The organism is Pseudonocardia yuanmonensis, from assembly GCF_039542425.1.
GTDB lineage: Bacteria > Actinomycetota > Actinomycetes > Mycobacteriales > Pseudonocardiaceae > Pseudonocardia > Pseudonocardia yuanmonensis.
The window spans coordinates 1-52,234 of sequence record NZ_BAABIC010000035.1 but is presented as its reverse complement, the minus strand read 5'-3'; the positions used below and the strand labels follow the sequence as shown (position 1 = coordinate 52,234).

At 74.0% G+C, this 52,234-nt stretch carries 50 protein-coding genes; 35 read left to right on the top strand and 15 right to left on the bottom strand.

The features are described from left to right. The 6 genes from infB to ABD990_RS32295 all read left to right on the top strand — a co-directional run. Positions 1–2,723: translation initiation factor IF-2 (gene infB, locus ABD990_RS32320; protein ID WP_345384602.1), on the top strand; the 2,723-nt coding region annotated here is incomplete at its 5' end. A 72-nt stretch (positions 2,724–2,795) separates the two neighbouring features. Beyond that, the gene (locus ABD990_RS32315) at positions 2,796–3,089 is read left to right on the top strand and encodes a DUF503 domain-containing protein (RefSeq protein ID WP_345384601.1); all 294 of its coding nucleotides are present in this window, start codon (positions 2,796–2,798) and stop codon (positions 3,087–3,089) included. Positions 3,090–3,157: 68 nt separating this feature from the next. Continuing rightward, positions 3,158–3,619 carry a 30S ribosome-binding factor RbfA gene (gene rbfA / locus ABD990_RS32310; RefSeq protein WP_345384600.1) on the top strand — a complete coding sequence of 154 codons (462 nt, stop codon included), beginning with the start codon at positions 3,158–3,160 and terminating at the stop codon, positions 3,617–3,619. A gap of 70 nt (positions 3,620–3,689) precedes the next feature. Then, positions 3,690–4,694: a DHH family phosphoesterase gene (locus ABD990_RS32305; RefSeq protein WP_345384605.1), complete on the top strand. Its 1,005-nt coding sequence runs from the start codon at positions 3,690–3,692 to the stop codon at positions 4,692–4,694. A 199-nt stretch (positions 4,695–4,893) separates the two neighbouring features. After that, positions 4,894–5,451, top strand: coding sequence for a class I SAM-dependent methyltransferase (locus tag ABD990_RS32300; protein ID WP_345384604.1), 558 nt, complete (start codon positions 4,894–4,896; stop codon positions 5,449–5,451). Positions 5,452–5,576: 125 nt separating this feature from the next. Next, on the top strand, positions 5,577–6,932 hold the full coding sequence (locus ABD990_RS32295; protein ID WP_345384599.1) for an MATE family efflux transporter: 1,356 nt from the start codon (positions 5,577–5,579) through the stop codon (positions 6,930–6,932). On the opposite strand, the gene ABD990_RS32290 is transcribed toward ABD990_RS32295, so the two are convergent. After that, positions 6,838–8,499, bottom strand: coding sequence for a sensor histidine kinase (locus ABD990_RS32290; protein WP_345384598.1), 1,662 nt, complete (start codon positions 8,497–8,499; stop codon positions 6,838–6,840). The two genes, ABD990_RS32295 and ABD990_RS32290, sit on opposite strands and share 95 nt — an antisense overlap. Positions 8,500–8,512: 13 nt before the next feature. Beyond that, positions 8,513–10,042 (bottom strand): cation:dicarboxylate symporter family transporter, encoded by a 1,530-nt coding sequence (locus ABD990_RS32285; RefSeq protein ID WP_345384597.1) that lies wholly within the window; start codon positions 10,040–10,042, stop codon positions 8,513–8,515. A 120-nt stretch (positions 10,043–10,162) separates the two neighbouring features. Here ABD990_RS32285 and ABD990_RS32280 point away from each other — a divergent pair, with 120 nt between their 5' ends. The 8 genes from ABD990_RS32280 to ABD990_RS32245 all read left to right on the top strand — a co-directional run bounded on the left by ABD990_RS32280 (position 10,163) and on the right by ABD990_RS32245 (position 18,937). Beyond that, complete coding sequence (locus ABD990_RS32280) at positions 10,163–10,822, top strand: response regulator transcription factor (RefSeq protein ID WP_345384596.1); 660 nt, start codon at positions 10,163–10,165, stop codon at positions 10,820–10,822. 11 nt (positions 10,823–10,833) lie between these two features. Continuing rightward, positions 10,834–11,730: a tRNA pseudouridine(55) synthase TruB gene (gene truB / locus ABD990_RS32275; RefSeq protein WP_345384595.1), complete on the top strand. Its 897-nt coding sequence runs from the start codon at positions 10,834–10,836 to the stop codon at positions 11,728–11,730. Between the two features lie 27 nt (positions 11,731–11,757). Continuing rightward, positions 11,758–12,684, top strand: coding sequence for a bifunctional riboflavin kinase/FAD synthetase (locus ABD990_RS32270; RefSeq protein WP_345384594.1), 927 nt, complete (start codon positions 11,758–11,760; stop codon positions 12,682–12,684). A gap of 686 nt (positions 12,685–13,370) precedes the next feature. Then, positions 13,371–14,012, top strand: coding sequence for a hypothetical protein (locus ABD990_RS32265; protein ID WP_345384593.1), 642 nt, complete (start codon positions 13,371–13,373; stop codon positions 14,010–14,012). Between the two features lie 259 nt (positions 14,013–14,271). Continuing rightward, positions 14,272–14,541, top strand: coding sequence for a 30S ribosomal protein S15 (gene rpsO, locus ABD990_RS32260; protein WP_345384592.1), 270 nt, complete (start codon positions 14,272–14,274; stop codon positions 14,539–14,541). A gap of 199 nt (positions 14,542–14,740) precedes the next feature. Next, complete coding sequence (locus ABD990_RS32255; RefSeq protein WP_345384591.1) at positions 14,741–17,008, top strand: polyribonucleotide nucleotidyltransferase; 2,268 nt, start codon at positions 14,741–14,743, stop codon at positions 17,006–17,008. Between the two features lie 98 nt (positions 17,009–17,106). Next, complete coding sequence (locus ABD990_RS32250) at positions 17,107–18,348, top strand: M16 family metallopeptidase (protein ID WP_345384590.1); 1,242 nt, start codon at positions 17,107–17,109, stop codon at positions 18,346–18,348. 112 nt (positions 18,349–18,460) lie between these two features. Beyond that, the gene (locus ABD990_RS32245; RefSeq protein WP_345384589.1) at positions 18,461–18,937 is read left to right on the top strand and encodes a DUF456 domain-containing protein; all 477 of its coding nucleotides are present in this window, start codon (positions 18,461–18,463) and stop codon (positions 18,935–18,937) included. A 17-nt stretch (positions 18,938–18,954) separates the two neighbouring features. Here ABD990_RS32245 and ABD990_RS32240 read toward each other — a convergent pair whose 3' ends face one another. Beyond that, complete coding sequence (locus ABD990_RS32240; RefSeq protein ID WP_345384588.1) at positions 18,955–19,722, bottom strand: helix-turn-helix transcriptional regulator; 768 nt, start codon at positions 19,720–19,722, stop codon at positions 18,955–18,957. A gap of 98 nt (positions 19,723–19,820) precedes the next feature. Between ABD990_RS32240 and ABD990_RS32235 the strand changes: the two genes are divergently transcribed. Both ABD990_RS32235 and dapB read left to right on the top strand, forming a co-directional pair. After that, complete coding sequence (locus ABD990_RS32235; protein WP_345384587.1) at positions 19,821–20,849, top strand: ABC transporter substrate-binding protein; 1,029 nt, start codon at positions 19,821–19,823, stop codon at positions 20,847–20,849. An 11-nt stretch (positions 20,850–20,860) separates the two neighbouring features. Further along, on the top strand, positions 20,861–21,607 hold the full coding sequence (dapB, locus tag ABD990_RS32230) for a 4-hydroxy-tetrahydrodipicolinate reductase (RefSeq protein WP_345384586.1): 747 nt from the start codon (positions 20,861–20,863) through the stop codon (positions 21,605–21,607). Positions 21,608–21,622: 15 nt separating this feature from the next. Here dapB and ABD990_RS32225 read toward each other — a convergent pair whose 3' ends face one another. Next, the gene (locus ABD990_RS32225; RefSeq protein WP_345384585.1) at positions 21,623–22,150 is read right to left on the bottom strand and encodes a GNAT family N-acetyltransferase; all 528 of its coding nucleotides are present in this window, start codon (positions 22,148–22,150) and stop codon (positions 21,623–21,625) included. A gap of 88 nt (positions 22,151–22,238) precedes the next feature. On the opposite strand from ABD990_RS32225, the gene ABD990_RS32220 reads away from it, so the two are divergent. Continuing rightward, entirely contained in the window at positions 22,239–23,198 is a 960-nt protein-coding gene (locus tag ABD990_RS32220; RefSeq protein WP_345384584.1) for an EamA family transporter, read from the top strand. Between the two features lie 48 nt (positions 23,199–23,246). Continuing rightward, the gene (locus ABD990_RS32215; protein ID WP_425569705.1) at positions 23,247–24,479 is read left to right on the top strand and encodes a winged helix-turn-helix domain-containing protein; all 1,233 of its coding nucleotides are present in this window, start codon (positions 23,247–23,249) and stop codon (positions 24,477–24,479) included. Between the two features lie 106 nt (positions 24,480–24,585). Here ABD990_RS32215 and ABD990_RS32210 read toward each other — a convergent pair whose 3' ends face one another. Together ABD990_RS32210 and ABD990_RS32205 are read right to left on the bottom strand one after the other, a co-directional pair. Further along, positions 24,586–25,491 (bottom strand): DUF4097 family beta strand repeat-containing protein, encoded by a 906-nt coding sequence (locus ABD990_RS32210; protein ID WP_345384582.1) that lies wholly within the window; start codon positions 25,489–25,491, stop codon positions 24,586–24,588. Positions 25,492–25,496: 5 nt separating this feature from the next. Beyond that, positions 25,497–26,036, bottom strand: a complete 540-nt coding sequence (locus ABD990_RS32205; RefSeq protein ID WP_345384581.1) for a toxin-antitoxin system HicB family antitoxin — start codon at positions 26,034–26,036, stop codon at positions 25,497–25,499. 101 nt (positions 26,037–26,137) lie between these two features. Between ABD990_RS32205 and thyX the strand changes: the two genes are divergently transcribed. Then, the gene (thyX, locus tag ABD990_RS32200) at positions 26,138–26,890 is read left to right on the top strand and encodes an FAD-dependent thymidylate synthase (RefSeq protein WP_345384580.1); all 753 of its coding nucleotides are present in this window, start codon (positions 26,138–26,140) and stop codon (positions 26,888–26,890) included. Positions 26,891–27,073: 183 nt separating this feature from the next. Further along, positions 27,074–27,700, top strand: coding sequence for a TIGR03085 family metal-binding protein (locus ABD990_RS32195; RefSeq protein WP_345384579.1), 627 nt, complete (start codon positions 27,074–27,076; stop codon positions 27,698–27,700). Positions 27,701–27,718: 18 nt separating this feature from the next. Here the strand turns inward: ABD990_RS32195 and ABD990_RS32190 are convergent, their stop codons facing one another. After that, complete coding sequence (locus ABD990_RS32190; RefSeq protein ID WP_345384578.1) at positions 27,719–28,351, bottom strand: hypothetical protein; 633 nt, start codon at positions 28,349–28,351, stop codon at positions 27,719–27,721. Here ABD990_RS32190 and ABD990_RS32185 point away from each other — a divergent pair. The 4 genes from ABD990_RS32185 to ABD990_RS32170 all read left to right on the top strand — a co-directional run bounded on the left by ABD990_RS32185 (position 28,350) and on the right by ABD990_RS32170 (position 32,539). Further along, on the top strand, positions 28,350–28,691 hold the full coding sequence (locus tag ABD990_RS32185) for a hypothetical protein (protein WP_345384577.1): 342 nt from the start codon (positions 28,350–28,352) through the stop codon (positions 28,689–28,691). The genes ABD990_RS32190 and ABD990_RS32185 overlap by 2 nt on opposite strands. 107 nt (positions 28,692–28,798) lie before the next feature. Next, the gene (locus ABD990_RS32180; RefSeq protein ID WP_345384576.1) at positions 28,799–29,686 is read left to right on the top strand and encodes a hypothetical protein; all 888 of its coding nucleotides are present in this window, start codon (positions 28,799–28,801) and stop codon (positions 29,684–29,686) included. 24 nt (positions 29,687–29,710) lie between these two features. After that, positions 29,711–30,721, top strand: coding sequence for a 4-hydroxy-tetrahydrodipicolinate synthase (gene dapA, locus ABD990_RS32175; protein WP_345384575.1), 1,011 nt, complete (start codon positions 29,711–29,713; stop codon positions 30,719–30,721). Positions 30,722–30,847: 126 nt separating this feature from the next. Then, positions 30,848–32,539, top strand: a complete 1,692-nt coding sequence (locus tag ABD990_RS32170) for a ribonuclease J (protein WP_345384603.1) — start codon at positions 30,848–30,850, stop codon at positions 32,537–32,539. A 261-nt stretch (positions 32,540–32,800) separates the two neighbouring features. Here the strand turns inward: ABD990_RS32170 and ABD990_RS32165 are convergent, their stop codons facing one another. Both ABD990_RS32165 and ABD990_RS32160 read right to left on the bottom strand, forming a co-directional pair. Continuing rightward, on the bottom strand, positions 32,801–33,538 hold the full coding sequence (locus tag ABD990_RS32165; protein ID WP_345384574.1) for an enoyl-CoA hydratase-related protein: 738 nt from the start codon (positions 33,536–33,538) through the stop codon (positions 32,801–32,803). Continuing rightward, entirely contained in the window at positions 33,538–33,966 is a 429-nt protein-coding gene (locus tag ABD990_RS32160) for an acetate--CoA ligase family protein (RefSeq protein ID WP_345384573.1), read from the bottom strand. Before ABD990_RS32160 ends, ABD990_RS32165 begins: the two co-directional genes overlap by 1 nt. 121 nt (positions 33,967–34,087) lie before the next feature. Between ABD990_RS32160 and ABD990_RS32155 the strand changes: the two genes are divergently transcribed. Beyond that, the gene (locus tag ABD990_RS32155; RefSeq protein WP_345384572.1) at positions 34,088–36,655 is read left to right on the top strand and encodes a DNA translocase FtsK; all 2,568 of its coding nucleotides are present in this window, start codon (positions 34,088–34,090) and stop codon (positions 36,653–36,655) included. 180 nt (positions 36,656–36,835) lie between these two features. Further along, positions 36,836–37,708: a YceI family protein gene (locus ABD990_RS32150; RefSeq protein WP_345384571.1), complete on the top strand. Its 873-nt coding sequence runs from the start codon at positions 36,836–36,838 to the stop codon at positions 37,706–37,708. Here ABD990_RS32150 and ABD990_RS32145 read toward each other — a convergent pair. The 4 genes from ABD990_RS32145 to ABD990_RS32130 form a co-directional block, all read right to left on the bottom strand. Further along, positions 37,674–38,174, bottom strand: coding sequence for a tRNA (cytidine(34)-2'-O)-methyltransferase (locus ABD990_RS32145; RefSeq protein WP_345384570.1), 501 nt, complete (start codon positions 38,172–38,174; stop codon positions 37,674–37,676). The two genes, ABD990_RS32150 and ABD990_RS32145, sit on opposite strands and share 35 nt — an antisense overlap. A 53-nt stretch (positions 38,175–38,227) precedes the next feature. After that, complete coding sequence (locus ABD990_RS32140; RefSeq protein WP_345384569.1) at positions 38,228–39,058, bottom strand: helix-turn-helix domain-containing protein; 831 nt, start codon at positions 39,056–39,058, stop codon at positions 38,228–38,230. A 155-nt stretch (positions 39,059–39,213) separates the two neighbouring features. Next, positions 39,214–39,912: an ankyrin repeat domain-containing protein gene (locus ABD990_RS32135; RefSeq protein ID WP_345384568.1), complete on the bottom strand. Its 699-nt coding sequence runs from the start codon at positions 39,910–39,912 to the stop codon at positions 39,214–39,216. Between the two features lie 137 nt (positions 39,913–40,049). Continuing rightward, on the bottom strand, positions 40,050–40,547 hold the full coding sequence (locus ABD990_RS32130; RefSeq protein ID WP_345384567.1) for an amino-acid N-acetyltransferase: 498 nt from the start codon (positions 40,545–40,547) through the stop codon (positions 40,050–40,052). 46 nt (positions 40,548–40,593) lie between these two features. Between ABD990_RS32130 and rimO the strand changes: the two genes are divergently transcribed. The 4 genes from rimO to ABD990_RS32110 all read left to right on the top strand — a co-directional run bounded on the left by rimO (position 40,594) and on the right by ABD990_RS32110 (position 44,405). After that, entirely contained in the window at positions 40,594–42,069 is a 1,476-nt protein-coding gene (rimO, locus tag ABD990_RS32125) for a 30S ribosomal protein S12 methylthiotransferase RimO (protein ID WP_345384566.1), read from the top strand. A 25-nt stretch (positions 42,070–42,094) separates the two neighbouring features. After that, positions 42,095–42,730 (top strand): CDP-diacylglycerol--glycerol-3-phosphate 3-phosphatidyltransferase, encoded by a 636-nt coding sequence (gene pgsA, locus ABD990_RS32120; RefSeq protein WP_345384565.1) that lies wholly within the window; start codon positions 42,095–42,097, stop codon positions 42,728–42,730. A gap of 146 nt (positions 42,731–42,876) precedes the next feature. Beyond that, on the top strand, positions 42,877–43,248 hold the full coding sequence (locus tag ABD990_RS32115; protein WP_345384564.1) for a helix-turn-helix domain-containing protein: 372 nt from the start codon (positions 42,877–42,879) through the stop codon (positions 43,246–43,248). A 341-nt stretch (positions 43,249–43,589) separates the two neighbouring features. After that, positions 43,590–44,405 (top strand): PspA/IM30 family protein, encoded by an 816-nt coding sequence (locus ABD990_RS32110; protein WP_345384563.1) that lies wholly within the window; start codon positions 43,590–43,592, stop codon positions 44,403–44,405. A gap of 67 nt (positions 44,406–44,472) precedes the next feature. Here the strand turns inward: ABD990_RS32110 and ABD990_RS32105 are convergent, their stop codons facing one another. Then, a complete protein-coding gene (locus ABD990_RS32105) occupies positions 44,473–45,306 on the bottom strand; it encodes a DNA-formamidopyrimidine glycosylase family protein (RefSeq protein ID WP_345384562.1) in 834 nt (277 codons plus the stop codon). 107 nt (positions 45,307–45,413) lie between these two features. Here ABD990_RS32105 and ABD990_RS32100 point away from each other — a divergent pair, with 107 nt between their 5' ends. Next, positions 45,414–45,893 carry a hypothetical protein gene (locus ABD990_RS32100; RefSeq protein WP_345384561.1) on the top strand — a complete coding sequence of 160 codons (480 nt, stop codon included), beginning with the start codon at positions 45,414–45,416 and terminating at the stop codon, positions 45,891–45,893. Positions 45,894–46,019: 126 nt separating this feature from the next. Continuing rightward, positions 46,020–47,243, top strand: coding sequence for a L,D-transpeptidase (locus tag ABD990_RS32095; RefSeq protein ID WP_345384560.1), 1,224 nt, complete (start codon positions 46,020–46,022; stop codon positions 47,241–47,243). Here ABD990_RS32095 and ABD990_RS32090 read toward each other — a convergent pair. Continuing rightward, positions 47,189–49,156 carry a flavin-containing monooxygenase gene (locus ABD990_RS32090; RefSeq protein WP_345384559.1) on the bottom strand — a complete coding sequence of 656 codons (1,968 nt, stop codon included), beginning with the start codon at positions 49,154–49,156 and terminating at the stop codon, positions 47,189–47,191. The genes ABD990_RS32095 and ABD990_RS32090 overlap by 55 nt on opposite strands. A gap of 137 nt (positions 49,157–49,293) precedes the next feature. Here ABD990_RS32090 and ABD990_RS32085 point away from each other — a divergent pair, with 137 nt between their 5' ends. From ABD990_RS32085 to ABD990_RS32075, 3 genes are read left to right on the top strand one after another with little or no spacing between them, the layout of a single operon-like run. Beyond that, positions 49,294–49,932, top strand: a complete 639-nt coding sequence (locus tag ABD990_RS32085; RefSeq protein ID WP_345384558.1) for a nitroreductase family protein — start codon at positions 49,294–49,296, stop codon at positions 49,930–49,932. Then, positions 49,929–51,461: a class I adenylate-forming enzyme family protein gene (locus ABD990_RS32080; protein ID WP_345384557.1), complete on the top strand. Its 1,533-nt coding sequence runs from the start codon at positions 49,929–49,931 to the stop codon at positions 51,459–51,461. The genes ABD990_RS32085 and ABD990_RS32080 overlap by 4 nt, the downstream gene beginning before the upstream one ends. A 21-nt stretch (positions 51,462–51,482) precedes the next feature. Continuing rightward, a complete protein-coding gene (locus ABD990_RS32075) occupies positions 51,483–52,106 on the top strand; it encodes a TetR/AcrR family transcriptional regulator (RefSeq protein WP_345384556.1) in 624 nt (207 codons plus the stop codon). Positions 52,107–52,234: the final 128 nt, after the last annotated feature.

Below are 52,234 nucleotides of genomic sequence, written 5' to 3'. Positions count from 1 at the left end.
CGGAGGCCCCGGCCGCCTCGGCGTCGCCGGCGGCGCCCGCCCGCCCGGCCCAGCCGGGTCAGTCGGGTCCCCGCCCGGGTCCGCGTCCCGGCCCGGCCCAGCCACAGCGCACCGCGCAGGGCGGCGGCCAGCAGGGCGGTGGTCAGCAGGGCGGTGGTCAGCAGGGCGGTGGCCAGCAGGGCGGCCAGCAGGGTGGCGAGCGGCAGGGCCCGCGTCCGGGCCCGCGTCCGGAGGCGCCGCGGCAGCAGCCTGCGGCTGCGTCGGGCGGCGCCGGCACGGTGCCCCCGCGCGCCCCGAAGCTCGGCCCGCGCCAGCCGCGTGTCGGCAACAACCCGTTCGGCGTCGGCTCCGGCGCCCGGCCGCGCCCCGCCGCGCCGCGTCCCGGCCCGCAGGGCCAGCAGGGTGGTCAGCAGGGCGGTGGCCAGCAGGGTGGTCAGCAGGGCGGCGCCCCGCGTCCCGGCCCCGGTGCCGGTGGCCCGCGGCCCCCGCAGCGGTCGGGTGAGCCCGGTCGCGGCGGCCCGCGCCCGAACCCGGGCAACATGCCCCCGCGTCCGAACCCCGGCATGATGCCCGCCCGCCCGGCGGGCGGCCGTCCCGCGCCCGGTGGGCGCGGCGGTCCCGGCGGCGGTCGTGGCGGTCCCGGTGGTCGTCCCGGCGGTCCGGGTGGTCGTCCCGGCGGCGGTGGCGGCGGTTTCCGTCCCGGCGGCGGCGGTGGTCCCGGCGGCGGCGGTGGCGGTGGCGGTGCTCCCGCGGGTGGCGGCTTCCGCGGTCGTCCCGGTGGCGGCGGCGGTCGTGGCCGCGGCGGCACGGCGGGTGCCTTCGGGCGTCCCGGCGGTCCGGCGCGCAAGGGCCGCAAGTCGAAGCGGCAGAAGCGCCAGGAGTTCGACTCGATGCAGGCCCCCTCGGTGGGCGGCGTCCGCCTGCCCAAGGGCCAGGGCGAGACGATCCGGCTGCCGCGCGGCGCGTCGCTGACGGACTTCGCGGACAAGATCGGCGCCAACCCGGCCTCGCTCGTCCAGGTGCTGTTCCACCTGGGCGAGATGGTCACGGCCACGGCGTCGGTCGCCGACGAGGTGCTCGAGCTCCTCGGCAACGAGATGAACTACAACGTCCAGGTCGTCAGCCCGGAGGAGGAGGACCGCGAGCTGCTCGACAGCTTCGACATCTCCTTCGGCGACGAGGGCGACGAGGAGGACTGGGTCGTCCGGCCGCCGGTCGTGACCATCATGGGTCACGTCGACCACGGTAAGACCCGGCTGCTGGACACGATCCGCAAGGCGAACGTCCGCGAGGGCGAGGCCGGCGGCATCACCCAGCACATCGGCGCCTACCAGGTGCAGACGGAGCTGGAGGGCGAGGAGCGCCCGATCACCTTCATCGACACCCCGGGTCACGAGGCGTTCACCGCCATGCGTGCCCGCGGGGCGAAGTCCACGGACATCGCGGTGATCGTGGTCGCGGCCGACGACGGCGTCATGCCGCAGACGGTCGAGGCGATCAACCACGCCCAGGCGGCCGACGTGCCGATCGTCGTCGCGGTCAACAAGATCGACGTCGAGGGCGCGAACCCGGCCAAGATCCGCCAGCAGCTGACCGAGTACAACCTGGTCGCGGAGGAGTACGGCGGCGACACGATGTTCGTCGACATCTCCGCGAAGCAGGGGACGAACATCGACCAGCTGCTCGAGGCGATCCTGCTCACCGCGGACGCCGCGCTCGACCTGCGGGCCAACCCGAACATGGAGGCCCAGGGCGTCACGATCGAGGGTCACCTCGACCGCGGCCGTGGTCCGGTGGCGACCGTGCTGGTCCAGCGCGGCACGCTGCGGGTCGGCGACTCGATCGTCGCGGGCGACGCCTCCGGGCGCGTCCGGCGGATGGTCGACGAGTACGGCGACGACGTCACCGAGGCGCTCCCGTCGCGTCCGGTGCAGGTCATCGGTCTGACCTCGGTCCCGGGTGCGGGCGACACGTTCCTCGTCGTGGACGAGGACCGGGTGGCCCGGCAGATCGCGGACCGGCGGCGGGCGCGCGAGCGCAACGCCGAGCTGGCCAGCCGCCGCAAGCGCGTGTCGCTTGAGGACCTCGACGCCGCGCTGAAGGAGACCAGCACCCTCAACCTGATCATCAAGGGTGACAACTCGGGTACCGTCGAGGCCCTCGAGGACGCCCTGATGAAGCTGGACGTGGGTGAGGACGTCGAGCTGCGGGTGATCCACCGTGGCGTCGGTGGCATCACCGAGGGCGACATCAACCTCGCCATCGCGGACAACGTCATCGTCATGGGCTTCAACGTCCGTGCCGAGGGCAAGGCCACGGAGCTGGCCAACCGCGAGGGCGTGGAGATCCGCTACTACTCGGTGATCTACCAGGCGATCGAGGAGATCGAGCAGGCCCTGAAGGGCATGCTCAAGCCGGAGTACGAGGAGGTCGAGCTCGGCCGCGCGGAGGTTCGCGAGGTCTTCAAGTCCTCCAAGTTCGGCACGATCGCCGGTTGCCTCGTGATGAGCGGGGAGATCCGCCGCAACGCCCGCGGGCGCCTGCTGCGGGACTCCGTGGTCATCGCGGACAACCTGCCGATCAGCTCGCTGCGCCGCTTCAAGGACGACGTGGTCGAGGTCCGCGAGGGCTTCGAGTGCGGTCTGACCCTGGGCAGCTACAGCGACATCAAGGTCGACGACGTGATCGAGACCTTCGAGATGCGGGAGAAGCCCCGGGCCTAGCGGCCCTGTCTGCCGGGGTCGGCCTGCGGTTGCGGGCCGACCCCGGCTTTCGGACCCGGTGGTCTTTCAAGCATGTACGTGGGAGCACTGGAGCTGGACGTCCTGCTCGGGGACGTCCACTCGCTCAAGCAGAAGCGCTCCGCCGTCCGGCCCGTGGTGGCCGAGCTGCGGCGGCGCTTCGCGGTGTCCGCCGCCGAGGCGGGTCACCTGGATCTGCACCGCCGTGCGCTGATCGGGGTGTCCTGTGTCGCCGCGGACCCCGGGCACGTCACCGAGGTGCTCGACTCCTGCGAGCGGCTCGTCGCCGCCCGCCCCGAGCTGGAACTGCTGTCCGCCCGGCACAGGATGCTGGGACCGGAGGATTGAACGGGGCGTGAGCGGCGACACCGGATGATCGGCCGTCGCCGCGCACGACCCGCAGGGAGGAGCGCGTCATGGTGGACCAGGCCCGCGCCCGCCGGCTGGCGAAGCGGATCTCGCAGATCGTGGCCGGGGCGCTGGAGCACGAGGTGAAGGACCCTCGCCTGGCGATGGTGACCATCACCGACACCCGGGTCACCGGTGACCTGCGCGAGGCCACCGTGTACTACACGGTGCTCGGCCGCACGGTCGACGAGGCGCCCGACACCATGGGGGCCGCCGCCGCGCTCGACAGCGCGAAGGGCGTGCTGCGCACGATGGTGGGCCGGCAGACCGGCATCCGGCACACACCGAGCCTGTCCTTCGTCGCCGACGAGGTCCCGGACGAGGCCCGCCGGATGGAGGAGCTGCTCGCCCGCACCCGCGCGTCGGACGAGGAGGTGGCCCGGCTGGCCGCCGGCGCCCGGCACGCCGGGGACGCCGACCCGTACCGTGCACCGCGCGAGCAGGACCCCTCCGAGGCCGGGGAGGAGTGAGCAGCCGGTGACCGCGCAGCCCCGCTTCGCGGCGTTGGGCCCGGACGACCGGGACGACGCCGACGCCGCGATCGACCGCGCGGTCGCCCGGGCGGTGGCCGAGGCCGCCGCCGCACTGCGGGACGCGGCGGAGGTCGTGGTCCTCGGGCACGTGTCGCCCGACGCCGACAGCCTCGGCAGCGCCCTCGCACTCGGCCTGGCGCTGCACCGGCGCGGGGTGTCCGTGCGGGTGTCCTTCGGCGTCCAGGGGGAGGACGAGCCCGCGCCCGAGTCGCTGCGCGCGCTCGATCCCGAGGGCCTGCTGGTGCCGGCCTCGGCCGTGCCGGAGGCGCCCGAGGTCGTGGTCGCGTGCGACACCGCCGACCAGCACCGGCTCGGCGTGCTCGCCGGCCGGGTGGACGCCGCCGGTTGCGCGATCCTCGTCGACCACCACGCGTCGAACCCCGGCTTCGGCACGATCCGGGTGCTCGATCCCCGGGCCGAGGCCACCGTGCTGCTCGTCCGGCGAATCCTCGCCGAGCTCGGCACCCCGCTCGACCCCGTGATCGGCCGGTGCCTCTACGCGGGGCTGGCCACGGACACCGTCGGCTTCCGCATCGGGGGGCCCGGTCCGCACCGGCTGGCCGCCGAGCTCGTCGAGGCCGGGGTGGAGGTCGAGCCGCTGATGCGCGAGCTCGTCGACTCGCACCCCTTCGCCTGGCTGGGCGCGCTGGGCGGCATCCTCGCCGGGGCCGAGCTGGAGCCCGGGGTGCCGGCCGGCCGCGGCACGGTGCACGCCACCGTGCCGCTCGACGTCGTCCGGCGCTTCCGGCCCGAGGAGGTCGAGAGCGTGGTCGACCACGTCCGCACCGCCGTCGAGGCCGAGGTGACCGTGGTGCTCAAGCAGGTCGCGGAGACCCGGTGGACCGTCTCGCTGCGCTCCCGGGGCGCGGTCGACGTCGCGGCGGTGGCCGTCGGGCTCGGCGGCGGCGGGCACCCGCGGGCCGCCGGCTTCACCCGCGACGGCACCCGGGACGAGGTCCTCGGCACGATCCGGGAGGCCCTGACCACCCGGGTACGTTCCGGACGAAGGTGATTCCTCACGTTCACCTCGTTCTCAGGGTCGGGTGCGTACCCTCGGGCCCGACGAGGAGGACGACTTGACCGCTGAGCCCGCCCTCCCCGCCCCGTCCACCCGCGTGGGTGGCGTGGCCGGGAGACTCCCGACCTGCCCTGCAGCATCCCCCGCAGCGCCGTTGACCAGCGGCGCACGGCGCGCCTTCCTGGCCGCGGCCGTGCGCAGCCCGGGCCAGATCGGCGCCGTGGCCCCGAGCTCGCCGAGGCTGGCCGACCTGCTGGCCTCGGTGGTCCCGACGCACGGCACCCCGACCGTCGTCGAGCTGGGGCCGGGCACGGGGTCCGTGTCCGCGGCGATCGCCGACCGGCTGCCCGCCGGCGCGCGGCACCTGGCCGTGGAGCTCGACCCGCGCCTCGCCGCCTACCTGCGGCGGACCCGCCCCGAACTGGAGGTGGTCGACGGCGACGCCGAGCACCTCACCGGCCTGCTCGCCACCCGCGCGGTCCCGGAGGTGGACGCGGTGGTCAGCGGGCTGCCCTGGTCGCTGTTCGGCGGGGCCACCCAGCGCCGCATCCTCGACCAGGTCGCCTCGGCGATCGGCCCGACCGGCGCCTTCGCGACCTTCGCCTACACCCACACCGCGCCGATGACCACGGCCCGGCGGTTCCGGCGACTGCTCTCCGAGGTGTTCGACGAGGTCGTGGTGAGCCGGACGGTCTGGCGCAACCTGCCCCCGGCCTACGCCTACGTCTGCCGCCGCCCCCGCCCCGCCTGATCCGCCGGTCCGGCCCCGCCCGCCTGATCCGCGCCGCCCCGCCTGATCCGCGCCGCCCGCCTGATCCGCGCCGCATCGGCACGGGAGCGCCGGGGACGGCGTGTGCGCTGTGAAACCATGAGTGCGTGAGTTCGTCCGATCACGAGGGGGTGCCCGCCCGGCAGGTCCTCCGGCTCGCGGCGCAGGCGTTGCCCGTGCTGGCCGCGGAGCCGCTGTACGTGCTGGTGGACACCGCCGTCGTCGGACGGCTGGGGGCGGTCCCGCTCGCCGGCCTCGCCGTCGCGGGCGTGCTGTTCGCGCAGGTCACCACCGCGCTCAACTTCCTGTCGTACGGCACCACCGCGCGCTCGGCGCGGCTTCACGGTGCGAACCGGCGGCCCGAGGCGGTCGTCGAGGGCGTGCAGGCCACGTGGGTGGCGCTCGCCGTCGGGCTGCTCGTGCTCGGGGTCGGCCAGCTGGTGGCGCGGCCGGTCGCGAACGCCCTGGGCGACGGCGGCGCGGTCGCCGACGCGGCCGTCGGCTGGTTGCGGATCGCGCTGTTCGGGGCGCCGCTCATCCTCGTCACGCTCGCCGGGAACGGCTGGATGCGCGGCGTGCAGGACACCGCGCGCCCGCTGCGCTACGTCCTGGCCGGCAACGGCCTGTCCGCCGTGCTCTGTCCGGTGCTGGTGCACGGGCTGGGGTGGGGTCTGGAGGGCTCGGCCGTGGCGAACGTGGCGGCGCAGGTCGTCGTCGCCGGGCTGTTCCTGGCCGCGCTGGCCCGGGAGAAGCGGGCGCACCCGGAGGTGTCGCTGCGGCCGCGGCCGGCGCTGATCCGCGCGCAGCTGTCCATGGGCCGCGACCTGATCCTGCGCACCGCCGGGTTCCAGGTCTGCTTCCTCTCGGCCACGGCGGTGGCGGCACGGTTCGGGGCGTCCTCCGTGGCCGCACACCAGGTGGTGCTGCAGCTGTGGAACTTCCAGGCCCTCGTGCTCGACGCCGTCGCCATCGCCGCGCAGGCCCTGGTCGGGGCGGCGCTGGGCGGCGGTGGGGCCGAACGCGCGAAGAGCGTGGCGGCGCAGGTGATCCGGTACGGGCTCGTCCTCGGCGTCGGGTTCGCGCTCCTCTTCGCGGCCCTCTACCCGGTGCTGCCGGGCGTGTTCACCGGAGATCGCGCCACTCTGGACACGATCCCGCAGGCCTGGTGGTTCTTCGTGGCCCTGCAGCCCGTGGCCGGTGTGGTGTTCGCGATCGACGGCGTGCTGCTCGGGGCCGGCGACGCCGCGTTCCTGCGCACCACGACGCTGCTCGCGGCCGTCGGCGGTTTCCTCCCGCTGATCTGGATCTCGCTCGTGGCCGGGTGGGGGCTGATCGGGATCTGGACCGGGCTGTCGCTGTTCATGCTGATCAGGTTCGTGGCGGTGGGCCTGCGGACGCGGTCGGGACGCTGGGCGGTGCCGGGTGCGGTGCTGGGTCCGGAGTCGAGCCGGCAGGCAGGCTGACCCGGAAGAGCGTGCCCGGCTCGCGCGGGACCACCTCGACCGTGCCGCCGAGCCGGCGCACGATCCGCGCGACGAGCGCCAGCCCGATCCCGCGGGGCCGGTCCGGGCGCACCTGTTTCGTGGAGAAGCCGTGCTCGAAGACGTCGTCCGCCGCCTCGGGCGGGATGCCCGGCCCGGAGTCGGCGACCTCCAGCACCCCGTCGGCGAGGTGCACCTCCACCCGCGGGTCGGCCGAGCCCTCCGCGGCGTCGAGGGCGTTGTCGACCAGGTTGCCGACGAGCGAGACGAGGTCGTCCGGGGCGAGCGGGAGCGGGTCCTCGGTCTCGTCCCGCACCGCGAAGGCGATCCCGCGCTCGCTCGCGGTCCAGGCCTTGTCGGTGAGCAGGGCGGCCAGCACCGGGTCGTGCACCGTGTCGAGCACCGGCCCGCGCGCCCGGTCGACGGCGGCGGTGCCGGCCCGCAGCGCGTCGTCCGTGTCGCCGAGCTGCACGAGGGTGAGCACGGTCTGCATCCGGTTGGCGAACTCGTGGGCCTGACCGGCGAGCGCGCGGGCCCGGTCCCGCGCGGCGTCGCGCTCGCGGAGCACCCCGGCCAGCTCGGTGCGGTCCCGCAGGGTGACCACGCGGGTGCCGTCGCCCGCCCGGGGTCCGGCCGCGGTGCGGGAGAGCAGCAGGACGCGCTCGCCGGCCAGCGTGAGGGTGTCGCGCACGTCCTCCACACCGCCCGTGGCCAGCCGGGTGACCGCCCGCAGCGCGGGGTCCACACCCAGCTCGACCAGTCGCCGTCCCTCCACCGGTTCGTCGGGGGAGAAGCCGAGCAGGCGGCGTGCCTCGGCGTTCAGCACGACGACCCGGCCGTCCCGGTCCAGCACCATCAGGCCCTCGCGGACGGCCCGCAGGACGGCGTCGTGGTGGGTGTAGGCAGCGGCGATCTCCTCGGGCTCCAGGCCGAGCGTCTGCCGGCGCACACGGCGGGCCAGCAGCCAGGCGAGGAAGGCGCCCAGCGCCACCGCGGCCGCGGCGACGGCGAGGATCCAGGGCAGCTCGCGCGCCACCAGCGCGCTGATCCGGGTCTCCAGCACGCCCACGGACACCAGCCCGACGATCTGACCCCGGTCCGTCACCGGCACCACCGTGCGCACCGACGGTCCGAGGGTGCCGGGATAGTGCTCCGTGTAGGCGTGCCCGGCGCGGGCCTCGGCGATGGACCCGACGTACACCCCGCCGATCCGGTCCGGCTCGGCGTGGGTGTACCGCACGCCGTCGGGCGTCATGATCACGACGAAGGCGGTGCCGGTCGCGACCCGCACCCGCTCGGCGACGGGCTGCAGGGTCCGGGAGACGACGAGCGGGTCGCCGCCCGCCCGCACCGCCGCCACGACCCCGGGGTCCCCGGCCACGGACTGCGCGGTCGCCAGGGTGAGCCGCCCGGCCGCCGCGGACTCGAGCTCGCGGGCCCCGAACACCCCCAACGCCGCGACCCCGCCGACGGTCACCAGCACCGTGACGAGCTGCAGCAGGAGCAGCCGGCCGACGAGGCGGGAACCGCGGCGGGGTCGGGGGGACACGCCGGTGATTGTGCTACCGGACGGACTCGTGGGTCTCGCCGTCGCGCTCGGCCGCACGCTCCGCGGGCGACAGGGTCTTCCCGGTGCTGGTGACCCGGCCCGTGCGCTCGCCGGCGACCTCGTAGGCGCTCCCGGAGCCGGCACCGGCCCCCACGGCGGCGGGCTCCTTCGACAGCTCGTCCGTGTCGGTCTCCTCCTGGGCGCGCGAGCCGTGCTCGAGCTCCATGGCCTCGTCGACCAGCGACGGGTCGTCGAGCACCGCCTTGAGCCGCTCGCGGTCGAGCTCGCCGTTCCACCGGGCGATGACCAGGGTGGCCACGACGTTGCCGATGCAGTTGGTCAGCGCCCGGCCCTCGCTCATCACGCGGTCGATGCCGATGATCAGCGCGATGCCGACGGCGATCGCCTCGGCGGAGAAGAACTGGCCGCCGAAGGCCTGCAGGGACGCGGCCAGGGTGACCAGGCCGGCGCCGGTGATGCCCGCGGCGCCCTTCGACGTCAGCACCATCAGCAGGGCGAGGCCGATCTGCACGCCGATCGGCAGGGACTCGTTGCCCGCCTGGATGATGAACAGCGCGCCCAGGGTCAGGTAGATGCAGGTGCCGTCGAGGTTGAACGAGTAGCCGGTCGGGATGACCAGGCCGACGGTCTGCTTCGACGCGCCCGCCGCCTCCAGCTTGGTGAGCAGGCGCGGCAGCACGGACTCGGACGACGAGGTGCCGACGATGATCAGCAGCTCGTCCTTGATCAACCGGATGACCTTGAAGATGTTGAACCCGGCCCACCAGGACACGAGCCCGAGCACCGCGACGATGAAGAACGCGCAGGTGCCCCAGAAGACGCCCATCAGCTTGACGAGGTTGGTCAGCGACGAGGCGCCGAACTGCGCGACCGTGTAGGCCATGCCGCCGAACGCGGCGACCGGCGCGGCCCACATGATCAGCTTGATGATGCCGAAGATGACCTTCGAGATCGTCTCGATCGAGCCGACGACCCGCTTGCGCAGCGGCGGCGCCAGCAGCGACACCGAGCAGGCGGTGAGGATCGCCAGCACGAGGACACGGAGGACCTCGTTCTCCACGAACGGGCCGAGGAAGCTCGTCGGGAGCAGGTCGTTGAGGATGAAGCCGGTGAACCCGGCGTCCTGGGCGCCCTGGTCGACCTGCTTGGCGGCCGACGCCAGCGCGCTCTCGGACGGCGTGCCGCTGAAGCCCGCGCCCGGTGCGAAGACGTTGGCCGCGAGCAGGCCGATGGTCAGCGCGACGACCGTCGCGACCAGGAAGTAGAACAGCGCCTTGAGTGCCAGCCCGCCGGCGCGGGCCAGGTTGCCGATCGAGGCGATGCCCACCACGACGGTGCAGAAGATGACCGGGGCCACGATCACCTTGATCATCTGGATGAAGCCGTCGGCCAGCCACTTCGCGCCCTTGGCGCTGTCGGGCGCGACGAGCCCGAACACCACGCCGAGGACGATGCCGACGATGACCCAGAACCAGAGCTGGGTGTAGAGGCGCTTGCGGGGTGCCGCTTCGGTTGCTGTCACGTGTCGTCCTCCTCGACGTCCGGTGCCTGGAGCACGCTAGGAACGTGACTGGCGCCATGTCAGGGCGTGCGCGTCCATAATTGGGGGGACCTTGAGGTTCCGCAGGACGGGGCGAACCGGGTGAGAGCACTTCTGGTCGAGGACGACACCGTCCTCGGTGGCGCGATGGCGAGGGCGCTCGGCGCCGCGGGCTTCCGGGTGCGGCACGTGACCAGCGGGGCCGAGGCGCTCGCGGCCGTGCGCGAGTCCGAACCGGACGTCGTGCTCCTCGACATGGGGCTGCCGGACCGGGACGGGATCGGGGTGTGCCGCGGCATCCGGGAGGTCTCGCGGGTGCCGATCCTGGCGGTCACCGGGCGCGGTGCGGTGGAGGCGCGGGTCAGCGGGCTGCGCAACGGGGCGGACGACTACATCGTCAAGCCGTTCCTCGTCGAGGAGCTGCTCGCCCGGATCGACGCCGTGCTCCGGCGCACCCGCGGGCTCGGGGTCGCGCCGGCCGTCGTCGCCGGGGACGTCGAGATCGACCTCGCCCGTCGTGCCGTCACCGTCGCGGGCGCCGAGGTCGGGTTGGCGCGCAAGGAGTTCGACCTGCTCGCGGCGCTCGCGCGCCGGGAGGGCGCCGTCGTCGCGCGGGACGAGCTGCTCGACGAGGTGTGGGGGACCAGCGACCCCTCCGCACGGCGCACGCTGGAGGCGCACGTCGCGCTGGTGCGGTCGAAGCTGGGCCGGCCCGAGGTGATCGTGACGGCACGCGGCGTCGGGTACCGGCTCGGCAGGTAGGGTCGCCGGTCGTGCCCAGGGCCGACTCCACCCGCTCCGTCCCCGCACCCGGTCTCGTGATCGTCGACAAGCCCGGCGGGCTCACGTCGCACGACGTGGTCGCCCGGCTGCGGCGCATCCTGCGCACTCGGAAGGTCGGTCACGCCGGCACGCTCGACCCGATGGCCACCGGCGTGCTGGTGTGCGGCGTCGAGCGGGGCACGAAGCTGCTCGGGCACCTGGCCCTCGACACCAAGGCGTACACCGCGACGATCCGGCTCGGCGCCTCGACGACGACGGACGACGCCGAGGGCGAGATCGTCACGGCGGCCGACGCGTCCGGTGTGGACGACGCGGCGGTCGCGGCGGGCATGGCGGCGCTGACGGGGGAGATCCTGCAGGTCCCGTCGTCGGTCAGCGCGATCAAGATCGACGGGAAGCGGGCCTACGCCCGGGTCCGCGCGGGGGAGACCGTGGAGATCCCGGCCCGGCCGGTGACCGTCGCGGAGTTCGGACTGCTCGAGCGCCGTGGTGCGGACCTCGACGTGACGGTGTCGTGCTCGTCGGGCACCTACGTGCGGGCGCTGGCCCGGGACCTGGGCGCCGCGCTGGGCGTCGGCGCGCACCTCACGGCGCTGCGGCGCACCCGGGTCGGTCCGTTCGACCTGACCCACGCGCGCACGCTGGAGGAGCTGGAGGCCGCGCCCGGGCTGTCGCTCGACCTCGCCGGTGCGGTGGCGACCGCGTTCCCACGCCGGGACGTCGACGCCGGCGGCGCCACGGACGTCTCGCACGGCAAGCGGCTGCCCGCCGCAGGCCTGACCGGCACCTACGGCGTCTTCGCGCCGGATGGCCGGGTGCTCGCCCTGATGGCCGACTCCGGGGGAGCGGCGAAACCGCTCGTGGTGCTCGCCCCGGCGGGGTCGTGAGCAGGCGGGTTCCGTAGGGTGGCGATCGTGGAGCGGTGGCGTGGACTCGAGGCCGTGCCGTCGGGGTGGGGCCGCAGCGTCGTGACCATCGGGGTCTTCGACGGCGTGCACCGCGGGCACCGGCAGCTGATCGAGCGGGCGGTCGCCCGGGGCCGGGAGCGCGGCCTGCGCAGCGTCGTCGTCACCTTCGACCCGCACCCCGCCGAGCTGGTCCGCCCGGGCTCGCACCCGGCCGCGCTGACCACCCTCGAGCGCCGCGCCGACCTGGTCGAGGAGGCGGGGGCGGACGCGTTCTGCGTCATCCCGTTCACCAACGAGCTGGCGCACATGAAGCCCGCGGAGTTCGCGCACGAGGTGCTGGTCGACACCCTGCACGCCGCGGTCGTGGTGGTGGGCACCAACTTCACCTTCGGGTACAAGGCCGCCGGCGACATCCGCACCCTGCGCGAGCTGGGCGTCCGGTTCGGCTTCCAGGTCGAGGCCCTCGACCTGATCACGGACGACGGGGTCACCTTCTCCTCCACCTACATCCGCTCGTGCATCGACGCGGGCGACATGGAGGCCGCCGCCGCCGCGCTCGGCCGGCTGCACCGGGTCGACGGCGTGGTGGTGCACGGCGACAAGCGCGGCCGCGAGCTGGGCTTCCCGACCGCCAACGTCGCCTGCGCCGTCCACACCGCCCTGCCCGCCGACGGCGTGTACGCGGGCTGGTTCCTGCTGGGCGAGCGCCGGCTGCCCGCGGCGATCTCCGTCGGCTCCAACCCGACCTTCTCCGGCAAGGTCCGCACCGTCGAGGCCTACGTGCTCGACGTCAACGAGGACTTCTACGGCCACGAGGTCGGCATCGAGTTCGCGCACCGGCTGCGCGGGCAGGAGCGGTTCGACGGGATCGACCCGCTCATCGAGCAGATGAACGCCGACGTGGAGCGGACGCGGGAGCTGCTGGGGGCGTGAGGGGCTTCGGGCTCGCGGCGGGGGCCCGCGGGCTCGGGCAGCGGGTCGGCTGACACCCGGGCAGCGGGTCGGCTGACACCTCTCGGGTCGGTCGGGGGGTCGGCCGGCCCCTTCCCGGAGCGGCTCAGCCCGGTGGTGGTCTGCGCACAAGTCGTCGGGCGGCACACCCGATGGCGGGCTACGCACCCGTGGTCGGGGTGGCACACCCGGTGGTGGGCGGCACACCCGGTGGTGGGCGGCACACCCGGTGGTGGGCGGCACACCCGTGGTGGCTGGCTCCCACATCCGGAAGGTCGGTCCCACACCCCGTCGACCGGTTGTGCAGCGCTTCGTCGGGTGTGCCGGCTGCTCGGAACGCGGGGGTCGGGGCAGTGTCCCGCGGACATCTCCCGTGCTCGCATTCCGCTGCTCGCATCCCACTGACATCTACCGTGCCTCTGCATCAGCGTGCGCGGTCGGGCGGGCTCGTCGGCACTCCCGCGAGCACCCGGCCGCGGGCTCGCACACCCATCCACCCCGTGACACACCCGGTCGACGGCGTGTACGGCGACTTCCATGGTGTGCCGCGCCGGTCGGGCGGGTGTGGAGCGACCGATCGGGTGTGGCAGGTCGGGTGGGCGCGGTTCCCGGTGCCGACTTCTCCCGTTCCGCCCCGGGAAGGGGCGTCCACCTGCCAGCATCCGGGTGTGGAGATCGAGAGGCTCGCCGCCAACCGGGAGCGACAGCGGGCGCTCTACGGGACCCCGCTCGCCGAGCGGGTGCACCGGATGCTGCGGGTCCTGGGGACCACGCAGGGCGCTCTCGCCGCGACGCTCGGGATGAGCCCGGCGATGCTGTCGCAACTGGTCAGCGCCAAGCGCGTGAAGATCGGCGACCCGGCCGTCCTCGCCCGGCTGCTCCTGCTCGACGGGCGGTGCGCGGCCGGGCCGGTCGCCCCGGAGGACGTTCCCGCCCTGCTCGACGAGGTGCGCACCGCGTCCCCGGAATGGGCCGCACTGCTCGCCCGGCCGGTCGAGGCGAGCCACGACACGTCCACCACACCCGTGCGCCCGCCATCCCGACGGCACCCGTCCACGACCCGTGCCCCGATCCCCGCCGTCCACCCCGCCGTCCACCCCGCCGTCCACCCCGGCGGCGACGCCGGCACGGAGCCGCGGCCCGTCCGGCCGGCCCCGCGCCCCGATCCCCGACGCGATCCCGCCCTGCTCGCGGCCGAGGCGCTGCGCCGGGTGGCCGGGCCCGCACAGCTGGTCGCCGCGGCGGCGACCCTCGCCGCGACCTTCCCGGAGCTCGCCGCGCTGCTGCGCCGCGCCGCCGCCGCCCGCTGAGCGGGTACGATCGTCGTCGACGCCCGGCGGAACCCCCACCCGGCACTCCCGCCACGCCGTCCCCACCCGTCCTGACCGGCGACGATCGCCGGGTACCCGGAGGCGGGACCGGCCGCGCTGGTAGCCTCTGCGATGGGTCCGGCTGCAGTCCGTGGCGGCCGCGACCAGCTTCCCGCCCCGACGCGGTCGCCCACCACGGCGAGCGCGTGGCCCGGGCGCGGGCCCCACGGACGTCACCACACGAAGGAGCACCACCGCAGTGGCACTCACCGCCGCAGAGAAGAAGACGATCCTCGACGAGTACGGCGTCCACGAGGGCGACACCGGCTCGCCGGAGGCGCAGGTCGCGCTGCTCACCAAGCGCATCAGCGACCTGACGGAGCACCTCAAGCAGCACAAGCACGACCACCACTCGCGCCGCGGCCTGCTCCTCATGGTCGGCCGCCGCCGCCGCCTGCTGAAGTACCTGGCGTCGGTCGACGTGCAGCGCTACCGCTCGCTGATCGAGCGGCTGGGTCTGCGCCGCTGAGCCGCTCCGGGGCCGGGCCGGCGTGAGCTGCCCCGGTGCCCGGGTGCAGAACTGAACACGACACCGCCACCGCGCCCCAGATCCGCCGGTCCTCGGTAGTGGCCCCCGGAAGGACGAGACGTCCGGGAGCTTCGATCGAAGACCGGCTCCGCGGAGGATCCCGGCGGGGTGGCGCTCTCAGAAGGAGAGACACCACTTCATGACCGACCCCAACGTCACGGTCGACGACGGCGTGCACGAGAGCACCGCCGTCCTCGACAACGGCTCGTTCGGCACCCGGACGGTCCGTTTCGAGACCGGTCGGCTGGCCCGCCAGGCCGCCGGCTCCGTCGTCGCGTATTTGGACGACGAGACCATGCTGCTGTCCGCCACCACGGCGTCGAAGCAGCCCAAGGAGCACTTCGACTTCTTCCCGCTCACGGTGGACGTCGAGGAGCGCATGTACGCCGCGGGCCGCATCCCCGGCTCGTTCTTCCGCCGTGAGGGCCGCCCCGGCACGGACGCGATCCTCACCTGCCGGCTCATCGACCGGCCGCTGCGCCCGTCGTTCGTCGACGGCCTGCGCAACGAGATCCAGATCGTCGTCACGGTGATGTCGCTGCACCCGCAGGACCCGTACGACGTCGTGGCGATCAACGCCGCGTCCGCCTCGACCCAGCTCGCCGGCCTGCCCTTCTCGGGCCCGATCGGCGGCGTGCGCGTCGCGCTGATCGACGGCCGGTGGGTGGCCTTCCCGACCTGGGACCAGCTCGAGCGCGCGGTGTTCGACATGGTCGTCGCGGGCCGCATCGTGGGCGACGACGTCGCGATCATGATGGTCGAGGCCGAGGCCACCGAGAAGACGATCGAGCTGGTCGGCGGCGGCGAGTCCGCGCCGACCGAGGAGGTCGTCGCGGCGGGTCTGGAGGCGGCCAAGCCGTTCATCCGCACCCTGTGCGTGGCCCAGCAGCAGCTGGCCGACGCCGCCGCGAAGCCCACGGGCGACTACCCGACGTACCCGGCCTACCAGGCCGACGCGTACGAGGCCGTCGAGCAGGCCGCCTCCGCGAAGCTCGCCGAGGCGCTGACCATCGCGGGCAAGCAGGAGCGCGAGTCCGCCACCGACGCGGTCAAGCTCGAGGTGCTCGAGTCCCTCGGCGGGCAGTTCGAGGGCCGCGAGAAGGAGCTGGGCGCCGCGTTCCGGTCGCTCAACAAGAAGCTGGTCCGCCAGCGGATCCTGCGCGACAAGGTCCGCATCGACGGCCGCGGGCTCACCGACATCCGGCCGCTCTCGGCCGAGGTCGAGGTCGTCCCGCGGGCGCACGGCTCGGCGCTGTTCGAGCGCGGCGAGACCCAGATCCTGGGCGTCACCACGCTCAACATGCTCCGCATGGAGCAGCAGATCGACTCGCTCGGCCCGGAGACGGCCAAGCGGTACCTGCACCACTACAACTTCCCGCCGTACTCGACCGGTGAGACCGGCCGGGTGGGCTCGCCGAAGCGCCGCGAGATCGGCCACGGCGCGCTGGCGGAGCGGGCGCTCGTCCCGGTCCTGCCCACGCGCGAGGAGTTCCCGTACGCGATCCGCCAGGTGTCCGAGGCGCTCGGCTCCAACGGCTCGACGTCGATGGGCTCGGTCTGTGCCTCCACGATGTCGCTGCTCAACGCCGGTGTGCCGCTGAAGGCGCCGGTCGCGGGCATCGCCATGGGCCTGGTGTCGGACGAGGTCGACGGGAAGATGTCCTACGTCGCCCTGACCGACATCCTGGGCGCCGAGGACGCGTTCGGCGACATGGACTTCAAGGTCGCCGGCACGGCCGAGTTCGTCACCGCGCTGCAGCTGGACACCAAGCTGGACGGCATCCCGTCCGAGGTCCTCGCGGCCGCGCTGAACCAGGCCAAGGACGCCCGCCTGACCATCCTCGAGGTGCTCGGCGAGGCGATCGACGGGCCGGACGAGATGAGCACCTACGCGCCGCGGGTCACCGCGATCAAGGTGCCCGTCGACAAGATCGGCGAGGTCATCGGCCCGAAGGGCAAGATGATCAACTCGATCACGGAGAAGACCGGCGCGGACATCTCCATCGAGGACGACGGCACGATCTACGTCGGTGCCGCCGACGGCCCCTCCGCGGAGGAGGCGATCGGCATGATCAACGCCATCGCCAACCCGCAGCTGCCGAAGATCGGCGAGCGGTTCCTGGGCACGGTCGTCAAGACCGCCGCCTTCGGCGCCTTCGTCTCGCTGGTCCCCGGCAAGGACGGCCTGGTCCACATCTCGAAGCTCGGCAACGGGAAGCGGATCGGCAAGGTCGAGGACGTCGTCAAGGTCGGCGACAAGATCCGCGTCGAGGTCACCGACATCGACAACCGCGGCAAGATCAGCCTCGTGCCGGTGCAGGAGGAGGCCGCGGGCGGGTCGGACGAGACCGCCCCGGCCGACGCGCCGGCGGAGGACACGGCCGAGCCGGCCGAGGTCTCCAGCTGAGCACTCGCGCAGCGGACGAACGGCACTCCCGTGCGGCGCACGGGAGTGCCGTTCGTGCCTCTCCGGACGGTGTCTCGCGCACCACGCTCCCGGGTGGGGTGCGCGTGCTCACCGAGCAGGTGCCCGGCGTGCGGTCCGTGGCGCTGGGCATCTGGATCGCCATCGGCTCCCGGGACGAGCGTCCGGAGCAGGCCGGCGCCGCACACTACCTCGAGCACCTGCTGTTCAAGGGCACCGGGCGGCGCACCGCGCAGGGCATCGCCGAGGAGATGGACGCGGTCGGCGGTGAGCTGAACGCGTTCACCGCCAAGGAGCACACCTGCTACTACGCGCACGTCCTCGACGAGGACCTGCCGCTGGCGCTCGACGTCCTCGCGGACGTCGTGACCAACGCCGAGCTCGCCCACACGGACGTCGAGCTGGAGCGCGGGGTCGTCCTCGAGGAGATCGCCATGCGCGACGACGACCCCGAGGACCTGCTCGGCGAGCTCTTCGACGAGACGATCTTCGCGGCGCACCCGCTCGGCCGGCCCGTGATCGGTTCCGAGGAGTCGATCCGCGGGATGAGCCGGGAGACGCTGCACGACTTCTGGCGCGGCGAGTACACGACGCCCCGCATGGTCGTCGCGGCCGCGGGCAACCTCGACCACGGGCACGTCGCCGACCTGGCGGCCAAGGCGCTGGGGGACGGCCCGGAGGTCGCCCCGGTCGGCCCGCGCCCGGCCGGGCGCGGTCGCCTGCCCGCCCGCAGGGCACTCGCGCTGCGGACGGACGACTCCGAGCAGGCGCACCTGATGCTCGGCGTGCCCGGGCTCGACCGGCACGACGAGCGGCGCCCCGTGCTCGCGGTGCTCAACGCCGCGCTCGGCGGTGGCCTGTCCTCGCGGCTGTTCCAGCAGGTCCGCGAGCAGCGGGGACTGGCCTACCAGGTGTACTCCGCGCAGACCTGCTACGCCGACGCCGGCACCTTCTCCGTCTACGCCGGGTGTGCGCCCGAGCGGCTCGGCGAGGTCGTCGCGGTCGTCCGGGACGTGCTGGCCGGCGTCGCGGCCGAGGGCCTCACGGATGTCGAGGTGGTGCGGGCGAAGGGTTCGCTGCGCGGCGGCACGGTGCTGGGGCTCGAGGACCCCTCCTCGCGGATGAACCGGCTCGGCCGCTCCGAGCTCGACCACGGGCGGCAGCGCAGCATCTCGGAGAGCCTCGCGCGGATCGACGCCGTCACTCCGGCCCAGGTCGCCGGGCTCGCCGCCGAGCTGCTCGCGCAGGAGCTCACCGCCGCCGTCGTCGGCCCCTACGACGCGGTCGACGACCTCCCCGCCGCCCTGCACGACCTGGCCTGAGACCCGCGAGTCGGCACTTCCGGGCATCCGAGCCGCACCCCCGGTAGCCCGGGACGTGCGACCCGTTGACCCGGGACCTCCGACGCATGGTGATCTCGGTAGGGTCGGCGCCGTGGTGACGGCGCTGGTCGCGGGACTGCTGATCCTGGTCGGCCTGGTGGGGATCGTCGTCCAGGTGCTGCCCGGGCTGATCGTGGTGCTGGCGGGCGTGGCGGTGTGGGCCGTCCCGCGCGGCGACGCCCTCGGCTGGTGGGTCCTCGGGATCGCCGGCGGGCTGCTGGTGCTCGGCTCGCTGGCGAAGTTCCTGGTGCCCGGCAAGCGGCTGCGGGACGCGGGCGTCCCCGGCCGCAGCCTGCTCGCGGGCGGTGCGCTGGGGGTCGTCGGCTTCTTCGTGATCCCGGTCGTCGGGCTGTTCGTCGGGTTCGTGCTCGGCGTCTACCTCGCCGAGCTGGCCCGCCTGCGCAGCTCCGGCAGGGCCTGGCCCTCGACGCGGCACGCGCTCTCGGCCGTCGGCTGGAGCATCCTCATCGAGCTGGCCGCGGGCCTGCTCATGGTCGCCGCCTGGATCACCGGCCTCGTCCTGGCCTGAACGCCGTGGCCAGGGGGTCAGCGGAAGTGCGCGGCCGGGGTGTGCCCGAAGTGCCGGCGGAAGGCGTCGACGTACCCGTTGAGCGACCCGTAGCCCACCCGCCGCGCCACCCCGGCGACCGGCAGCCCGTCGGCCAGCAGGGGGAGCGAGGCACGCAGGCGCACCTGGGTACGCCAGTCGGTGAACGTCATCCCGGTGCCCACGGCGAACGCCCGCCGCAGCGTGCTCACGCTCGTCCCCAGCTCGGCCGCCCAGTCCTCCAGCGACCGCGGATCCGCGGGCGTTGCGGACAGCCGCGCCGCGACGGCCCGGGCCCGCGGATCGGCCGGCAGCGGCACCGCGACGCCCGGGTCCGGCACCGCCGCGACGAGCCCGAAGAGCAGGGCGCGGGCCGAGGCCTCCACGGCCTGCAGCTGCGGCCCGGACAGCGCGAGAAGCAGCTCCCGCAGCAACGACCCGACCGGCACGACCGTCGGCCCGGCCCAGTCCAGCGGGCACGCGTGCGGCCAGACGTACAGGCAGTGCAGCGCCGACGGCGGCCGGTTGACGACGTCGTGCGGCGTGTGCGCCGGGAGCAACAGGGCCCGGGTCGGCGGCAGGACCCAGGTGCGCGAGCCGACCACCGCCGTCGTCAGGCCCTCGCTCACCCACGCGATCTGGTGCTGGCGGTGCCGGTGCACGCCCCAGGAGCCGGGCTCGCCGGGCGGGAACCGGCAGATCCACATGTCGTGCTCGGTGTCGCCCTCGTGGTCGTCGTAGGGCGGCGCCTCGACCGCGAGCGTCATGGCTGCTCCCTGGGGTGGGTTGAACGCTGAGCTGGTGTCGACCGGATCGAACTGAGGTTAGCCTCACCGACGCTGATCGACGACCCCGTGGAGACCGCGTGCGCCCCCGTTCCCTCCTGCTCGCCGCCGTGCTCGTGCTGGCGGCGGCCTGCTCGTCCACCCCGCCGGCCACCGCGCCGTCCGCCGCGCCGTCCGCGGCGCCGGCGTCCCCGGCCTTCCCGGTCTCGGTCGAGCACGAGTTCGGCACGACGACCGTGCCCGCGGCTCCGCAACGGGTGGTCAGCGCGGGGTACACCGAGCAGGACACCCTGCTCGCCCTCGGCGTCACGCCCGTCGCCGTGACCGACTGGTACGGCGACCAGCCCTACGCGACCTGGCCCTGGGCGAAGGACGAGCTGGGTCCGGCCACGCCGACGGTCCTCACCGCGAAGGACGGCCCGGACTACGAGAAGATCGCCGCCCAGCGTCCGGACCTGATCGTCGCGACCAACGCCGGACTCGACCGCGGGCAGTACGACCGGCTCGCCGCCATCGCCCCCACGGTCGCGCAGCCCGCGGGCGGCAGTGCCTGGTTCGCGCCGTGGGACGCGCAGGCCCGCCTGATCGGCGCCGCGGTCGGCGAGCCGGACGAGGCCGACGCCCTGGTCGACGGAATCAAGAAGCGCTTCGCCGACACCGCCGCGGCCCATCCCGCCTTCCGCGGCACCCCGGCGATCTTCCTGCAGGCCCCGTACTACGACGGCAGCGCGATCGCCTACCAGGACGGCCTCTCCACCGAGTTCCTCACCGACCTCGGGTTCACCGTGCCCGCCGAGATCGACCGGTTCGCGCCGGAGGGCGACTCGAGCCAGGCGTACATCCCGATCGAGAACCTCGGCGTGCTCAACGCCGGAAAGGTGCTGGTCTGGGCGACCGAGGACGCGTCGGCGCGCACCGAGCTCGAGGCGCAGCCGCTCTACCGCACGCTCACCCCGGTGCAGAACGGCAACCTCGTCTTCACCGACGCCACGCTGGCCGGCGCGATCTACTTCTCCAGCCCGTTGTCCCTGCCGTACGTGCTCGACCACCTCGTCCCGCTGCTCGACGCCGCGGTGGCCGGCAACCCGGAGACGAAGCCCGCGGCCTAGGCTCGGCGTCCGTGACTGCGATCCGGGTGGCGGTGCTGGGGGCGAAGGGGCGCATGGGCTCCGAGGCGTGCGCGGCGGTGCGCGCGGCGGAGGACATGGAGCTCGTGGCGGAGGTCGGCTCGGCGGACCCGATCTCCGCGGCCGACGGCGCCGACGTCGTCGTCGATCTGACCCGTCCGGACGTCGTCATGGACAACCTGGAGCACGTCCTGGGCCGCGGGCAGCACGCCGTGGTCGGGGTCTCGGGGTTCGACGCCGGGCGGCTCGACACGGTCCGCGGCTGGCTCGCCGACAGGCCGGGCCAGGGCGTGCTGATCGCGCCGAACTTCGGCGTCGGCGCCGTGCTGGCCATGCACTTCGCCGCGCAGGCCGCCCGGTTCTTCGAGTCGGCCGAGATCGTGGAGCTGCACCACGAGAAGAAGGCCGACGCCCCGTCCGGCACGGCCGCCCGCACGGCGTCGCTGATCGGCGAGGCGCGCGCGGCCGCCGGGCTCGGCCCGGTGCCCGACGCCACCACCAGCGACCCGCTCGGCGCCCGCGGCGCCGCGGTGGACGGGATCCACGTGCACGCCGTGCGGATGCCCGGGATGGTCGCCCACCAGGAGGTCATCCTCGGCGGGTCGGGGGAGGTCCTGACGATCCGGCACGACTCGATGAACCGGGCGTCGTTCATGCCGGGCGTGCTGATGGCGGTCCGCGCGGTGCCGAACCGGCCGGGCCTGACATTCGGCCTGGAGCCCCTGCTCGGGCTCTCCTAGCCGGACGGGCCCGGATCAGGCCAGCTCGAGGTCCAACGGGCCGCTGTGCCGGACCTCCCGCACGGTGCCGTCGCCCGTGTCGAGGGTCCGGACGGCGCCGTCGGCGGGCCAGCCCGCGCGCGTGTAGAAGGCGCGCGAGGCGGTGTCGGCCTCGGGCACCCAGGCCCGGCCGTGTTCGGAACCGGCCCGCCGCAGTGCCGCGCCGGCCGCGGCGAGCAGCCGTCCGCCGTGCCCGCGCCGGCCCCACCGCGGCTCGACGAGCAGCGCGCTGATCTCCGCGATCGTCAGGCCGTCCTGCCCGGCGTAGTGCGCGGCGGCGCAGAACCCCACCGTCCAGTCGCCCTCCAGCGCCACGAACACATGGAAGGGATCCCCGGCGGCGACGGCGTCCTGCCAGGCGTGCCGGGCGTCGTCGCTGGTCAGCCGGTCCAGGGCGGCGTCGGGGACGATCCCCGCATAGGCCACCCGCCAGGTCCCGGCCTGGATGCGGACGATCTCGTCGACGTCGGCGTCGACGGCCGGGCGGACCGAGGCGAGGGCCATGCCGACATTCGTACCGGGTGGCGGGGTGACGGCGGACACCGGCCGCAGGATTGGCCCGGCGCTCGCGGACATGGCAGCGTGGGGGAACGTGAACGATCGTCCGTCCGGCGCCCGGACGGCCTGGGTGGCGCTCTTCCACGTCTACCTGCTCTGGGGCTCGATCTACCTGCTCAACCGGCTGCTCATCACGCACGTGACGCCGCTGCTGGCCGGCGGGTTCCGGTTCCTGTCGGCGGGGGTCGCACTCGGCCTGATGGTCCTGGTCGTCTCGGGACCGCGCGGGCTGCGGATGAGCCGGCCGCAGCTGCTCACGACGATGCTCTCCGGGCTCCTGCTGCCGGCCTGGGGCAACGGACTGGTCGCCGTCGCGCAGACGCAGATCCCCTCGGGGCTCGCGGCGCTGCTGCTGGCCGTCGTGCCGCTCTACATCGCGGTGCTGCGCACGATCTTCGGTGACCGGCCCAGCGCCGCGACGCTGGTCGGGGTGCTGGTCGGCCTCGTCGGGCTGGGCGTGCTGGTGCTCGCGGGCCCCGGGTCCGGAGGCACCGCCGGGAGCGCCTGGTGGGGTCCGTGGCTGGTCGTCCTGGCCGGCCTGGGCTGGGCCTCGGGGACCTACGCGACGACCCGCCTGCCGGTCCCGCCCAACCCGTTCGCGCTGGCCACGGCGCAGATGGTCACCGGTGGCCTGATCATGGTCGCGGTCGGGGTCGCGACGGGCGGACGGGTCGACCTCGGCGCGCTGTCGGCGGGGACCTGGTGGGTCTGGGTGGCCGCCGCGCTCGCCACGCTGGGCGGGTTCAGCGCGTACGCGATCGCGCTGCGCGGGCTGCCGGTGTCCACCGTCGCGACCTACGCCTACGTCAACCCGGTGATCGCGGTCCTGCTCGGGGTCCTGCTGGTCGACGAGCGGTTCACGGCGCTCCAGGGCCTGGGCGGGGTGATCGTGCTCGTCGCCGTCGTCCTGGTGGTGCGGGCCGAGCGGCGGCCGGCCGGGGACCCGGACGAGCTCGCCGCCGAGCCCCTGCCCGACCGGCCGCCCGCCCGCTGAGGCCGGGGCGCTCCGCACGTCCGGAAAGTGTCGGTGCGGCCTGGCAGCATGCCCCTCGTGAGGACGATCTCGGCCGACGTCGCGCGCCGGACCGCGCTGGCGGCGCAGGGCTTCGCGGAGCCGCGGCCGTCGGGCCCGGTCACCCGGCGGCACCTGCAGCGTGTCCTCGGCCGGGTCCAGCTGCTGCAGCTCGACTCGGTGAACGTCGCCGTCCGGGCGCACTACATGCCGGTCTTCAGCCGGCTCGGCGCCTACCCGCACGACCTGCTCGACGGGGCGGCCTGGCAGCACACCGCGCGCCGCCCCCGGCTGATGGTCGAGTACTGGGCGCACGAGGCGAGCCTGCTGCCGGTGGAGGACTGGCCGCTGCTGCTGTCCGGGGCCAAGCGGCCGGGCTGGTGGCGGCACTACGCCCAGCTCGCCGACCGCGAGCCCGCCCTGGTGGACGACGTGCTGGCCGCGGTCAAGGAGCTCGGCCCGGTCGGGGCGGGCACCTTGGAGACGGCCCTGGGCGGGGCGGCGGGGAAGCCCCGCCCGCCGGGGGTGTCGTGGTGGGAGCGGTCGGACGTCAAGCGCATCTGCGAGTACCTGTTCGGCCTCGGTGCGCTCACCACGGGCACCCGGGTCAACTTCCAGCGCCTCTACGACCTCACCGAGCGGGTGCTGCCGCCCGCGGTGCTCGCCGCACATCCGATGGATCACGGCGAGGCGGCACGGGGGCTCGTGCGGCGGGCGGCCCGGGCGCTGGGGATCGCGACCGAGCCGGACCTGCGGGACTACTACCGTCTCGGGCCCGCGGAGAGCAGGCTCGCGGTGCAGGAGCTGGTCGAGGCGGGGGAGCTCGAGCCGGTCGCGGTGCGCGGCTGGCGGGCCCCGGCGTACCGGGCGCCGGGCGCGAGCGTGCCGCGGCGGGTCGAGGGGCGGGCGCTGCTCGCCCCGTTCGACCCGCTGATCTGGGAGCGCGAGCGCACCGAGCGGATCTTCGGCTTCCGGTACCGCATCGAGATCTACGTGCCCGAGCCGAAGCGCGAGTTCGGCTACTACGTCTTCCCGTTCCTGCTCGACGGCGAGCTGGTCGGCCGGGTGGACCTCAAGTCAGACCGGGCGGGCGGGGTCCTGCGGGTGCAGGCCGCGTTCGCCGAGCCGGGTGTCGCGGTGCCGCGGGTGGCGGCGGAGCTGGCCGCCGAGCTGCAGCACATGGCGGAGTGGCTCGGGCTCGAGGGCGTGGTCGTGGGGGAGCGGGGGAACCTGGCCGGGCCGCTGGCGATCGCCGTCGGGTGAGGCGTACGCCGACGGCGCGCCCGGATGCGTCCGGACGCGCCGTCGTCGCTCCCCTGTCGCTTCGCCCGTCACCGGGTTCGTCGCCAGGCCCGCGCCCGCCGGCCCCTCAGACCGCGGCGGTGGCGGCGCGGGTGATGTGGATGTCGCCGCTCCCGGTCCGGCCCGTCACGCGCAGCGGCGGGGCGCTCGCCGGGGCGACCCGGCCGACGTCGAGGTCGCTGCGCGCGCGTCCGGAGCCCGAGGTGAGGTCGAGCTCGGCGGCCACGCCCGAGTGCACTCCGACACGGATCGACCCCGAGCCGGTCGTGAGGTCGAAGCGGCCGGCGAAGGCGTCGGCCACGTCGACGTCCCCGGAGCCCGTCTTGAGCGTGAGGTCGGCGTGCACCTCGCCGAGCGAGACGTCGCCGGAGCCCGCCTTGACCGTGGTCGGGCCGGAGAGTGCGGCGGCCGAGATCCCGCCCGAGCCGGTGCGCAGCTTCGCCTCCGCACCGACGATCCCGAGCTCCACGCGGCCGGAGCCGGTGGTGACCTCGAGGGCGCCGGTGACCTCGTCGAGCCGGGCGTTGCCCGAGCCGGTGCGCACGGCGGACCAGCCGGAGCGGCCCGTCACCGTGACGTCCCCGGCGCCGGTGCGCACGGCGAGCCGGGAGCGCGCGGGCGCCCACACGGTCACCGCGAGCGGCACCACCCGCAGCGGCAGCTCCTGGGTGGAGCGCACCACCAGCCGCCGTGCGGCCTCGTTCCAGCCGATCTCGGCGGCACGGACCGCGGCGGCACCGGGGTCGCCCCCGACGTCGCCGGTCGCCGTGCCGAGCCAGTTGAGGATGCCGGTGATGCCCTGCTCCCACGGGCTGTCGGCGCCGGGCTCGTGGCGCACCTCGACGCGGACCTCGGTGGCCTCGTCGTTCAGCTCGATCCGCACCCGCCCGACGTCGATCGTGACCTCGAGCTCCGCGGGCTCCGCGCAGTCCCAGGCCTGCTGGCGCACCAGGTCCTCGTCCGGTCCGGTCATCGCGCTCACCCCTGTACCCATCCGCGGAGGCGCCCGTCGCCGCCGTCGTCGTCCCGGCCGCCGTGCGGGCCGTCGGGCCGCGGCCAGCCCCGGCCGCGCTGGTCCCACCGGCGCTGCCGGCCGGCGAGGGCGCCCTGGACCGCCTGGGAGACCCAGGAGTTCAGCGAGACGCCCTGCTGCGCCGCGGCCTGCTCGGCCTGCGCCTTGATCTGCTCGACGAGCCGGAGCGTGATCCGGCTGATGTCGCCGGCGTCGCCCGGGCCGGGCGGCGTGAACCGCGGCGGCTCGTGCTCGTGCTCCTCGGCGGCGCCGGAGACGGCCACGCGGACGTCCCGTCCGTCGAGGCGCACCTCGACGGTGCGGTCGCCGAGCGCCTCGGTGACCTCGGCGGCCAGGTCGGAGAGGGCGTTCATGACGGCCAGCCGGGCCGCGGGTTCGATCGCCGCGCCGAGGAGCGCGGCCGTGCGCTGGGTCTGCTCGTCGCCCGCGGCGGCGGCGGACGCGAGGTCCTCCCGCAGCTGCGCGACGTACTGGCCGATGTCCATGACGCCACTATGGCGTCACGGATGGCGTCACGCAACCGGCAGCCTGCTGTCACGCTGACGCCGGGCCGGTTCCGTCGGTTCCGCCGGTTACGCTGCCGACCATGCCGCAGACCGTCCCGCCGAAGGTCCAGCTCGTCGCCAAGACCGAGTTCCTCCCGCCGGCCGACGTGCCGTGGGAGACGGACGCGGACGGCGGGCAGGCGCTCGCCGAGTTCGCCGGCCGGGCCTGCTACCAGTCCTGGAGCAAGCCCAATCCACGCACCGCCACCAACGCGGGCTACCTGCGGCACATCCTCGAGGTCGGGCACCTGTCCGTGCTCGAGCACGGCACGGTCAGCTTCTACCTGACCGGGATCTCGCGCAGCCTCACGCACGAGCTGATCCGGCACCGGCACTTCTCGTACTCGCAGCTCTCGCAGCGGTACGTGCCCGAGCGGGACGCGGCGATGGTGGAGCCGGAGGTCATCGCGGACGACCCCGAGCTCCACCAGATGTTCCTCGACGCCGCCGAGGCCTCGGTGAAGGCCTACGAGCAGCTGCTCGAGGGCCTCGAGAAGCGGTTCGCGGACGTCCCGAACGCCACGCTGCGCCGTAAGCAGGCCCGGCAGGCCGCGCGGGCGATCCTGCCCAACGCCACCGAGACCCGGATCGTCGTGACCGGCAACTACCGGGCCTGGCGGCACTTCATCGGCATGCGCGCCACGGAGCACGCGGACGTCGAGATCCGCGCCCTGGCCATTGAGTGCCTGCGGCAGCTGCAGGCCGAGGTCCCCAACGTCTTCAGCGACTTCGACATCCAGAAGCTGGACGACGGGACCGAGATCGCCAGCAGCCCGTTCGTCACGGAGGGCTAGCGGAGCGCCGCCCGACCATCTGCACGGAGGGCTAGCGGAGCGCCGCCCGACCGTCGGCACGGAGGGCTAGCGGAGCGCCGCCCGACCGTCGGCACGGAAGGCCATCGGTACGGAAGGCCAGCGGAGCGCCGCGGCCGACCACCTGCCGGGCGCCCGGGGATCTCCGGCGATAGCGTGGCGGGCGTGAGTCTTGCGACCGACGAGCGCGCCGCCCTGTCCGACACCCTGGAGAAGCTCGGTCCCGACCGCCCGACGCTCTGCGAGGGCTGGACCACGCGGGACCTGCTCGCGCACCTGCTCGTCCGGGAGCGGCAGCCGTGGGCGGCGCCCGGGATCGTCGTCCCGGTTCTGCAGCCGCTCACACAGAAGGGCATGGCGGGCTACGCCGACGCCCCCTGGGAGTCGATGGTCGGCGAGCTGCGCGAGGGCGCGCCGCCGTGGTCGCCCTTCGGCATCGGCAAGGTCGACGAGCTCGCGAACGGCGCGGAGTTCTTCGTGCACCACGAGGACGCCCGCCGCGGCGAGCCGGGCTGGGAGCCCCGCGACTTCGACCGGGAGCGCGACGACCAGCTCTGGGCGCTCGCCACCCGCACGTCCCGCGTCATGCTGCGCCGCAGCCCCGTCGGCGTCGTGCTCCGCCGGCCGGAGGGCGCCGCGCACGTCGTGAAGACCGGCCCCGGCCTGGTCACCCTGGTCGGCGACCCGGGCGAGATCGTCCTGCACCTCTTCGGCCGCGATGCCGCCCGGGTGGAGGTCGAGGGCATCGCTTCCGACGTCGAGCTCTACAAGGGCGTGAGTCGGGGCCTGTAGCCGGTCGACTACGCAGCATTACGTATGGGATCCGTGCCGCTGCCTGCCTAACGTCCGGTGAGGACTCGAGGGCGAGGAGGCGGCCATGTCCCTTCCGCGATGGGGTGTGGCGGTACTCGGGGCCGTAACCTGCGCGCTCCTGCTGGCAGGGATCGCCGTGGCGGTGGTTCCCCGCTCTGCCGACCGGACGATCGACGCGCTTCCGTCGGGTGTACCAGAGGCGATCGAGCCTTCGACTCCGACCAGCACGGTGTTCCCGGAGGCCGCCGACCCGGAATCCGGTGCTTCGACCGGCCAGGCCGCTGCTCCGGGCGACGACACCGGCGCAGGCTCGACAACGGACGGGCCGGGCGCGACGACGGGCGGGTCGGGCGCGACGACGGGCGGGTCGGGCGCGACGACGGGCGGGTCGGGCGCGACGACGGGCGGGTCGGGCGCGACGACGGGCGGGTCGGGCGCGACGACGGGCGGGTCGGGCGCGACGACGGGCGCGACGACCGTCTCGCAACCCGGCCCCTCCGACGGCGTCACCACGACCCCCCGGACGACCTCGATGACCTCGAGGACCTCGACGACGTCGAGGTCCGCGCCTCCCGCAGCGGCGGCTCCTCCGGCGAACCCGCCCGCCGGCAAGCCACCCTCGCCGATCATGATCGATCCGATCAGCGCGCTGGGTGCGGACGAGGACGGTGTGCGGTCGGCCGTGGCGGGCCGGTGGAAGCTCTCCTTCACGGTGAAGGAGGGATCAGAGGAGGCCGGGAACTGCGTCTCGACCGGGTCCAGCCCGCAGATCTTCGCCGAGCTCGGGGGCCGCCCGCTGGCGGAGGGCAGCAGGGTGACCGTGTACATGAGGTGCGACGACCCGCCCCCGCCGGTCGGACAGCCGGGCAGCGGCACGAACGGGATCCAGACGGACGGGAACCCGACCGACGACACCTCGACCGACGACACCGGGGACACGCCGTCCGCCCCCAACGGGCCGAACCGGTGACCGCCACCGGCAGCCGGGACGTGCGGCCGTCCCCGCGACCCCGTCCGACCGGTCCGCCGGAGGCGGCGCAGACGCCGCCCGCCCGTGAGGAGGATCTTCCGCCGCCGATGACGGCGGAGGTCATCGCGACCCTCCCGAAGGTTTTCAAGGTGGCGGCGGCCGTCGTCGCGCCCACCACCCTGTTGACCGCGCTGCTGTTCTACTTCGGGCTGCTCGAGGTCCAAGGCATCTTCCGCTGGCTGGGCGTGTCCTACACCGTCTTCGACCTCGGCCTGCAGGACTACCTGATCCGCAGCGCCGACGGGCTCTTCGTGCCGGTGGTGGTCGGAGCGGCGGCGGTCGCGGTCGGGGTGTGGGCACTCCGCATCGCCGATGCCGTCATCGAGGGTGACCGCGGGGCGCGGTTCGTCAGGGTCGCGACCCCGTGCCTCGCGGTCGTGGGTGCCGCGGCCCTCGTCTGGGCCGTGATCGGTCTTCTCGATCCCTCGACTTTCCACGAGGCCCCGGTCCTGCCCGGTCTGCTCCTCGTGCTCGGCACCCTGCTCGTCGCCTATGCCGCACGCCTGCTGCGGAAGCTGCACACGCCGCGCCCTGACGTCGGGCCCGCGCTGATCGTCATCGAGTGGTCGGCGATCTTCGCGATCGTGAGCGTGGGTCTGTTCTGGGCCGTCGGGAATTACGCGGTCCAGGTCGGGATCACGCGGGGTCAGCAGATCGCCGCGGCCCTGCCCAACACACCGGACGCCGTCGTCTACAGCGAGAAGCCGCTCGCGCTGACGGTCCCGGGCGTGACGATGTCGAGGTGCACCGAGCCCGAGAGTGCCTTCACCGTCCGCTACACCGGGCTCAAGCTCGTCCTCCGGTCCGCCGACCAGATCCTCCTGCTGCCCAGGGACTGGACGCACGAGACGGGCACGGCGGTCCTGTTGAACCGGACCGACCCCATCCGTCTCGAGTTCGCCGCGCCCGGCACTGCTCAGGTCGGCGGGTGCTGACGGGGGCCGGGTACCGTCACCCCCATGAGCCGCTCCTCCGCGCAGGCCCTGCCCCCGGGTCGCCCGTTCGGCCAGGTGCTGACGGCGATGGTCACGCCCTTCGACGCCGACGGGGCGCTGGACCTGGCGAAGGCGGAGGAGCTGGCCACGCATCTCGTCGACCTGGGCAACGACGGGCTGGTCGTCAACGGCACCACGGGCGAGGGGCCCACGACCACCGACAAGGAGAAGTCCGAGCTGGTCCGGGCCGTGGTGAGCGCGGTGGGCGACCGGGCGACGATCGTGGCCGGCGCCGGCACCTACGACACCGCGCACAGCGTCCACCTCGCCCGCGAGGCGGAGAAGGCGGGGGCGCACGGGCTGCTCGTCGTCACGCCCTACTACTCGCGGCCCCCGCAGAACGGGCTGGTCCTGCACTTCACCGCGGTCGCCGACGCGACCGACCTGCCGGTGATGCTCTACGACATCCCGCCCCGCTCGGTCGTCCCGATCGAGCTGGAGACGCTGCAGCGGCTCGCCCAGCACCCGCGCATCCTCGCGGTCAAGGACGCGCGCAACGACCTGCGCGTCGGCACCGAGGTGCTCGCCACCACCACGCTCGCCTACTACTCCGGCGACGACCCGGTGAACCTGCCCTGGCTCTCCGTCGGGGCCGTCGGGTTCGTCTCGGTGATCGGGCACGTCGTGGCGGACCGGCTGCGCGTGATGCTCGGCGCCTTCGAGGCCGGCGAGCACGACCGCGCCCGCAACCTGCACTACGCCATGATCCCGCTGCTGCGCGGCATGGGGCGGGTGGGCGGCGCGGTCTTCTCCAAGGTGGCGCTGCGGCTGCGGGGGATCGACGTCGGCGAGCCCCGGCTGCCCCTGCCGCCCGCGACCGAGGAGCAGGTCGCGCTGATCGCGGCGGACCTGATGGCCGGCGGCGTCGCGCTCGACCCCGACCGCGTGCCGCACGCCCGGCCCGCGCACCCCGGACACGGGGCGCTGGGCACCCGCACGGACACCGATCTGGGGGCCGAGGTCGCCTACCGCTGACCCGGCCCCTCCGACCAGCAAGAAGAGGCACATAACACTGTGAGTCGTCCCTCCTCCCGCCACGACCGTCGCCGCCGATCGGGACGCCGGGAGCGCGGTCCCGAGCGCCCGCCGCGGCCACCGGAGATCACCAACCCGGCCGAGCTGCCCGCGGGGCCGCCGCCCGCCCTGCCCGAGGGCGGCCTGCGCGTCTACGCCCTCGGCGGCATCGGCGAGATCGGCCGGAACATGACGGTCTTCGAGTACTCCGACCGGCTCATGGTCGTCGACTGCGGCGTGCTGTTCCCCTCCGAGGACTCGCCCGGCGTCGACCTGATCCTCCCGGACTTCCGGGCGATCGAGCACCGGCTCGACGACATCGACGTCCTCGTGCTCACCCACGGCCACGAGGACCACATCGGCGCCGTGCCGTTCCTGCTGCGGCAGAAGCCGGACCTGCTCGTCGTCGGGTCGCGGTTCACGCTGGCCCTGGTCGCGGCCAAGTGCAAGGAGCACCACCTCACCCCGCACCTGCTGGAGGTGAAGGAGGGCGACCGGCTGCACCACGGGCCGTGGGACTGCGAGTACTTCGCGGTCAACCACTCCATCCCGGACGCGCTGGCCGTCGCCATCCGCACGCCCGCCGGCCTGGTCCTGCACACCGGCGACATCAAGCTCGACCAACTCCCGCTGGACGACCGGCTCACCGACCTCGCCGGGTTCTCGCGGCTGGGCGACGAGGGCGTCGACCTGTTCGTGGTCGACTCGACCAACGCCGACGTCCCCGGCTTCGTCACGCCGGAGCGCGAGATCGGACCGGTGATCTCCGACGTGTTCGCCAAGGCGCCGTCACGGATCATCGTCGCCTGCTTCGCGAGCCACGTGCACCGCGTGCAGCAGGTGCTCGACGCCGCCGTCGAGCACGGCCGCAAGGTCTGCTTCGCGGGGCGGTCGATGGTGCGCAACATGGGCCTGGCCGGCGAGCTGGACCTGCTCACCATCCCGGACGACCTGCTCGTCGACCTCGACGAGGCCATGCGGCTGCCCGACGAGCAGCTGGTCCTGATCTCGACCGGGTCCCAGGGCGAGCCGCTCTCGGCGCTGTCCCGGATGGCGCGCGGCGACCACCGCACCGTCGTGATCCGCCCGGACGACACCGTGATCCTGGCCAGCTCGCTGATCCCGGGCAACGAGACCGCGGTCTTCGCGGTGATCAACGGGCTGACCCGGCTCGGGGCCAAGGTGGTGCACCAGGGCAACGCGAAGGTGCACGTCAGCGGGCACTCTCCGGCCGGGGAGCTGCTGTTCCTCTACAACGCGGTGCGGCCGTCGAACGTCATGCCGGCGCACGGGGAGTGGCGGCACCTGCGGGCGAACAAGGCGCTCGCGGTGGCGACCGGCGTCCCCGAGCAGAACGTCGTGATCGCCGAGGACGGCGTGGTCGTCGACATGGTCGACGGCAAGGCCGCGATCACCGGGCGGGTCGAGGTGGGGCGGGTGTACGTCGACGGGAACCTGGTCGGCGACATCGGCGAGGGCGTGCTCTCGGACCGGCTGGTGCTCGGCGAGGGGGGCTTCATCTCGATCACCGTGGCGATCGACGGCACCACCGGGCGCGCGGTGTCGCGGCCGACCCTCTCGGGCCGCGGGTTCTCCGACGACCCCAAGGCGCTCGACGCCGTCCTCCCGATGGTCGAGGACGAGCTGTCCCGCACGGAGAACGACGGCATCACCGACACCCACCGCGTCGCCCAGGCCGTCCGCCGGGTGGTCGGGAAGTGGGTGGGGGAGACGTACCGCCGCCGGCCCATGATCGTCCCGACCGTCATCGCCGTGTAGGGGGCCGTGTAGGGGGCCGTGTAGCGGGCCGTCCCATCGGTCCGTCCGGCCAACGCCTGGGAACCCTTTTCGCGAAACGTCAGATCTCGAAGCATCAGACGGTCACACTCTTCGACCGTCTGATGCTGAGAAATGCGACCCGATGGACCGCCGGTCGCACCTCGTCGAGGTCACCGCCCCGGGCCGGAGCCTGCTCGGCAGGCTGCAGGAGACGGGCGAGGGGCCGAACCCCGCCAGACCCTCGTCCCCGGGGCGGGCGGGTCAGCTGCTGTTGCGGCGGCGTTGCGACCACATCTGCGTGGCCCGCTCGAACTCGACGGCGGCCTCCCAGCCGATCCCGGGCGGGCCGAGTTCGGTGCGGAAGGACCGCACGGCCTCGCGGGCCAGGGCCGGGTCCTTCGCCGGGCCCGCGGCGAGCCGGTGGGCGGTCTCCTCGACCTCGGCATCGGGGACGGCGGCCCAGGCCAGTCCGATCTCGACGGCGCGACGGCCGTCGATCTCCTGGCTGAACAGGCCCATCGCCGCGGTGGCCTCCCGGCCCGCGGTGCGCCCGGCGAGGGTGAAGAACCCGCCGCCGGGGTGCAGCCCGATCCGCAGGAACCCGGCCAGCAACCGGGCGTCCTCGGCCACGATCCGCAGGTCGGTGGCCAGCGCGAGGTTCAGCCCCGCTCCGACGGCGGCCCCGCGGACCGCGGCGATCGTGGGCACGGCGAGCTTCCCGACCCGCACGAACGCCTGGTACACGGCACCGCTGTTGCGGTAGGTCTCGTCCTCGGCCTGGTCGGCGCCGGGCTGCCAGCGGCGCCGGTCGGCACCCGAGCAGAACGTGCCCGCCGCCCCCTTCACCACGGCGGCCCCGATCTGCGGGTCGGCGTCGACGTCCTCGCACACCGCGACGAGCTCGCGGCCCATCTCGGGGGTGAGGCCGTTCTTCACCTCGGGGGAGTCGACGGTGATCGTCGCGACCCCGTCGGCCTTGTCCAGCACGATCCTGCCCATCAGGTTCCCTCCGTGTGCCGCACGAGGACGTCGACGGCGACCGCGCCCTCGCGCCCGACGATCAGCGGGTTGATCTCCAGCTCGGCGAGGTCCGGGTGCCCGATCGCCCGCGGGACGGCGACGACGGCGGCGGCCGCGGCGTCGACGTCCCGCGGTGCGGACCCGCGGTGGCCGGCCGGCAACGGCCAGGAGCGCAGGCTGCGCAGCAGGGCCAGCGCCGCGTCGTGGTCGAGCGCGACGGGGGTGCGGTCGGCGGCCGACAGGGCGGTCCTCCTCGTCGTCGAGGGCTCCGGGCAGGCGGGATCCCGCAGGCCAGAGGCCTGCTCCGCGATCTCACAGTAGGTCGACGTCGACGTCGACGACAAGGCTTCGGTCCCGAGCTGCGCGCCGACCGGATCGAGCTGCGCCAGCGAAGGGGCACGATCCACTCCCCGTGACCGCGAGTCGCGCTCCCGGCTCCGCCGAGTCGGGCTGTGAGCTTCGCTCGGGGCCCGGCCGGTGGTGCGTCGGTCCCCGGAATCGTCCGCCTCGCCGACTACCGTGGGCGACATGGCGGGACGAGGGACGGCCGGGCGGGCCGCGAGCGGTGAGGCGTGGGCGTCGGCCGGATCCGGTCGGACCCGCGCGTCCTCGTCCCGTTCGCGCACGTCGTCCTCGCGCTCCCGCACCCCGGCGAAGCGCGCCCCCGCCAGGCGCGCCCCGGCGAAGCGCCAGCCGGACCTGATCGACAAGGGGATCGACGCGGTCGGCCGCGGCGTCGTGAAGGTGACGAAGTCGGCCGGGCGCGCGGCGGGCCGCACGCGGGAGATCGACCCGGCGCACCGGCGGGACGGGCTCGGCGTGCTGTTCATCGTGCTGTCGGTGATCTCCGCCGCCGGGATCTGGTGGGAGGCCGGCGGGCCCGTCGGTCGCGGGTTCTCCACCGGCGTCGGAGCGGTGTTCGGCATCGCCGGCGCACTGTTTCCGGTGATCCTGCTGGCCGTCGGCGTCGTGCTCATGACCACCCCCGCGCACCCCGAGGCGCGGCCGCGGATCGCGGTCGGCACGCTGCTGCTGGCCCTCGGCGTCCTCGGGCTGGTGCACCTGTTCTCCGGCTCGCCGGACGAGCCGGGGCAGTGGGCCTCCGGTGGCGGCGCGATCGGCTATGTCGCGGCCACCCCGCTGGCCAGCGGGCTCACCGCGTGGGTCGCGGTGCCGATCCTGCTGCTCGTCAGCTTCTACGCGTTCCTCGTGCTCACGGCCACGCCCGTGCGTGAGGTGCCCGACCGCGTGCGGCGGCTGCTCGGCAAGCCGGAGGTCCACCCCGAGGGCGAGGAGGACGAGGAGCCCGTCGCCGCGGAGGAGCCCGCGGTCGAGGCCCCGCCGGCGCGGCGCCGATCGACCCGCCGTCGGCAGGCGTCCAGCGCCGAGGCCTTCGCGGAGGGCACCGCGGCCGACGCCGCGGCGGAGACGCACCCGGAGCCCCCGGCCGAGCCGGAGGAGGAGTACGTCCCGGTCGCGCCGAAGCCCCGGGCGAAGACCCGCCCGGACCCGTCGACGATCAAGGCCACGCCGCCCGCGGAGCCCGCCCCGGCCGAGGGCGAGCAGATGTCGATGGCCATCCGCGAGCCTGTCGGCGAGGGCGAGTACCGGCTCCCGCCCGCGGACCTGCTGGAGACCGGCCCCGCGCCCAAGCTCCGCTCCGCGGCCAACGACGCCATGATCGAGTCGATCAGCGGCGTGCTGGACCAGTTCAACGTCGACGCGCAGGTCACCGGCTTCACCCGCGGCCCGACGGTCACCCGCTACGAGATCGAGCTGGGCCAGGCCGTGAAGGTCGAGAAGATCACCCAGCTGTCGAAGAACATCGCCTACGCGGTGGCCACGGACAACGTGCGCATCCTCGCGCCGATCCCGGGCAAGTCCGCGGTCGGCATCGAGGTGCCCAACTCGGACCGCGAGATGGTCCGGCTCGGCGACGTGCTGCGCTCAGGCACGGCCCGCACCGAGACACACCCGATGGTGATCGGGCTGGGCAAGGACATCGAGGGCCACTTCCTCTGCGCGAACCTGGCCAAGATGCCGCACCTGCTCGTCGCCGGCTCCACCGGTTCCGGTAAGTCCAGCTTCGTCAACTCGATGCTGGTCTCGCTGCTCTCCCGGGCCACGCCCGAGGAGGTCCGGATGATCCTCGTCGACCCGAAGATGGTCGAGCTCACGCCGTACGAGGGCATCCCGCACCTGATCACGCCCATCATCACCCAGCCGAAGAAGGCGGCGTCCGCGCTGGCCTGGCTGGTGGAGGAGATGGAGCAGCGCTACCAGGACATGCAGGCCAACCGGGTCCGGCACATCGACGACTTCAACCGCAAGGTCCGCTCCGGCGAGATCACCGCGCCGCTGGGCAGCGAGCGGGAGTACCGGCCGTACCCGTACATCCTCTGCATCGTCGACGAGCTGGCGGACCTGATGATGACGGCCCCGCGGGACGTCGAGGACGCGATCGTCCGGATCACGCAGAAGGCCCGCGCGGCCGGCATCCACCTCGTCCTGGCGACCCAGCGGCCGTCGGTGGACGTGGTCACCGGCCTGATCAAGACGAACGTGCCGTCCCGGCTGGCGTTCGCCACGTCGTCGCTCACCGACTCCCGGGTCATCCTCGACCAGCCCGGCGCCGAGAAGCTGATCGGCATGGGCGACGGGCTCTACCTGCCCATGGGCGCGAGCAAGCCGATCCGCATGCAGGGCGCGTACATCTCGGACGAGGAGATCGCCGAGGTCGTCGGGTTCACCAAGGAGCAGGCCGAGCCGACCTACACCGAGGGTGTCACGGCGGCGAAGCAGGGCGAGGCCAAGGAGATCGACCCGGACATCGGGGACGACCTCGAGCTCCTGGTCCAGGCGACCGAGCTGATCGTGACCTCGCAGTTCGGGTCGACGTCGATGCTCCAGCGGAAGCTGCGCGTCGGTTTCGCGAAGGCGGGCCGGCTGATGGACCTGCTCGAGACCCGCGGGATCGTCGGGCCCTCCGAGGGGTCGAAGGCGCGCGAGGTGCTGATCAAGCCGGACGAGCTGGAGAACGTCGTCTGGCTGCTCCGCGGCGGGAGCGGCGACCCTCCCTCCGAGGACGGTGATTGAAGCTTCTACCAGCGAAGACGCGAGCCGGTCGTGTCGTTCGGCTCCGCTGAGCAGCCGTTCGCCGTGCCGCCGTGTGGGGGCTTTCACAAGAGGGCCGTCGGCGTCACCGGTTCGTGACCTTTTCTGCCAGAGTGTTCGGCGGCCCGTGCCCGGGCCGTCTCGCTCGTCGGAAGGTGTGCAGTGTTCTGGAGCAAGCGTGGGAAGGGTGCGCGGCGGTCGGACACCGGTCGCAACGCTCTCGTGCCGATCCCGCTCACGGGCGGCCTGCTGAGCGGGCAGGTCCAGGACGGCGAGGGGCGCCCGCTGGCCGGGGCGCAGGTCGCGGTCCTCGACCGCGCCAGCACCCGGATCCTCAACGCCGACACCGACCCCTTCGGCTACTTCACCGCCGCGCTCGTCCCCGGGCAGTACCGGGTGCGCGCCGAGGCCGGCGGCTACCGGGGCAACGGCACCACCGTCGAGGTCGAGTGGGGCAAGCACGCCGAGGTGGGCGCGCTGACGCTCGCGCCGGACCACTCGCTCACCCCGCCGCCGCCCGGGGTCTACGACATCGACCCGGACCACTCGTCGGTCCGGTTCATCGCCCGGCACATCGGCATGTCGCGGGTCTACGGCCGGTTCAACCGCTTCCGCGGGCAGATCCGCATCGCCGAGCCCTTCGAGGACTCCGCCGTCGACGTCGTGATCGACGCCGTCAGCGTCGACACCAACGTCGAGGCCCGGGACACGCACCTGCGGTCCCCGGACTTCCTCGACGTCGAGCGCTTCCCGCAGCTGCGCTTCTCCAGCACCCGGTTCCGCCGCGGCCCGGGCAACCGCTGGATCGTCGACGGGGACCTGACCCTGCACGGCCTGACCAGCGACGTGCAGCTCGACGTCACCTTCCTCGGCATGGAGGAGTGGAACGGCCGGCGCGCCGGTGCCGTCGCCACCGCGGAGCTGCACCGCGAGCACTTCACGCTCAACTGGCAGCAGATGGTCAACCGCGGCGTGCCCGTGGTCGGCTCGACGATCGAGATCAACCTCGACGTGCAGGCGGTCCTGCAGCAGTAGCGGACGCCGCCCCGGCGAAGGCGTGCTGGCGCCAGGCCTCGTAGACCGCCACGGCCGCGGCGTTGGCGAGGTTCAGCGAGCGCGACCCCGGGACCATCGGCAGGCGGACCCGCGCGCTGACCTGCGGGGCGTGGGCGACGTCCGTGGGGAGCCCGGTCGACTCCGAGCCGAACAGCAGGACGTCGCCGGGCTCGTAGGCGACGTCGGTGTAGTCGCGGTCCGCGCCGGTGGTGAACGCGTAGACGCGGGCGGGCCCGACCGCCACCCACAGCTCGTCGATCGTGCGGTGCACCCGCAGCTCGGCGAGCTCGTGGTAGTCGAGGCCCGCGCGGCGGACGTTGCGCTCGTCGAGCGCGAAGCCCAGCGGCTCCACGAGGTGCAGCTCGGCGCCGGTGTTGGCCGCGAGCCGGATCGCGCTCCCGGTGTTGGGCGGGATCTCGGGGGCGTGGAAGGCGATCCGGAACACGGGCCCTTCGTAGCAGGCGGCGGCCCGCACGGGGTGCTCGGGCGGGCGCCGGATCAGCCGTCGGGGCGTTCGGCCAGCCACTCGGTCGCGGTGAGTCCGGCGAGCTCCCGGAAGTCCCGGGCGAGGTGGGCCTGGTCGGCATAGCCGCAGCGGGCGGCGGTGTCGGCGAGGGCCGGGCGCCGGGGACCGCGGAGCAGGTCGCACGCCCGCTCGAACCGGATCACCCTGGCGGCGGACTTGGGGGAGAGGCCGACCTCGTCGCGGAACCGCACCGCCAGGTGCCGGCGGCTCCAGCCGATCTCGCGGGCCAGCTCCTCGATCCGCAGCGTGCCGCCGGTCCCGGCCAGCCGGTCCCAGGCCCGGGCGACCTCCGGGTGCGGGTCGGGGCGGCGGGCGTCGGCGGCGAGGCGGGTGAGCGCGGCGTCCAGGAGCGCGAACCGGTTCGTCCAGGTCGGGGCCTCGGCGAGCCGTTCGACGAGGATCGCCGCTCGCCGGCCGAGGAGGTCCCCGAGCCCGACGACGTCGCCGGCCAGGGCGCTCGCCGGCGTGCCGAGCAGGACGCGCGCGCCGAGCCAGGTCAGCCGCAGCTGCAGGCCCGTCTGGGCGGGACCGGTGCCGATCACCGCCGGCCGGTCGTGGAGCCCGCCGACCATGCTCCGGTGGGAGCCGGACGACCGGTCCGGGTCGGGCGTCCGCAGGACGTCGACGACGCCGTCGAGGCAGAGCACGAAGGTCAGGTGCCCACTCGGGACGCCCATGTGCGTGCCCGGCGCGGTCGCGGGCATGCGGTAGCCGCTGTAGAGGTCGACGAGCGGGCGCAGCGCCGGAGCCGGCCGCGCCCACACCAGCTCCGAGCCGCCGGTGGGGCGGGTCGGATCGGTCACACCCCGAGGGTATCGACGCAGCTCACGCCCCCGCACCCCACGAGCCCCGCGACCCGCCCGACTCCCGCGAGTCGCGCTGTGGGTTCCCGCGAGTCGCGCTGTGGGTTCCCGCGAGTCGCGAGCTCCTGCAGCGCAAGTGGCGAGTCTGTGCTGGTTCACCCCAGCTCTGCGGCCCGGCGCGCCCCGTGGCGCCGCAACCAGCCGACGACCTCCGCCGCGTCCGCCCGCTCCGCGGCGTCGAGGGGAGTGAGGTGCTCCCAGGGCGGCAGCACGTCCAGCTCCGCGCCCCGGGCGAGCAGGTACTCGGCCGCATCGAGGCTCCCGCCGTGGCAGGCGTACCAGAACGCGACGTCGACGTCGTCCGGCCGGGGTGGGTGCTCCTCGTACTCGGCGACAAGCAGGTCCACCATGCCGAGCGCCGCGGCCTCGGCGGGCCGGGGGATGGCGCCCCGGTCGACCAGGCGCCGGGCGGCGGTGTGCTGACCGAAGGCGACGGCGTCGGAGAGCGGCGTGCCGTCGGCGATCACCGCGCCGTCGGCGTCGATCGTGGCGCCGGCGTCGAGGAGGGCGTCGACCAGCGGGACGTCGTCGTTGCTGGCGGCCCAGTGCAGGGCGGTCTCCCGGTGCGCGCCGACGAACCGCGCGTCGACGTCCGCGCCCGCGTCGACGAGCACCCGAGCCATCTCCGGGCCCGCCGGCCGGTTGCCCGGCCAGTCCGCGACGACGTGGAGCAGCGTCCGTGCCCCGTCCGGCCGGGCGGTGGCGAGGGCGGGTTGCGCGGCGAGCAGCCTGGACAGCGCCGCCACGTCGCCGGCCTGGATCGCCGCCACCGCCTGCTGCTCGGCCTCGGTCATCCCCCGATCCTGCCCCGACCCGCGGGTGCGCAGGCCCCGACTCGTGCGAGCTCAGGGCGCGACTCGCGGAAGCTCAGGGCGCGACTCGCGGAAGCTCAGGGCGTGACTCGCGGGAGCTCAGGGCGCGACCCGCGGGGTCAGAGGGTGAGCATCATGCGGACGTTGCCGAGGGTGTTGGGCTTGACGTGGGCGAGGTCGAGGAACTCCGCCACGCCGGCGTCGTAGGAGCGCAGCATCGCGTTGAACACCTCCTGCGAGACCGGCGTGCCGTCGATCTCGGCGAACCCGTGCCGGCCGAAGAAGTGCCGCTCGAAGGTGAGCACGAACAGCCGCTTGAGCCCCAGCTCGCGGGCGTTCGCGATCAGGGCCGATACGATCGCGTGTCCCGCCCCGCGGCCGAGCACCTTGGGGTGCACCGCGACCGTGCGGATCTCGCCGAGGTCCTCCCACAGCACGTGCAGCGCCCCGCACCCGACGACCTCGCCGTCGATCTCCGCGACCAGGAACTCCTGCACCGACTCGTAGAGCGTGACGATCTCCTTCGCGAGCAGCACCTTGCCCGCGTAGTTGTCCACGAGGGACTTGATCGTCGTCACGTCGGCGGTGCGCGCCCGCCGGACGGCCACCGCTGCCATGGCGGTGGAGCGTAGATCATGCGGGCTGCCGTCTACCCTGTGAGTCGTGAGTTCCCGAAGCGCCGTGCCCCGTCGGGCCGCCCTGCTGACACTGGGCTGCGCCCGCAACGAGGTCGACTCCGAGGAGCTCGCCGGCCGGTTGGCCGGTAGCGGCTGGGAGCTGGCGGAGGCCGACGAGGCGGACGTGATCGTCGTGAACACGTGCGGCTTCGTCGAGCAGGCCAAGAAGGACTCGATCGACACGCTGCTCTCGGCGTCGGACGTGGCGAAGGGCCGTGGCGCCATGGTCGTCGCGGTCGGCTGCATGGCCGAGCGCTACGGCAAGGAGCTGGCCGAGAGCCTGCCCGAGGCCGACGCCGTGCTCGGCTTCGACGCCTACCCGGAGCTGGCCGAGCGCCTCGGCGACGTGCTCGACGGGCACGCGCCCGCCCCGCACGTCCCCGTCGACCGCCGCACGTTGCTCCCGATCTCGCCGGTGCAGCGCCCGGAGGCGAGCGTCGACGTCGCGATCCCCGGCCACGCCTGGGTGCCGGACATCGCCCGCCGCCGGCTCAGCACGGGCCCGGTCGCGAGCCTCAAGCTGGCCTCGGGGTGCGACCGGCGCTGCGCGTTCTGCGCCATCCCGTCCTTCCGCGGCTCCTTCGTGTCGCGCCACCCGGACGAGGTGATCGCCGAGGCGGCATGGCTCGCCCGGGACGGGGTACGAGAGCTCGTGCTGGTCAGCGAGAACTCGACGTCGTACGGAAAGGACCTGCCCGGCGGCACCCGGGCGCTCGTGGACCTGCTGCCCCGGCTCGCCGCGATCCCCGGGATCGAGCGCGTCCGGGTCAGCTACCTGCAGCCCGCCGAGACCCGCCCCGACCTGCTGAAGGTCCTCGCGACCACGGACGGGGTGGCGCCCTACTTCGACCTGTCCTTCCAGCACGCGTCGAACCCCGTGCTGCGCCGGATGCGGCGCTTCGGCTCCCGCACGGACTTCCTCGACCTCTGCGAGCGCATCCGCGCGTTCGCGCCCGAGGCCGGTATCCGCAGCAACGTGATCGTCGGGTTCCCCGGCGAGACCGAGGAGGACCTCGCCGAGCTCGAGGCCTTCCTGACGGGCGCCCGGCTGGACGCGGTCGGCGTGTTCGGCTACTCGGACGAGGAGGGCACGGAGGCGGCCGGCTACGAGGGCAAGGTCGACCCGGAGGAGGTCGCCGCACGCGTCGAGCGGATCTCCGTGCTGGTCGACGAGCTGATGGCGCAACGGGCCGAGGAGCGGATCGGCACCGAGGTCGTCGTGCTGGTGGAGACCGCCGGGTCGGCGACCGAGGACGCCACCGGGCGCGCCGCGCACCAGGCCCCGGAGGTCGACGGCGAGTGCGTGTTCGTCTCCGGCGAGCTCGCCGGCGAGCCCCTCGGGGTCGGCTCCTTCGTCCGGGCCGAGGTGGTCGACGCCGAGGGCGCCGACCTCGTCGTCGAGGCCCGCGAGGTCGTGGTCCCGGTCGCGGGCGGGCTCGTGACCGTGGGAACGGCGGGATGAGCGCCGCGGGCGGCGGGGGAGCGCGATGAGCGCGGTCCCGGCCGAGGAGCCCGTCGCCTCGCCGGAGAACGCGGTCCCGCTGCTGAACCTCGCCAACGTGCTCACCGGCGTCCGGCTGGTACTCGTCCCGTTCTTCCTGCTCGCCCTGCTGCACCTCGACGGCACGGACCTGGGCTGGCGCCTCGTCGCGGCCCTGCTGTTCGCCGTGGCGGCGATCACGGACCGGTTCGACGGCGAGATCGCGCGCAAGCGGGGCCTGGTCACCTCGTTCGGCAAGATCGCCGACCCGATCGCCGACAAGGCGCTCATGGGGGCGGCCCTGGTCGGGCTGTCGGTGCTGGCGATCCTGCCGTGGTGGGTCACCGTGGTGATCATGGGCCGCGAGGTCGGCGTGACAGTGCTTCGCTTCTGGGTGATCCGGCACGGCGTGATCCCGGCGAGCAAGGGCGGGAAGCTGAAGACGCTGGTCCAGACGTTCGCGATCGGCCTCTACGTGCTGCCGCTGACGCTCCTGCTGCCCTCGGCGGCGGGTGCGGTGGAGATCGTGCGCTGGACCTTCATGGCGGCCGCGGTCGTGCTCACCGTGGTGACCGGCCTGGACTACGTGCTGCGCGCGATCCGGCTGCGCGCCGCGGCCCGGGCGGCGCTGCGGCGGGTCTGACACGCGTTCGGGCTCCGGCGATGTTCGCCCTCGGCGGACGCGTCGGGCGCCGCGCCGCGGCGACGCGGACGGCCCGGACTCGGTACGGTGGGGGAACCCCCGTCCCCGGACGGGGGTGGCACGGGTCCGACGAGGAGGGTGGGCGCATGGCTCTGCTGCTGCGTGAGGCGATCGGTGGCAGCCTTCGGCGTGCCCGCACCCTGCGGAAGCGCACCCTGCGGGACGTCTCCCGCGCCGCCCGGGTCAGCCTCGGCTACCTCTCGGAGGTCGAGCGCGGCCGCAAGGAGCCCTCGAGCGAGCTGCTCGCGTCGATCTGCGAGGCCCTCGACGTCGCCTTGCCGGACCTGCTCGCCGAGGTCATCAGCGAGATGACGCGGGACGAGCAGCTGGAGTTCGTCGGCCGCACGGAGACGCTGGTCCCGATCGGGCAGCGGCACTCGGACCTGCGCCTCGCCCCGGTGCGCACGGGCGCCCCGCTCGGCGGTCGCCCGGGCACCCCGGTCGCCTCCGCCGCCTGACCCACCCGCCGGCCCACGGCGCCGTCCCGCGCCCGTTCACCTTTCGGTGCGCGGCGTCATCCCTGCCGGGTTCCCGCGCCGCTGAGATCACGCTGTGGGCGGGTCCTGTCCGGTTCGTCCGGCGTCGCCGCGCCGGTCCCTCCGCGCCCGGTAGCCTGGGCCGGGGTCGCCCCGAGGGCGGCCTCCGGACGATCCCCGATATCGTCCGCACGCGGTGGCACCCGAGGCCGTGGCGATGCCACGATGGGCGCGAAGAGCACCGCGCGGCGGTCGCGGGGGGAAGCACGCGGTCCGCTCGGTGGAGGCGGTACCCGGTTCGCACTCGGAGGTAGGCGGAGCAGATGGCCAACGGTTTCACGAAGGCCTGGAAGTACCTGATGGCCCTGTTCTCGTCGAAGGTCGACGAGTACGCGGACCCGAAGGTGCAGATCCAGCAGGCCATCGAGGACGCACAGCGCCAGCACCAGGCGCTCTCGCAGCAGGCGGCGGCCGTCATCGGCAACCAGCGCCAGCTGGAGATGAAGCTCAACCGGCAGCTGGGGGAGATCGAGAAGCTGCAGGCCTCGGCACGGCAGGCGCTGGTCCTCGCCGACCAGGCGCGGGCCCAGGGCGACGAGCAGAAGGCCCAGCAGTACGAGCAGGCCGCGCAGGCCACGGCCACCCAGCTGGTCACGGCCGAGCAGTCGGTCGAGGACCTCAAGACGCTGCACGACCAGTCGATCGGCGCCGCGGCGCAGGCCAAGCAGGCCGTCGAGCGCAACTCGATGATGCTGCAGCAGAAGATCGCCGAGCGCACGAAGCTGCTCAGCCAGCTCGAGCAGGCGAAGATGCAGGAGCAGGCCGCGGCCTCGCTGCGGCAGATGACCGAGCTCTCGGCGCCGGGCAACACGCCGTCGCTGGAGGAGGTCCGGGACAAGATCGAGCGCCGCTACGCCAACGCGATCGGCTCGGCCGAGCTGGCCCAGAACTCGGTCCAGGGCCGCATGCTCGAGGTCCAGCAGGCGACCGTCGACATGGCGGGCGCCAACCGGCTCGAGCAGATCCGCGCCTCGATGCACGGCACCCCGATCTCCGGGGCGGAGGAGAAGCCGACGCAGCAGATCCCGGCGGCCCCGCAGAGCACCCCGCAGGGGCAGCAGCAGCCCGGCACCGCCTGAGGTCTCCTCGTCACGGACGCCGCTCGCCTCGCCGGAGGTGGGCGGCGTCCGGCGTTCCCGGGGCCCGTCAGCGACGGAGGGGGCGCCGGGTGTGGGTGGGCCGCGGGGCGGGACCGGGCTGGCAGCGCGGGCACCAGTAGGCGACGCGGGCGTAGACGCCGTCGCCCTGCTCGGCGACCCGGATCCGGGTACCGCAGCGGCGGCAGGGCCGGCCCCCGCGCTCGAACACCCAGTGCGCCTCGGCCGGGTGCGGCGAGCCCGTGGTGGTCTGCTCGGGCCGGTCGGCGTTCATCAGCAGGAGCTTGCGGGCCAGGGCGATCACGCCGGGCAGGTCCGGCGTGTCCCGCACGAGCGTCCACGGGGAGAGGCCGAGCAGGAAGCAGATCTCGGTCTTGTACAGGTTGCCGACGCCCGCCGTGACCCGCTGCTCCAGCAGCGCCAGGCCCAGCTCGTGGTCGGCGCGGGCGTCGAGCCGACGCAGGGCCTCGGCCTCGTGCTCCGGCCCCCACCCCGGGTCGAGCAGGTCGGGGCCGAGGTGCCCGACGAGCCGCGACTCCTCCGCCGTCGGCAGCAGCTCCAGGTCGTGCAGCGCGAACCCGACGGCCACCCGCTCCGGCACCTCCAGCACCGCGCGGGCCTCGTGACCGGGCCGACGCCACCGCATCCCCGGGTGGTACAGGTGCCACGCGCCGTCCATGCGGAAGTGGCTGTGCAGGCTCTGCCCGTCGTCGAACCGGGTGAAGAGGTGCTTGCCCACGGACGCGACGCCGACCACCCCGAGTCCCGCCAGATCGACCCCGGCGAGGCGGGGGTGGCGGATCTCCCCGCGCAGCAGCGTCCGCCCGGCCAACGCCGCGTTCAGGCGTTTCCCGGCCAGGTAGACGGTGTCGCCCTCGGGCACACCCCCGACGGTAGCGAGGTGGGGACCTCCGTGCGCGGTACGGACCCGCGGCGGTGCCCGCGGGGCATCGGCGGCCCGGACCCGCCGGGGCGCCTAGGGTCGGGGACGTGCGCACGTTCCGGACGGCCCGCCTGGCGGCCGCGGCGGCCCTGACGCTCGCGGCCCTGACGCTCGCGGCCCTGACGCTCGCGGCCCTGGCCGGGTGCGGCGAGTCGACCACCGGTTCGGCGAGCTCGGGCGACGACGGCGCGCCCAGCGCGACCCTGCCCGCGCTGCGGACCAAGCTCGCGTCGATCTCGCTGGACGAGTGCGCGACGAGGCCGGCCGAGCAGATCTACCCGAACTGCGCGCGCTTCGTCCGGGAGGTCCAGAACGTGGTACCCGCCGCGCGCGCCGAGGCGGACCATGTCACCTCGCCGGAGGCGCTCACGAAGGCCGCCGACGCCGTCGACGGCGCGGTCAACCGGTTCACCCAGGACCAGTGCATCCCGGTCGGCGCCCCGCCCGGGCCGGCGGGGGAGTGCGGCGCGGACCTGGCCTCCATGCAGGAGGCGCTCCGCGCACTCGTCGCCGCCGTCGGCCGCTGACGCGCCGGGCGGTCCGTCCCGTTCGTCACCTGCGAAAACGCCCGATCCGGACGTTCGCGTACCGGCGCGGTGTGGCGGCCCCCACCCCGCCAGAATCATCCGCGGTCGACGGGGAGGACGGTGCGGATGAAGGTGTCGCGAGGGTGGGGGAGCACCGCGCTCGGGATCGCGGTCGTGGTCGCGCTCGGGCTCGGCATCCTGGTGGGCGTGCACCCGAGCGCCGCGGCGGGCGCGTTCGGCGCCGCCGGATCGGCCCCCGTCGCGGGCGCACCGACGGTCGACGCCGCGCCCGCACCCGTCGTGCACATCACGCCGGCCCAGGGCACGCCGCTGAACCCGACCGACCCGATCACCGTGACGGTCACCGACGGCACCGCCCGGGCCGTGCACGTCACTAACACGAGGACGGGCACGGCCGTCGACGGCACCCTCGCGCCGGACGGCCACACCTGGACCTCCACCGGCGACCTCGCCTACGCGGCCACCTACGCCGTGGCCGTCGACACCCTCGACCGCGACCAGGCGCCCGGGCGCACCGACGGCACCGTCGCGACGATCGCCCCGAAGGCCGAGGCGTACCCGTCGTTCGTCCCGGCACCGAACTCGGTGCCGACCGTCGGCGTGGGGCAGCCGATCGTCGTGCGGTTCGACCACGCGATCGCCGACCGCGCCGCCGCCGAGAAGGCACTCACCGTGACCTCGAGCCCGGCGCAGCCCGGCGGCTGGTACTGGATCTCCGACACGGAGGTGCACTACCGGCCGCAGCAGTACTGGAAGCCCGGCACCACGCTGACCGTGCGGGCCGACCTCTACGGCGTGGACCTCGGCGCCGGCACCTACGGCTCCACCGACCGGACGATGACGGTGAAGGTGCACGACGCGTGGGTCGCCAAGGCGGACGGCGCTTCCGAGCAGATGCAGATCTTCGACGACGGGCAGCTCGTCAAGACCATGAACATCAGCCTCGGGGCGCCCGGGTTCCCCTCCCACACCGGCCCGCACGTCATCTCGGACAAGCAGCCGTCGATCGTCATGGACTCCTGCACCTACGGCGTGTGCGAGGGCCAGCCCGGCTACTACAAGGAGAAGGTCGACCTCGACCTGCGGATCTCCGACGACGGCGAGTTCGTCCACTCAGCACCGTGGTCGGTCGGCCAGCAGGGCAACGCGAACGTCTCCCACGGCTGCGTCAACCTCGCGCCGGCCGACGCCCGGTGGTTCTACGACCACTTCGGCATCGGCGACGTCGTCGAGATCGCCAACTCCGGAGGCCCGGCCCTGCCGGTCTACGACACCTACGGGGACTGGGAGCTGAGCTGGGCGGACTGGAAGGCGGGCTCGGCGCTGTAGCCGGCGCCGTCACCGTTCCCGGGGTCGATCCGGTAGTCCCGCAGGTCGGGCTCGCGCGTCATCCGCCAGTAGTCGACGATCCGCCAGGGCAGCGCGGAGACGACCCGGCCGGCGGCGTTGCGGTACCAGTTCCGCATGCCGGGGTGGGTCCAGATCATGGCCTCGTGCGCCTCGTCGTGGCGCCGGACGTAGTCCGCCTCGACCTCCGGCCGCACCTCGACCGCGCCGATGCCCTGCTCGGCCATCGTGACCAGCAGGTCCACGATGTACCGGACCTGGCACTCGGCGATGGTGATGTAGCTGCCGCCGTGCCCGAGCACGGTACCCGGGCCGCAGGTCAGGAACAGGTTGGGGAAGTCCGGCACGGTGATGCCGAGGTGGGCGTGTGCGTCCTCCGGGCCCCACACCTCGTCGATCCGCCGGCCGGAGCGCCCGCGGACCTCGATCGGCCACAGCACCCGGTGGGTGTGGAAGCCGGTCGCGAGGATCACGACGTCGGCCTCGACCTCCGCCCCGTCGGCGCCGCGCACCCCCGTCTCCGTCACCTCGGTCACCGCCTCGGTGAGCAGGGTGACGTTCTCCCGTCGCAGCGCGGCGAACCAGCCGTTGTCCAGCAGCATCCGCTTGCCGAAGGGCGGGTAGTCCGGCAGCGCCTTGGCGACGAGATCGGGCCGGCCCGCGAGCTCGGCCTCCAGGTAGCGGGTGAAGACGCGCCGGTGGCCGTCGTTGAGGGCGTTGACCGACCGGTCGGGGTGCTGCCACGCCGGGTCCTTCTGCAGGCCGGGGTGGACGCGGTCGTTGGTGTTCCAGGCGAGCCGGGTGCGGTACCAGAGCCGGTAGTAGGGTACGTGCTCGATCAGGTAACGGGCGCCCTCGGCGACGGGGGAGAAGTACACCTCGTTGGGCGCGACCCACTGCGGCGAGCGCTGGAAGACGGTCAGGTGCGCCACGCGCTCGGCGACGGCGGGCACCACCTGCATGGCACTCGCGCCGGTGCCGATGACCACGACGCGCTTGCCGGTGAGGTCGAGGTCGGCGGGCCACTCCGCGGTGTGGAACAGCGGCCCGCGGAACCGGTCGAGGCCGGGGACGGGCGGGATCCTGGGCCGGTTGAGCTGGCCCGTCGCGGTGATCACGACCTCCGCGGTGAGCTCCTCGCCGCCCGCCGTCCGGACCGTCCAGCACCCGTCCGCCCAGGTCGCGGAGACGACCTCGGTGCCGAACCGGATCCGCTCGCGCAGGTCGTGGCGGTCGGCGACCGCGCGCAGGTACTCCCACACCTCGTCGCGCTTGCCGAAGTGGGTGGTCCAGTCACGCGGCGCGAAGGAGTACGAGTACAGGTGGCTCGGGGTGTCGACGCCCGCGCCGGGGTAGGCGTTCTCCAGCCAGGTGCCGCCGACGTCGGCGTTCTTCTCCAGCACGACATGCTCGATCCCGGCCTCGGCCAGCCGGATCGCGGCGAGCATCCCGGACACGCCGGCCCCGATCACGATCGCGCGCAGGGCGCCCGGCGGGGCGCGGCGGACCTCGACCGGGGCGAAGCCCATGTCCTCGGCGGTCATGTCGGCGTACTCGAGCGGCACGTCCTCGCCGACGGCCAGGCTCATGATCTCGGCGAGGTCCGCGCCCGTCGGCGACGGGACGGCGACGGGGGCGCCGGCGGCCCAGGCGCACACCGCGTCGGCCGCCGCGGCCCGGATCTCGGCCCGGATCTCCGGCGGGAAGCCGCCCGGGTCGTTGTCCTCCATCCCGCGGCTGCGGGTGGGGCGGTAGGGGTCGGCGAGCCAGCGCCGGTCCCCGGTCAGCTGGTACAGCACCGCGACCAGCGAGGGCAGGTTCGCCCCTTCCAGCGCCGCCGTCAGCGCGGCACGGTCGATCGGCGCGCGCTCCGGCGCGAACGGTACGAACCCCATCGGCGGACCTCCTCGTCGACGAAGCCTAACCGTGGTTAGGCATTGGGCGGAAGGGCTGGGTGAAGTTCGGCCTTGACGCACGATGCGGGCCACTCCATGCTCCCCTCCGACACCTAACCGCGGACAGGGAGACAGCGATGGAGCTGACCGAGGCCATGCGGACCACCGGCACGTGCCGGTACTTCACCCCGGACCCCGTGCCCGACGAGGTGCTGCACCGCGCGTTCGACGCCGCCCGCTTCGGCCCGCAGGGCGGCAACCGGCAGCCGCTGCGCTGGATCGTGGTCCGCGACCCGGAGCGCAAGCGCGCCCTCGCCGAGCTCTATCTGCCGCCGTGGAAGGCGTACCTCGCGAACGTCGGGATCGGCGACGTCCGGGTCGGAGCCGTGCCGAAGACCGTTGCCGACGCCGACCACTTCGCCGAGCACCTCGCCGACGCCCCCGCGATCGTCGTGGTCTGCGCGGAGCTCGACGGGCTGCACCCCACCGACCACGAGCTCGGCCGGCTCTCCGTGGTCGGCGGGGCGTCGATCTACCCGGTCATGCAGAACTTCTGCCTCGCGCTGCGCGACCAGGGCGTCGCCTCCGCGGTCACCACCCTGCTCTGCCACTCCGAGCCCGAGGTGAGGAAGCTGCTCGAGATCCCGGACGGGATCATCACGGCCGCGCACGTCGCGATCGGCTACCCGGCCAAGGGCTTCCCGCGGAAGCTCAGCCGCGGCCCGGTCGAGGAGGCCGTCTTCGCCGACACCTACGGCTCGCGGCTCTTCGCATGAGCGCGCTCGCCGAGCAGTACACCCGCCCGCTGGCCCGCGCCACGATCGGCGACCAGCTGCGGCGGCACGCTCGCACCCGGCCCGCGGCGGTCGCCGTCGTCGGGTACACCGCGGACGGGATCCGCTCCGAGACCACCTACGCGGAGCTGGACCGGCGGGCGAACCGGTACGCGCACCTGCTGCGCGGGCTCGGGGTCGGCCGCGGGGACGTCGTCGCGTCGATGGCACCCAACTCGGTCGACGTCGTGGCCGCGTACTACGGCGCGCTCAAGCTGGGTGCGGCGTTCACCGGGATCAACCCGCTGCACCGCGCCCCGGAGGTCGCGCACCAGCTCGGGCACGCCGAACCGCGGGTCGTGCTGGCCGCGGCCGCGTTCGCCGAGCTCGTCCGGAGCGTGCTCCCCGAGGCCGCGACGCTGGTCGAGTACGGCGGCGAGCTGCCGGCGGACGACACGGAGCCCGAGGCCGAGGTCGACGAGCACGACGTCGCGATGCTCGTCTACACCTCCGGCACCGAGGCCACGCCCAAGGGCGTGCTGATCCCGCACCGCAACTACCTGATCTCCACGGCACCGGCGTGGAGCTGGGGGCTGCGTACCGGGCCGGACGACACCTGGCTGTTCGTGATGCCCTTCCACACGATCGCCGGGCTCGGCTCGATGACCACGCTGACGCTCATGGGCGCCACGCTGGTGCTGCCGGCGACCACCGACCCGGCACGCTCGCTGGAGATCATCGCCCGCGAGCGCGTCACGGTGATCGCGCAGACCCCGACCTTCTACCTGGCCCTGGCCGGTCGGCCCGGGTTCGGTGCCGACGCCGTCGGCGCCGTCCGGCGGTGCATGACCTACGGCGGACAGGTCGCGCCGCACGCGATCTCCGCGTGGGCCGCGGCCGCCCCGGGCGTCGTCTGGGGGACGTACTGGGGCCAGTCCGAGCTCTCCCAGCTCGGCACGGTCGGCTGGTTCCGCACGCTCGACGACGTCCCGGACCACGACCCGACCTGGATCGGCACCCCGGTCTCGCACCTGGAGGTGCGGGTCGTCGACGCCGAGGGCCGGGACGCCGAGGTGGGCGAGCTGCTGTGCCGCACGCCGTCCGTCATGCTCGGCTACCACCGCGACCCCGCGCGGACCGCCGAGGTCATGGTCGACGGCTGGGTGCACACCGGCGACATGGTCCGGATCGACGCCGCGGGCAACCTCTTCTTCCGCGACCGGCTCAAGGACGTGATCAAGTCCGGCGGCATGAACGTCTCGTCGCAGGAGGTCGAGCGGGTGCTGCACGAGCACCCCGGCGTGCTGCGGGCGGCCGTGGTCGGGAAGCCGGACGAGTACTGGTCCGAGGCGGTCACGGCGTTCCTGATCCCGCAGGAGGGCGCGACCGTCGACCCGGACGAGGTGGTCGCCTTCTGCAAGGAGCGGATGGCCGGCTACAAGGTGCCCAAGGCGGTGCACGTGGTGACCGAACTGCCCGTCGACCCGCAGGGCAAGATCCTCAAGCGCGAGCTGCGGAAGGTCGTCGTGTGAGGGGAGTGAGGGGGTGACGGTGTGACGGAGGAGCCCCTGGCCCTCTCCCGCACGGCCCGGACCCGGCTGCGCCGCGAGGAGATCGTGACCACCGCGGCGCGGACCTTCGCCGACCGCGGATACGCGCACGTCGGCATGCGGGACATCGCCGACGCCGTCGGCATCCGCGGGGCGAGCCTCTACCACCACTTCGCGGCCAAGGAGGAGATCCTCTACGCGGTCTGCCTGACGGTCACCCGCGAGCCGTGCGAGGAGAACCTCCCCCTGCTCGACGCCGCGGGCACGCCCGCCCAGCGGATGGCGATGCTGGTCCGCGCCCACCTGCGGCACCTGTACCGGCGACGGGTCGAGCACCTCGTGGGCCTGCACGAGATGGCGTCGCTGACGCCGGAACACCGCGCCGTGGTCGACGGGCACCGCCGCTACTACCAGCGGCGGGTCCGGGACGTGATCACCGCGGGTGTGCGGTCGGGCGAGTTCACCGTGCCCGACGCCCAGCTCGCCGCGTTCGCCGTGCTCGACATGCTCAACGGCTTCAGCGGCTGGTTCCGCGACGACGGCGGCCTCTCCCTCGACGACGTCGCCGAGGGATACGTCGAGCTCGTCGTCGGGCGGATGCTCGGGGCGGGCACCGCGTCCGGCTAGATGTCCCCGCGGCAGAGGTTGTTGACGCGGTGGGCGGGTGGGTGTCCGCCGAGCGCGGTGTGGGCCCGGTGGTGGTTGTAGCCGTGCAGCCAGGCCGGTAGTGAGGCGACACGCTCGGCGGAGGAGTT

Bases quoted from the DNA above. Each gene is read 5' to 3' on its own strand.
- ABD990_RS32315 (WP_345384601.1), top strand. From the start codon at position 2,796: ATGTACGTGGGAGCACTGGAGCTGGACGTCCTGCTCGGGGACGTCCAC.
- rbfA (WP_345384600.1), top strand. From the start codon at position 3,158: ATGGTGGACCAGGCCCGCGCCCGCCGGCTGGCGAAGCGGATCTCGCAG.
- ABD990_RS32255 (WP_345384591.1), top strand. From the start codon at position 14,741: ATGACCGACCCCAACGTCACGGTCGACGACGGCGTGCACGAGAGCACC.
- ABD990_RS32240 (WP_345384588.1), bottom strand. From the start codon at position 19,722: ATGACGCTCGCGGTCGAGGCGCCGCCCTACGACGACCACGAGGGCGAC.
- ABD990_RS32225 (WP_345384585.1), bottom strand. From the start codon at position 22,150: ATGGCCCTCGCCTCGGTCCGCCCGGCCGTCGACGCCGACGTCGACGAG.
- ABD990_RS32215 (WP_425569705.1), top strand. From the start codon at position 23,247: ATGCCCCTCGTGAGGACGATCTCGGCCGACGTCGCGCGCCGGACCGCG.
- ABD990_RS32210 (WP_345384582.1), bottom strand. From the start codon at position 25,491: ATGACCGGACCGGACGAGGACCTGGTGCGCCAGCAGGCCTGGGACTGC.
- ABD990_RS32205 (WP_345384581.1), bottom strand. From the start codon at position 26,036: ATGGACATCGGCCAGTACGTCGCGCAGCTGCGGGAGGACCTCGCGTCC.
- thyX (WP_345384580.1), top strand. From the start codon at position 26,138: ATGCCGCAGACCGTCCCGCCGAAGGTCCAGCTCGTCGCCAAGACCGAG.
- ABD990_RS32185 (WP_345384577.1), top strand. From the start codon at position 28,350: ATGATCGATCCGATCAGCGCGCTGGGTGCGGACGAGGACGGTGTGCGG.
- ABD990_RS32190 (WP_345384578.1), bottom strand. From the start codon at position 28,351: ATGATCGGCGAGGGTGGCTTGCCGGCGGGCGGGTTCGCCGGAGGAGCC.
- ABD990_RS32180 (WP_345384576.1), top strand. From the start codon at position 28,799: ATGACGGCGGAGGTCATCGCGACCCTCCCGAAGGTTTTCAAGGTGGCG.
- dapA (WP_345384575.1), top strand. From the start codon at position 29,711: ATGAGCCGCTCCTCCGCGCAGGCCCTGCCCCCGGGTCGCCCGTTCGGC.
- ABD990_RS32165 (WP_345384574.1), bottom strand. From the start codon at position 33,538: ATGGGCAGGATCGTGCTGGACAAGGCCGACGGGGTCGCGACGATCACC.
- ABD990_RS32155 (WP_345384572.1), top strand. From the start codon at position 34,088: ATGGCGGGACGAGGGACGGCCGGGCGGGCCGCGAGCGGTGAGGCGTGG.
- ABD990_RS32135 (WP_345384568.1), bottom strand. From the start codon at position 39,912: ATGACCGAGGCCGAGCAGCAGGCGGTGGCGGCGATCCAGGCCGGCGAC.
- ABD990_RS32130 (WP_345384567.1), bottom strand. From the start codon at position 40,547: ATGGCAGCGGTGGCCGTCCGGCGGGCGCGCACCGCCGACGTGACGACG.
- pgsA (WP_345384565.1), top strand. From the start codon at position 42,095: ATGAGCGCGGTCCCGGCCGAGGAGCCCGTCGCCTCGCCGGAGAACGCG.
- ABD990_RS32115 (WP_345384564.1), top strand. From the start codon at position 42,877: ATGGCTCTGCTGCTGCGTGAGGCGATCGGTGGCAGCCTTCGGCGTGCC.
- ABD990_RS32110 (WP_345384563.1), top strand. From the start codon at position 43,590: ATGGCCAACGGTTTCACGAAGGCCTGGAAGTACCTGATGGCCCTGTTC.
- ABD990_RS32095 (WP_345384560.1), top strand. From the start codon at position 46,020: ATGAAGGTGTCGCGAGGGTGGGGGAGCACCGCGCTCGGGATCGCGGTC.
- ABD990_RS32090 (WP_345384559.1), bottom strand. From the start codon at position 49,156: ATGGGGTTCGTACCGTTCGCGCCGGAGCGCGCGCCGATCGACCGTGCC.
- ABD990_RS32085 (WP_345384558.1), top strand. From the start codon at position 49,294: ATGGAGCTGACCGAGGCCATGCGGACCACCGGCACGTGCCGGTACTTC.
- ABD990_RS32080 (WP_345384557.1), top strand. From the start codon at position 49,929: ATGAGCGCGCTCGCCGAGCAGTACACCCGCCCGCTGGCCCGCGCCACG.